The 57671-nt window shown below is 69.6% G+C and carries 51 protein-coding genes (2 of these 51 only partly in view); 25 read left to right on the top strand and 26 right to left on the bottom strand.

All coding sequences use genetic code 11. The annotated features are described in order from the left end of the window. From OH802_RS29035 to OH802_RS29045, 3 genes are all read left to right on the top strand, one after another. Positions 1-801 carry the 3' portion of a LysR family transcriptional regulator gene (locus OH802_RS29035; protein WP_406023820.1) on the top strand. 108 nt of this gene lie to the left of the window's left edge, so only the last 801 of its 909 coding nucleotides appear in the window; its start codon lies off the left edge, out of view; the stop codon is at positions 799-801. Between the two features lie 93 nt (positions 802-894). Then, positions 895-2061, top strand: coding sequence for a hypothetical protein (locus OH802_RS29040; RefSeq protein ID WP_406023821.1), 1167 nt, complete (start codon positions 895-897; stop codon positions 2059-2061). Then, positions 2061-2726 carry a response regulator gene (locus OH802_RS29045; RefSeq protein WP_406023822.1) on the top strand — a complete coding sequence of 222 codons (666 nt, stop codon included), beginning with the start codon at positions 2061-2063 and terminating at the stop codon, positions 2724-2726. Before OH802_RS29040 ends, OH802_RS29045 begins: the two co-directional genes overlap by 1 nt. A 4-nt stretch (positions 2727-2730) precedes the next feature. Here the strand turns inward: OH802_RS29045 and OH802_RS29050 are convergent, their stop codons facing one another. Next, positions 2731-3651 (bottom strand): hypothetical protein, encoded by a 921-nt coding sequence (locus OH802_RS29050; RefSeq protein WP_406023823.1) that lies wholly within the window; start codon positions 3649-3651, stop codon positions 2731-2733. A 137-nt stretch (positions 3652-3788) separates the two neighbouring features. Between OH802_RS29050 and OH802_RS29055 the strand changes: the two genes are divergently transcribed. After that, positions 3789-7166, top strand: coding sequence for a pyruvate carboxylase (locus OH802_RS29055; protein WP_406023824.1), 3378 nt, complete (start codon positions 3789-3791; stop codon positions 7164-7166). A gap of 97 nt (positions 7167-7263) precedes the next feature. Here OH802_RS29055 and erm read toward each other — a convergent pair whose 3' ends face one another. The 3 genes from erm to OH802_RS29070 form a co-directional block, all read right to left on the bottom strand. Next, positions 7264-8022, bottom strand: a complete 759-nt coding sequence (gene erm / locus OH802_RS29060) for a 23S ribosomal RNA methyltransferase Erm (protein WP_406023825.1) — start codon at positions 8020-8022, stop codon at positions 7264-7266. A gap of 217 nt (positions 8023-8239) precedes the next feature. Next, on the bottom strand, positions 8240-9640 hold the full coding sequence (locus OH802_RS29065; protein ID WP_406023826.1) for an NAD(P)H-quinone dehydrogenase: 1401 nt from the start codon (positions 9638-9640) through the stop codon (positions 8240-8242). A gap of 36 nt (positions 9641-9676) precedes the next feature. Then, positions 9677-10225, bottom strand: a complete 549-nt coding sequence (locus OH802_RS29070) for a DinB family protein (RefSeq protein WP_406023827.1) — start codon at positions 10223-10225, stop codon at positions 9677-9679. A gap of 121 nt (positions 10226-10346) precedes the next feature. Between OH802_RS29070 and OH802_RS29075 the strand changes: the two genes are divergently transcribed. Further along, positions 10347-10880, top strand: a complete 534-nt coding sequence (locus OH802_RS29075; RefSeq protein WP_406023828.1) for a TetR/AcrR family transcriptional regulator — start codon at positions 10347-10349, stop codon at positions 10878-10880. A gap of 10 nt (positions 10881-10890) precedes the next feature. Here OH802_RS29075 and OH802_RS29080 read toward each other — a convergent pair whose 3' ends face one another. Beyond that, the gene (locus OH802_RS29080) at positions 10891-11958 is read right to left on the bottom strand and encodes an SDR family NAD(P)-dependent oxidoreductase (RefSeq protein ID WP_406023829.1); all 1068 of its coding nucleotides are present in this window, start codon (positions 11956-11958) and stop codon (positions 10891-10893) included. Positions 11959-12094: 136 nt separating this feature from the next. On the opposite strand from OH802_RS29080, the gene OH802_RS29085 reads away from it, so the two are divergent. Further along, on the top strand, positions 12095-13936 hold the full coding sequence (locus tag OH802_RS29085) for a flavin-containing monooxygenase (protein ID WP_406023830.1): 1842 nt from the start codon (positions 12095-12097) through the stop codon (positions 13934-13936). Between the two features lie 50 nt (positions 13937-13986). Here the strand turns inward: OH802_RS29085 and lpdA are convergent, their stop codons facing one another. Next, positions 13987-15387, bottom strand: a complete 1401-nt coding sequence (gene lpdA, locus OH802_RS29090; protein ID WP_355226673.1) for a dihydrolipoyl dehydrogenase — start codon at positions 15385-15387, stop codon at positions 13987-13989. A 72-nt stretch (positions 15388-15459) separates the two neighbouring features. Between lpdA and OH802_RS29095 the strand changes: the two genes are divergently transcribed. From OH802_RS29095 to OH802_RS29105, 3 genes are all read left to right on the top strand, one after another. Next, positions 15460-15912, top strand: coding sequence for a gamma-glutamylcyclotransferase family protein (locus OH802_RS29095; RefSeq protein WP_406023831.1), 453 nt, complete (start codon positions 15460-15462; stop codon positions 15910-15912). 29 nt (positions 15913-15941) lie between these two features. Then, positions 15942-16739, top strand: coding sequence for a purine-nucleoside phosphorylase (locus OH802_RS29100; protein ID WP_406023832.1), 798 nt, complete (start codon positions 15942-15944; stop codon positions 16737-16739). A gap of 624 nt (positions 16740-17363) precedes the next feature. Continuing rightward, positions 17364-19013, top strand: coding sequence for a phospho-sugar mutase (locus OH802_RS29105; protein ID WP_406023833.1), 1650 nt, complete (start codon positions 17364-17366; stop codon positions 19011-19013). Positions 19014-19018: 5 nt separating this feature from the next. On the opposite strand, the gene OH802_RS29110 is transcribed toward OH802_RS29105, so the two are convergent. Continuing rightward, the gene (locus OH802_RS29110) at positions 19019-19588 is read right to left on the bottom strand and encodes a hypothetical protein (RefSeq protein WP_406023834.1); all 570 of its coding nucleotides are present in this window, start codon (positions 19586-19588) and stop codon (positions 19019-19021) included. Positions 19589-19633: 45 nt separating this feature from the next. Between OH802_RS29110 and deoC the strand changes: the two genes are divergently transcribed. Beyond that, positions 19634-20302, top strand: a complete 669-nt coding sequence (deoC, locus tag OH802_RS29115; protein ID WP_406023835.1) for a deoxyribose-phosphate aldolase — start codon at positions 19634-19636, stop codon at positions 20300-20302. Positions 20303-20332: 30 nt separating this feature from the next. Next, positions 20333-20944, top strand: a complete 612-nt coding sequence (locus OH802_RS29120; protein WP_406023836.1) for a uridine kinase — start codon at positions 20333-20335, stop codon at positions 20942-20944. Here the strand turns inward: OH802_RS29120 and OH802_RS29125 are convergent. Further along, a complete protein-coding gene (locus OH802_RS29125; protein ID WP_406023837.1) occupies positions 20919-21998 on the bottom strand; it encodes an adenosine deaminase in 1080 nt (359 codons plus the stop codon). The genes OH802_RS29120 and OH802_RS29125 overlap by 26 nt on opposite strands. A 35-nt stretch (positions 21999-22033) precedes the next feature. On the opposite strand from OH802_RS29125, the gene OH802_RS29130 reads away from it, so the two are divergent. Then, a complete protein-coding gene (locus OH802_RS29130) occupies positions 22034-22489 on the top strand; it encodes a MaoC family dehydratase (protein WP_406023838.1) in 456 nt (151 codons plus the stop codon). Between the two features lie 7 nt (positions 22490-22496). Here OH802_RS29130 and OH802_RS29135 read toward each other — a convergent pair whose 3' ends face one another. The 3 genes from OH802_RS29135 to OH802_RS29145 form a co-directional block, all read right to left on the bottom strand. Next, on the bottom strand, positions 22497-23540 hold the full coding sequence (locus OH802_RS29135; RefSeq protein WP_406023839.1) for a S66 peptidase family protein: 1044 nt from the start codon (positions 23538-23540) through the stop codon (positions 22497-22499). A gap of 70 nt (positions 23541-23610) precedes the next feature. Further along, a complete protein-coding gene (locus OH802_RS29140) occupies positions 23611-24894 on the bottom strand; it encodes a thymidine phosphorylase (protein WP_406023840.1) in 1284 nt (427 codons plus the stop codon). Positions 24895-24911: 17 nt separating this feature from the next. Next, positions 24912-25325: a cytidine deaminase gene (locus tag OH802_RS29145; RefSeq protein WP_141802898.1), complete on the bottom strand. Its 414-nt coding sequence runs from the start codon at positions 25323-25325 to the stop codon at positions 24912-24914. A gap of 178 nt (positions 25326-25503) precedes the next feature. Here OH802_RS29145 and OH802_RS29150 point away from each other — a divergent pair, with 178 nt between their 5' ends. From OH802_RS29150 to OH802_RS29165, 4 genes are all read left to right on the top strand, one after another. Beyond that, on the top strand, positions 25504-26592 hold the full coding sequence (locus tag OH802_RS29150) for a BMP family protein (protein WP_406023841.1): 1089 nt from the start codon (positions 25504-25506) through the stop codon (positions 26590-26592). 114 nt (positions 26593-26706) lie between these two features. Further along, on the top strand, positions 26707-28221 hold the full coding sequence (locus OH802_RS29155; protein ID WP_406023842.1) for an ABC transporter ATP-binding protein: 1515 nt from the start codon (positions 26707-26709) through the stop codon (positions 28219-28221). Beyond that, on the top strand, positions 28218-29489 hold the full coding sequence (locus tag OH802_RS29160; RefSeq protein WP_406023843.1) for an ABC transporter permease: 1272 nt from the start codon (positions 28218-28220) through the stop codon (positions 29487-29489). Before OH802_RS29155 ends, OH802_RS29160 begins: the two co-directional genes overlap by 4 nt. Before the next feature lie 5 nt (positions 29490-29494). After that, on the top strand, positions 29495-30778 hold the full coding sequence (locus tag OH802_RS29165; RefSeq protein WP_406023844.1) for an ABC transporter permease: 1284 nt from the start codon (positions 29495-29497) through the stop codon (positions 30776-30778). Between the two features lie 7 nt (positions 30779-30785). Here OH802_RS29165 and OH802_RS29170 read toward each other — a convergent pair whose 3' ends face one another. The 5 genes from OH802_RS29170 to OH802_RS29190 all read right to left on the bottom strand — a co-directional run bounded on the left by OH802_RS29170 (position 30786) and on the right by OH802_RS29190 (position 38787). Beyond that, on the bottom strand, positions 30786-31970 hold the full coding sequence (locus OH802_RS29170; protein ID WP_406023845.1) for an amidohydrolase: 1185 nt from the start codon (positions 31968-31970) through the stop codon (positions 30786-30788). A 12-nt stretch (positions 31971-31982) separates the two neighbouring features. After that, positions 31983-32981 carry a methylmalonyl Co-A mutase-associated GTPase MeaB gene (gene meaB, locus OH802_RS29175; RefSeq protein ID WP_400460498.1) on the bottom strand — a complete coding sequence of 333 codons (999 nt, stop codon included), beginning with the start codon at positions 32979-32981 and terminating at the stop codon, positions 31983-31985. A 12-nt stretch (positions 32982-32993) separates the two neighbouring features. Continuing rightward, positions 32994-34682: a protein kinase domain-containing protein gene (locus OH802_RS29180; RefSeq protein WP_406023846.1), complete on the bottom strand. Its 1689-nt coding sequence runs from the start codon at positions 34680-34682 to the stop codon at positions 32994-32996. Between the two features lie 140 nt (positions 34683-34822). Beyond that, positions 34823-37000 (bottom strand): methylmalonyl-CoA mutase, encoded by a 2178-nt coding sequence (gene scpA, locus OH802_RS29185; RefSeq protein ID WP_406023847.1) that lies wholly within the window; start codon positions 36998-37000, stop codon positions 34823-34825. Further along, positions 36997-38787, bottom strand: coding sequence for a methylmalonyl-CoA mutase family protein (locus tag OH802_RS29190; RefSeq protein ID WP_406023848.1), 1791 nt, complete (start codon positions 38785-38787; stop codon positions 36997-36999). Before OH802_RS29190 ends, scpA begins: the two co-directional genes overlap by 4 nt. Positions 38788-38876: 89 nt before the next feature. On the opposite strand from OH802_RS29190, the gene OH802_RS29195 reads away from it, so the two are divergent. Continuing rightward, positions 38877-39308, top strand: coding sequence for a hypothetical protein (locus OH802_RS29195; RefSeq protein ID WP_406023849.1), 432 nt, complete (start codon positions 38877-38879; stop codon positions 39306-39308). Here OH802_RS29195 and OH802_RS29200 read toward each other — a convergent pair. From OH802_RS29200 to OH802_RS29210, 3 genes are read right to left on the bottom strand one after another with little or no spacing between them, the layout of a single operon-like run. Continuing rightward, a complete protein-coding gene (locus tag OH802_RS29200; RefSeq protein WP_406023850.1) occupies positions 39305-39643 on the bottom strand; it encodes a DUF1707 domain-containing protein in 339 nt (112 codons plus the stop codon). The two genes, OH802_RS29195 and OH802_RS29200, sit on opposite strands and share 4 nt — an antisense overlap. Then, the gene (locus OH802_RS29205; RefSeq protein ID WP_406023851.1) at positions 39640-41184 is read right to left on the bottom strand and encodes a sulfatase-like hydrolase/transferase; all 1545 of its coding nucleotides are present in this window, start codon (positions 41182-41184) and stop codon (positions 39640-39642) included. The genes OH802_RS29200 and OH802_RS29205 overlap by 4 nt, the downstream gene beginning before the upstream one ends. A 49-nt stretch (positions 41185-41233) precedes the next feature. Continuing rightward, positions 41234-42829: a sulfatase-like hydrolase/transferase gene (locus tag OH802_RS29210; RefSeq protein WP_406023852.1), complete on the bottom strand. Its 1596-nt coding sequence runs from the start codon at positions 42827-42829 to the stop codon at positions 41234-41236. Positions 42830-42933: 104 nt separating this feature from the next. Here OH802_RS29210 and OH802_RS29215 point away from each other — a divergent pair, with 104 nt between their 5' ends. The 4 genes from OH802_RS29215 (at position 42934) to OH802_RS29230 (ending at position 47685) form a co-directional block, all read left to right on the top strand. Beyond that, positions 42934-44037 carry a glycosyltransferase gene (locus OH802_RS29215; RefSeq protein ID WP_406023853.1) on the top strand — a complete coding sequence of 368 codons (1104 nt, stop codon included), beginning with the start codon at positions 42934-42936 and terminating at the stop codon, positions 44035-44037. A 108-nt stretch (positions 44038-44145) separates the two neighbouring features. Further along, positions 44146-44865 (top strand): succinate dehydrogenase cytochrome b subunit, encoded by a 720-nt coding sequence (locus OH802_RS29220; RefSeq protein ID WP_406023854.1) that lies wholly within the window; start codon positions 44146-44148, stop codon positions 44863-44865. A 13-nt stretch (positions 44866-44878) separates the two neighbouring features. Further along, a complete protein-coding gene (locus tag OH802_RS29225) occupies positions 44879-46948 on the top strand; it encodes a fumarate reductase/succinate dehydrogenase flavoprotein subunit (protein ID WP_406023855.1) in 2070 nt (689 codons plus the stop codon). Beyond that, on the top strand, positions 46945-47685 hold the full coding sequence (locus OH802_RS29230; protein ID WP_355019698.1) for a succinate dehydrogenase/fumarate reductase iron-sulfur subunit: 741 nt from the start codon (positions 46945-46947) through the stop codon (positions 47683-47685). The genes OH802_RS29225 and OH802_RS29230 overlap by 4 nt, the downstream gene beginning before the upstream one ends. 145 nt (positions 47686-47830) lie before the next feature. On the opposite strand, the gene OH802_RS29235 is transcribed toward OH802_RS29230, so the two are convergent. Then, positions 47831-48247, bottom strand: a complete 417-nt coding sequence (locus OH802_RS29235) for an organic hydroperoxide resistance protein (RefSeq protein WP_378831372.1) — start codon at positions 48245-48247, stop codon at positions 47831-47833. A 54-nt stretch (positions 48248-48301) separates the two neighbouring features. Here OH802_RS29235 and OH802_RS29240 point away from each other — a divergent pair, with 54 nt between their 5' ends. Further along, positions 48302-48757, top strand: coding sequence for a MarR family winged helix-turn-helix transcriptional regulator (locus OH802_RS29240; RefSeq protein WP_406023856.1), 456 nt, complete (start codon positions 48302-48304; stop codon positions 48755-48757). Positions 48758-48760: 3 nt separating this feature from the next. On the opposite strand, the gene OH802_RS29245 is transcribed toward OH802_RS29240, so the two are convergent. The 4 genes from OH802_RS29245 to trpS all read right to left on the bottom strand — a co-directional run bounded on the left by OH802_RS29245 (position 48761) and on the right by trpS (position 51563). After that, the gene (locus OH802_RS29245) at positions 48761-48985 is read right to left on the bottom strand and encodes an SCO4848 family membrane protein (protein WP_406023857.1); all 225 of its coding nucleotides are present in this window, start codon (positions 48983-48985) and stop codon (positions 48761-48763) included. Between the two features lie 61 nt (positions 48986-49046). Beyond that, positions 49047-49943 carry a YihY/virulence factor BrkB family protein gene (locus OH802_RS29250; RefSeq protein ID WP_406023858.1) on the bottom strand — a complete coding sequence of 299 codons (897 nt, stop codon included), beginning with the start codon at positions 49941-49943 and terminating at the stop codon, positions 49047-49049. Between the two features lie 45 nt (positions 49944-49988). Next, positions 49989-50513, bottom strand: coding sequence for a 2'-5' RNA ligase family protein (locus OH802_RS29255; RefSeq protein WP_350665729.1), 525 nt, complete (start codon positions 50511-50513; stop codon positions 49989-49991). Positions 50514-50525: 12 nt separating this feature from the next. Continuing rightward, positions 50526-51563 carry a tryptophan--tRNA ligase gene (trpS, locus tag OH802_RS29260; RefSeq protein WP_355226603.1) on the bottom strand — a complete coding sequence of 346 codons (1038 nt, stop codon included), beginning with the start codon at positions 51561-51563 and terminating at the stop codon, positions 50526-50528. Between the two features lie 440 nt (positions 51564-52003). On the opposite strand from trpS, the gene ggpS reads away from it, so the two are divergent. Next, a complete protein-coding gene (gene ggpS / locus OH802_RS29265) occupies positions 52004-54286 on the top strand; it encodes a glucosylglycerol-phosphate synthase (RefSeq protein ID WP_406023859.1) in 2283 nt (760 codons plus the stop codon). Here the strand turns inward: ggpS and OH802_RS29270 are convergent. Further along, positions 54283-55485, bottom strand: coding sequence for an MFS transporter (locus OH802_RS29270; RefSeq protein WP_406023860.1), 1203 nt, complete (start codon positions 55483-55485; stop codon positions 54283-54285). The two genes, ggpS and OH802_RS29270, sit on opposite strands and share 4 nt — an antisense overlap. A 120-nt stretch (positions 55486-55605) precedes the next feature. Here OH802_RS29270 and OH802_RS29275 point away from each other — a divergent pair, with 120 nt between their 5' ends. After that, the gene (locus OH802_RS29275) at positions 55606-55818 is read left to right on the top strand and encodes a helix-turn-helix domain-containing protein (protein WP_141802873.1); all 213 of its coding nucleotides are present in this window, start codon (positions 55606-55608) and stop codon (positions 55816-55818) included. Continuing rightward, entirely contained in the window at positions 55818-56357 is a 540-nt protein-coding gene (locus tag OH802_RS29280; RefSeq protein WP_406023861.1) for a Clp protease N-terminal domain-containing protein, read from the top strand. Before OH802_RS29275 ends, OH802_RS29280 begins: the two co-directional genes overlap by 1 nt. Positions 56358-56389: 32 nt before the next feature. Here OH802_RS29280 and OH802_RS29285 read toward each other — a convergent pair whose 3' ends face one another. After that, positions 56390-57671: the 3' portion of an ATP-binding cassette domain-containing protein gene (locus OH802_RS29285; protein WP_406023862.1), read on the bottom strand. It continues 2279 nt past the right edge of the window; only the last 1282 of its 3561 coding nucleotides appear in the window; its start codon lies off the right edge, out of view — the gene reads right to left on this strand; its stop codon occupies positions 56390-56392.

The raw sequence follows: 57671 nt of genomic DNA on the forward strand, positions 1-57671 counted from the left end.
CACACGACGGTCAGCCGCAACATCTCCGCCCTCGAGCGCGCCCTCGGCGGCCGGGTCCTGGTGCGCGGCTCCGACGGCTGGGCGCTGACCGCTCTCGGTGAGCGCGCGGCGCGCGCCGCCGAGGGAGTCGCCGAGTCGCTGGCCCGGCTGGCTGCCGACGAACCGGCCGACCCGGTGGCCGGCGTGGTCCGGATGTCGACGACCGACGGGTTCGCTGCGTACATCGCCTCGCCCGCGGTCGCCGTGCTGCGGCAGGACCACCCCGAGCTCTCGGTCGAGATCGTCACCGTGACCCGGCAGGCGGCACAGCACCGCTCCGGCGTCGACATCGAGGTGGTGGTCGGCGAGCCCGCGGTGAACCGCGGCCGGGCGATGCACCTGGGTGAGTACGAGCTCGGCCTCTACGCCTCCCCCGGCTATCTGGAGCGCCACGGCGCCCCCGACACGATCGAGGAGGCCGTGCGCCACCGCCTGGTCTACTTCGTCGACTCGATGCTCCAGGTCGACGACCTCGACATCCCGCGGCGGCTGCTGCCGGGCATCCGCGACGCGGTCACCTCCACGAACGTGTTCGTGCACGTCGAGGCGACCCGGGCCGGAGCCGGTCTGGGCCTGCTGCCCTGCTTCATGGCCGACCGTCACCCCGACCTCGTCCGGCTGATCCACGAGGACATCCATCAGCGGCTGCCCTACTGGGCGGTCGTGCATCCCGAGTCCTGGCGCCGGCCTGCCGTGGCCGCCGTCGTGGGCGGTCTGCGGGAGCAGATGGACGAGCAGCGAGGTGCCCTGATCGGCCGGTGACGCCCGCGGATTCGTTGGTACCGGCGAGGCGTCGGATGCCCGATCCTGGCCCCATGCTCCGCCGTTCCCCCGACCATCAGCGACAATTCACGGGTGCCACATTCGACTCGGGCAGCCGCTACGCGGCTGGTGGCATTCTTCGTGGCCGGGATGCGACTGGCGACCCTCGCGCAGATGGCACCGTCGCTGCTGACGGCGATGCCCGCGCTCTCCCGCGTCGACCACCCGTGGCTGACTGGAGCCAGCTGGATTCTCGCCACCGTCATGCTCGTCGCGATCGCTGCGATCACCCTGGTCACCCGGCGCCCGCCGGGGGTGACGTACGCCGTGCTCGACGTCGCCGTGGCCGTTGCGCTGCTGATCGTGGGGCTGTGGACGGTCCCTGTGGAGCTGCGTACGGGCACCTGGGTGGGGTTCCAGCTGGGCTATGCGCTGTGCGTGTCCTGCGGACTCTCGGCCGTACGCTCGCGGTGGCTGTGGATGTTCCTGCTCGCCTCGCTGGCGGTCGCCGAGGTGGTCTACATCGCGCCGACCGTGGACGGCTGGGCCGACCTCACCGGTGCGCTGAGCACCTGCCTGACGCTGCTGGTGCTCGGGCCGCTGGCCTGGTTCGGCTGTCAGACGATCGTGCGGATCGGGACGGAGGCCGATGAGGCGCGGCGCTATGCCGCCGAGGCCGCGAAGGCCGAGGAGGAGCGTCGTGCCCGGCTCGCGATCCACAACGGCACCGCGATGATGCGGCTGCTGGTGGAGACCGACACCGCCGACGGCAACGGCGCGCTGCGGTCGCAGGCCGAGGTCGAGCTCAACCGGATGCGCGCCTATCTGAGCGGCCAGACCCCGCCGCCGGTGAGCGAGGCGACCAACCTGGCCGCGGTTGTCACCGCCGTCGGCGCGGAGTTCGACGATCTCCCGATCACGGTGGTCGCCGACCTCGCCCAGGACGTCGCGCTCCCGCGCGGTCTCGCCGACGACCTGGCCGCCGCGCTGCGCAGCCTGCTCCTCAACGTACGTCAGCACGCGCGGGCGGCTCGGGTCGTCCTGCATGCCGCCGAGGACGAGGACGGCACCGGCTGGGAGGTCACCCTGCACGACGACGGCATCGGCTTCGACACCTCCGCGACCGACTTCGGGGTCGGGCTGCGGGAGGTGGTCGTCGAGCAGCTCGCGCGCTCGGGCGTCGACGTCCGGATCAACAGCATCCGCGACCTCGGCACCACGGTCACGCTCGCGCAGACGACCGCCGCGGAGGTGCCGTGATGTCTGCCGTGACCTCCGGGCCGCGCTTCAGCCACGTGGACGACGCGACGGCGATGCGCGCCTCGCTGAGCCTGCTCCTGCCCGATCTCACCTTCGTGTCCAGCCACGAGAACGTCGAGGACCTGCTGACGGCGATGCCGGAGGCCGACGTGGTGATCCTCGACCTCCACCTCGCCAACACCGGCCAGCCCGACGCCTCACAGGGCACCACGGCCATCCGGCGCATCGTCGAGGCCGGCTACCGGGTCTGCGTCTACTCCCAGGAGGAGCGCCGGTTCGTGCTCGCGGCCTGCCTCGCGGCCGGGGCGACCGGCGTGGTCTCGAAGTCGGCCTCCCTCGCCGAGGCGGCGACCGCGTTCCGCGCGGTCGCCGCCGGCGAGCCGGTGATCCCCCCGGGCATCACCGGACTCATCGAGGTGCTCGTACGCCGCCGCAGCATCACCGTCCTCACCCCGCGCCAGCGCGAGGTCCTCGCCCATCGCGCCCGCGGGCTGACGTACGCCGAGATGAGCCGGTCGATGTATCTGTCCGAGTCGACCTTGCGCGGCTACTGGATGGAGCTGGCCCAGCTGGTCTCGGAGTATCTGCGCGAGACCTCGCCCGGCGACATCGAGCACGCCCTCGGGCTACGCCCGGGGGACCTGCTCGACCTCTGGCCAGGGTGACCCCCTAGCTGCTGATCCCGCTCCACTTCCACGAACCGTCGGTGCCGACCCGGGTCGAGGCGGAGAAGGTCGTGCTGTGCCCGATCCCGCTGCTCTGGCGGATGCGCACCGCGTTGCCGGTGGTCGGGTTGATCAGGACGATGTCCTTGGCCGCGACCGCGCCGTCGGCGTCGTAGCAGTTGTGCACCGACATGGAGCGCCAGCCGGTGCCGAGGCTGCGAACGACGTACTTCTTCGCCTCCGCCGGGCGGTCGGGACGTACGACGATCTGCTCGAGCTTGTTGGTGCTCGGGTTGATCGAGTAGAGGAGGTTGTACATCACGCCGTTGTGGCTCGTCCACACGCCTGCGACGGTCGTGGTGCTCGGCAGGGTGACCGGCAGGTTCGTGACCGTGCCGAGGCGGGTGCCCGCGCTGGAGTACGAGAGCGCGGTCTGCTGAACGACGCCGGACGTCGTGACGCTGTAGACCGCCGTCGTCGGGCCGTTCACGACCTTCTTGGGGCTCCAGCCGGTCACCGCGGAGCCGTTGGAGCGGTAGAGCTGCGTGGCCTTCGTCTCGGTCAGCACGGACTGCCCGTTGGTCCCGCCGATGGTCACGGTGCGGCCGGTGCCGTCGGTGCCGGGCACGATGTAGCTGGTCTTCCAGGTGGTCTCGTCACCGGCTCCGCCGATCTCGATCCACGCCCGCGGCGACCAGGTGACGGTGCCGGCGCTGCGGTAGTTGCTGGTCACCGTGCTGTTCTTGATGCCGCGCTTGCGGATGTAGCCACCGGCCTTGCCGTTGATCGAGCCGGAGCAGTTCACGGTGCCTGCCGCGGCCGCCGGTGAGCTCGCCGCTCCGAGCGCCGTGAGCGATCCGGCCAGCAGGGCCGTGCCCGCGATCGCGACCAGAGCTGAACGACGCTGTCGAGTCTTGATCTTCATGCCGCCGAGGGTATGGTCCGCGACCCGTCTAGCGGTCCCAACGAATCCGCACACTTCACGACTTCTTAACGTCCACTAACTGGGCGAAATCGTCCCATAACCTGGACGACGCGCTTCGGATGGGTAGCGTGGCCGCCATGTTCACGAAGGTGTTGGTTGCCAACCGCGGTGAGATCGCGATCCGAGCTTTCCGCGCAGGCTTTGAGCTCGGGGCCAAGACGGTCGCCGTCTTCCCCTACGAGGACCGGGGCTCAGAGCACCGGCTGAAGGCCGACGAGGCCTACCAGATCGGAGAGCTCGGTCACCCGATCCGGGCCTATCTCGATCCGGACGCGATCGTCGAGGTCGCCAAGCAGAGCGGCGCGGACGCGATCTACCCCGGCTACGGGTTCCTCTCCGAGAACCCGGCGCTGGCCGAGGCCTGCGCCCGGGCGGGGATCACGTTCATCGGACCGTCGGCGGAGGTCCTCACGCTCACCGGCAACAAGGCCACCGCCATCGCGGCGGCCAAGGCTGCCGGCGTACCGACCCTGCAGTCGGTCGAGCCGTCCACCGATGTCGACGCGCTCGTCTCCGCCGCCTCTGCTCTTCCCTACCCGCTGTTCGTGAAGGCGGTCGCGGGTGGCGGTGGTCGCGGGATGCGGCGGGTCGACTCCCCCGACAAGCTGCGCGAGGCGGTCGAGACCTGCATGCGCGAGGGCGAGGCCGCCTTCGGCGACCCGACCGTCTTCATCGAGCAGGCCGTGGTCGAGCCGCGTCACATCGAGGTGCAGATCCTCGCCGACGGCACCGGTGAGGTGATCCATCTCTTCGAGCGTGACTGCTCCGTGCAGCGCCGCCACCAGAAGGTCGTCGAGATCGCTCCCGCCCCCAATCTCGACCCTGAGCTGCGCGAACGCATGTGCGCGGACGCGGTGCGGTTCGCCAAGGAGATCGGCTACTCCTGCGCCGGCACCGTCGAGTTCCTGCTCGACCCCGCGGGCAACTACGTCTTCATCGAGATGAACCCGCGCATCCAGGTCGAGCACACCGTGACCGAGGAGGTCACCGACGTCGACCTGGTGCGTTCGCAGATGCGGATCGCGTCCGGCGAGACGCTGGCCGACCTCGGGCTCACCCAGGACTCCGTGCAGCTGCGCGGCGCGGCGATGCAGTGCCGGATCACCACCGAGGACCCCGCCAACAACTTCCGCCCCGACACGGGCATGATCACCACCTACCGCTCCCCCGGCGGCGCCGGGATCCGCGTCGACGGCGGCACAACGTACGCCGGGGCGGAGGTCTCGCCCCACTTCGACTCGATGCTCGCCAAGCTCACCTGTCGTGGGCGCACTTTCGAGGACGCCGTCACCCGGGCCCGGCGGGCCGTGGCGGAGTTCCGCATCCGCGGGGTGGCGACGAACATCCCGTTCCTGCAGGCGCTGCTCGACGACCCCGACTTCATCTCGGGCTCGATCACGACCTCGTTCATCGAGACCCACCCGCAGCTGCTGACCGCGCGGGCCTCCGGTGACCGCGGCACCAAGCTGCTCACCTACCTGGCCGACGTGACGGTCAACCAGCCGCACGGCGCCGCGCCGGTCTCGCTCCACCCGGTCGAGAAGCTGCCGAAGCTCGACCTGTCGGTGGCTCCGCCGGCCGGGTCGCGGGATCTCCTGCGTGAGCTCGGCCCGGAGGGCTTCGCCGCCGCGCTGCGCTCCCAGGAGCCGGTGGCGGTCACCGACACCACCTTCCGCGACGCCCACCAGTCGCTGCTGGCGACCCGGGTCCGTACCACCGACCTGCTCGGCGTCGCCGGCCATGTCGCCCGGCTGACGCCGCAGCTGTGGTCGATGGAGGCATGGGGTGGGGCGACGTACGACGTGGCTCTCCGCTTCCTCTCGGAGGACCCGTGGGAGCGGCTTGCGCACCTGCGTGAGGCGATCCCGAACATCAACCTGCAGATGCTGCTGCGCGGTCGTAACACCGTGGGCTACACGCCCTACCCGACCGAGGTCACCGACGCGTTCGTCTCGGAGGCCGCGGAGACCGGGATCGACGTGTTCCGGATCTTCGACGCGCTCAACGACGTGTCCCAGATGCGGCCGGCGATCGACGCGGTGCGGGCGACCGGGACGTCCGTCGCCGAGGTCGCGCTCTGCTACACCGGCGACCTCTCCTCGCCCGACGAGAAGCTCTACACGCTCGACTACTACCTGCGACTGGCCGAGGAGATCGTCTCGGCCGGGGCGCACGTGCTGGCGATCAAGGACATGGCCGGGCTGCTGCGGGCGCCCGCCGCGCGCACCCTGGTCACCGCGCTCCGGGAGCGGTTCGACCTGCCGGTCCACCTGCACACCCACGACACCGCCGGTGGCCAGCTGGCCACGCTGACGGCCGCGATCGAGGCCGGCGTCGACGCCGTCGACGCCGCGACCGCGTCGATGGCCGGCACCACCTCCCAGCCGCCGCTCTCCTCGCTGGTGGCGGCGACCGACCACACCTCGCGTGCCACTGGCCTGTCCTTGGCGGCGGTCAACTCGCTCGAGCCCTACTGGGAGGCCGTACGCCGCGTCTACGCGCCCTTTGAGTCCGGGCTGCCCGCGCCGACCGGCCGGGTCTACCGCCACGAGATCCCGGGCGGACAGCTCTCCAACCTACGCCAGCAGGCGATCGCGCTCGGGCTGGGCGAGAAGTTCGAGCAGATCGAGGACATGTACGCCGCGGCCAACCAGATCCTCGGCCGCGTCCCCAAGGTCACGCCATCGTCCAAGGTCATCGGCGACCTGGCTCTGTCGTTGGTCGCCGCCGGTGCCGACCCGGCTGCGTTCGAGGCAGACCCGGCTGCGTACGACATCCCGGGCTCGGTCATCGGGTTCCTCAACGGCGAGCTCGGTGACCCGCCGGGCGGCTGGCCCGAGCCGTTCCGCAGCAAGGCGACCGCGGGACGCACCTGGAAGGCGGCGTCGCCGACGCTGTCGGCCGAGGACGCCGCCGGGCTCGCCTCCGACCGCCGCGGGACGCTCAACCGGCTGCTCTTCCCCGGACCGACGAAGGACTTCACCGAGGCCCGCTCGAAGTGGGGCGACGTATCGGTGATCTCGACGCTCGACTACCTCTACGGCCTGCGCGAGGGCGAGGAGCACATCGTCGAGCTCTCCGAGGGCAAGACGGTCATCTTCGGGCTCACCGCCGTCTCCGAGCCCGACGAGCGCGGCATCCGCACCGTCATGGCCACGATCAACGGCCACCTGCGCCCGATCGGGGTACGTGACCGCTCCGTCGCCGCCGAGGTCGCCGCCGCCGAGAAGGCCGACCCTGCCGTTCCCGGCCAGGTCGCAGCGCCGTTCCAGGGCGTCGTCACCATCTCGGTCGCGGCCGGCGAGTCGGTCAAGGCCGGCGACACCGTCGCCACCATCGAGGCCATGAAGATGGAGGCCGCCATCACCGCCCCCGTCGACGGCACCGTCTCCCGCCTCGCCTTCTCCGGCACCCAGGCCGTCGACGGCGGCGACCTGGTGCTCGTCCTCGACTGAGCCGCGTTCCTTCGTCAAGGTATGCAGCCGAAGGCGCACATCCCGTGCGGAATTCCGCTAGGGATGTGCGCCTTTCCCTGCATACCTTGATGGAGGGTCAGAGCGCTGCGTACGCCTCGACCCAGTCCTCCGCACGCAGGTCCCGCGGCAGCACCGGGGCCTGAGATCGCCGGCGTCGCCGGGCGATCCGGCCGGCAAGTGCACCGGGGACGCCGTTGCGGCGCAGGATCTCGGCGACCCCGCGGCCTCGGCTGCTGAAGACCGTGGCCACCCACGACTGGAAGTCGCGGAGCTCCGACTCGGGTAGCAGCGGCTCACGACGGCGGTCGATGAGCAGCAGACCGCCGTCGACGTTGGGTCGCGGACGGAACGCGGTCGACGGGACGCGGCGGTCGAGGGTGAAGGTGAACCACGGCCACCACTGCGCGGTGAGCTGGGTCGTGCCGCCGACCCCCGCGCGCTTGCGGGCGACCTCCCACTGGGTGAGGAGTACGGCATGGCGCCACGTCGTCGAGGCGAGCAGGTGGCGCAGGATCGGTGTGGTCAGGTGGAACGGGACGTTGGAGACGACGACCGCGTCCTGCGGTGGCGCGTGACGCAGGATGTCGCCCTCGGCGATACACACGTGCGTACCGGTCCGTCGCCGCAGCTCGGCGGCTCGGCGGGAGTCGATCTCGACCCCCTCCAGCGGACGACCCAGCTCGGCCAACGCGAGCGTGACGGCACCGTTGCCGGTGCCCCACTCCACCAGCGGACCCTGCCGCTGCGAGACGAGATGGACGATGCGGTCGAGTACCGACCTGTCGGTGAGAAAGTTCTGGCCGAGCTCGTGCCGGCCAGGGCGTACGTCGGGCATGGATGCTCCTCGAGACAGAAGGAGCCGGGCGGCATGCGGGTAGCACTCGGAGCCGCCCGGCAGGGTTGCCAGGTGGCGGCGCGAATGCGACGAGTGCTTCGGTGGGATCCGCGCCGTCAGCGGCGGCGGATCCGAACGATCATCGTCATGCAGCAGTTACCCATGGCGCTCACGCTAGCGAAGCCGCAGCGCTGCTCGCACACCGTTTTAGCGGTGACTACTCGACGTGGTGGAGGCGGCGGGCGACCTCGGCGGTGGAGCCGGAGATCGAGGGGTAGACCGTGAAGGTGTTGGCGATCTGGTCGACGGTGAGGCCGGTGGAGACGGCGAGCGCGATGGGGTGGATGAGCTCCGAGGCGCGCGGGCCGACGACGACGCCGCCGATGACGACGCCGGTGCCGGGGCGGGAGATGAGCTTGACGAAGCCGTCGGCGATGCCCTGCATCTTGGCCCGCGGGTTGCCCTTGAGGTCGAGGCGCAGGGTGTCGGCGACGACCTCGCCCGAGTCGACCTGCGCCTGCGAGTAGCCGACCGTGGCGATCTCCGGGGAGGTGAAGACGTTGGCCGCGACCTCCTTGAGGTCCATCGGGATGACCGCGTCGCCGAGGAAGTGGCGCATCGCGATCCGGCCGGCCATGGCGGCCGTCGAGGCGAGCATGAAGCCACCGGTGCAGTCGCCGGCTGCGTACACGCCGTAGGCGGAGGTACGCGACACCTTGTCGGTGCGGATGAACCCGCCCTCGTCGAGCTCGATGCCGGCCTCCTCGAGGCCGAGGCCCTCGGTGTTGGGGATCGAGCCGAGCGCGAGGACGCAGTGGCTGCCGGTGACCTCGCGACCGTCGGTCAGCTTGACGGTGACGACGTCGCCGGAGCGAGTCACCGACTCCATCCGCGACTTGCTGAGGATGTTCATCCCCTGCCGCTCGAGTACGTCCTGGAGGACCGTCGCCGCATCCGCGTCCTCACCCGGGAGAACCCGATCGCGCGAGGAGACCAGCGTGACCTGGGAGCCGAGGTTGAGGTAGGCGTTGGCGAACTCCACACCCGTGACACCCGAGCCCACCACGATCATGTGAGAGGGCAGCTCGTCGAGGTCGTAGACCTGCTCCCAGGTCAGGATCCGCTCGCCGTCGGGCTGGGCGGTGGGCAGCACCCGCGGCCGGGCGCCGGTGGCGATCAGGACGGCGTCGTTCTCGATCGCCTCCTCGGTTCCGTCCTGGGCCCGGCTCGCGATCACCTGACGCTTGTCGGCGTCGATGCGCCCGGTGCCCTTGACGATCCGGATCCCGCGGCGAGTCAGCCGGCTCTCGATGTCGCTCGACTGCGCGAGCGCGAGCGACTTCACGCGCTTGTTGACCAGCTCGAGGTCGGCGTAGAGCTCGGTGGCCGGGTCGCCGTGGTGGTCGCGGAAGTTGATGCCCAGGTCGCGGGCGAGCGTCATGTCCGACATCAGCTCGGAGGTGGCGATCAGAGTCTTGCTCGGTACGCAGTCGGTGAGCACCGCGCTGCCGCCGAGGCCGTCACGGTCGACGACCGTGACCTCCGCCCCGAGCTGCTGCGCGACCAGCGCCGCCTCGTATCCGCCAGGACCCCCACCAATGATCGTCACTCGCGCCATGGTCGGCATTCTTCCACGCCCCCTGGAGCGGCAGAGTCAGCCCATCGTCTTCTGACCGTCGATGGTCTCCCGGATGATGTCGGCATGGCCGGCGTGCTGGGCGGTCTCGGCCAGGATGTGGGCGAGGGCGCGTCGATTGGACCAGCGCGCGCCGGACTCGAACCACGGGGCCTCGGGAACCGCGTGGTCCGCGTCGAGATCGACGGTCCGGATCAGCTCGTCGGTGGCGGCGGCCACGGCCTCGTACGCCTCGAGCACACCCTCCAGCGTCTCGTGCTCGGCGAGCACGAAGTCAGCGGCGAACTCGGCGTACTTCTCCGGCGTGAGCTCCTGCGCCACGGCACCACGGACGATGAAGTCGGCCCAGCCCCGCTCGCCGGCTGTCACGTGCTTGACCAGGCCGCCGAGGCTGAGCGCGGAGGCGGTCGGGGTGAGCCGGGCCTGCTCGTCGGTCAGGTTGCGGACGGCGAAGCGCAGGAAGCCGCGGTGGTTGGCCAGGGTCTCGAGCAGGTCGGCGCGCTCACGGGACGAGGTGGCGGTGGCGGTGGCGCTGGTCTTCATGGCGCTGGCGGCGGTTGCGGTCATGACATGGACTCCTTGGTGGTGTTTCCCTCTGACACCAGCAACGCTATGAGTCGTTCAGGTCAGTTTCTGTCCGCATTGGATCGAGGGCCGAAAAAGATCCTCCGGCCATTACCCTGCTGGGATGACGAGCCCTGCCAACCCGACCCGAAGCGACGCGGTCCGCAACCGTGACCTCCTGGTCACCGCCGCCCGCGAGGTGCTCGCCGAGCAGGGTCTCGATGCCCCGATGTCGGCGGTCGCCAAGCGCGCCGGCGTCGGCCAGGGCACCCTCTACCGGCACTTCCCCGACCGGCTCACCCTGGCCACCGCGGTGCTGGAGGAGAACGTACGCGACATCGAGCAGGTCGCCGCCCGCCCCGATGCGACGCTGGCCGATGTGCTCGGCGTCGTCACCTGGCAGATGATCCACTCGACCGCCTTCGTCGGCATCATCCGGCTCAGCGACGAGGAGAGCTCCCGCTTCCTGGCCGATCGCGTACGCACCGCCATCGGCGGGCTCCCGAGGGAGACCTACGACACCGACGACCTCATGCTCGCCGTCGCGATGGTCTCCGGCGGGGTGCACGGACCCACGCCTGAGGCGCGCGAGACCGCCGCCCGCCGGGCGTGGGGTCTGCTCGGGATCGAGATCGGCCCGGTCACGCCGGGCGTTTAGGCCGGGGTTTCTAGGCGGCAGACCAGCCGCCGTCAGAGGCGACCACGGCTCCGTTGATGTTCACCGAGTCGCGCGAGAGCAGGAACGTGATCGAGGCGGCGAGCTCCTCGGCGGTGGCGATCCCGGGGATCGCGACGCGCATCCCGGCCGTCCGGGACGAGCCGTAGGGGGCGCCCTCGGGCACGTGGATCCCGGTCGCGACCGCGCCCGGCGCGAGGGCATTGATGCGCACCCCGGTCCCCGCGTACTGGAACGCCGCCGACTTCGTCAGACCGACGAGGGCGTGCTTCGAGGTCGTGTACGCAGCACCGGCCGCGGAGCCGCGGAGCCCGGCCTCGGAGACGACATTGACGATCCGGCCCTCACCCGCGGCGAGCATCCCGGGCAGCACCGCGCGCATCAGCCGCATCGGCCCGTCGACGTTGACCGACATGCAGCGCGCCCAGATCGTGTCGTCGATCTCGTGCGGGGCGGCGTCGTCGTCCATCACACCGGCCACGTTGGCCAGCGCGTCGATGCGCTCCCCGGCAGCGGCCAGGACCTCGGATCCGGTCTCCGGCGCGGTGATGTCCGCGGCCAGTGCGTAGAACCTCTCGCCCAGCTCGGTCGCTGCCGTGGACAGCTTCTCAGCCGATACGTCAATGCCGACCACATGCCCGCCCTCGCCGATGATGCGGGCCGCGACCGCCTTCCCGATCCCGCCCGCGGCGCCGGTGACCACCACGGTCTGGCCCGAGAACCGGCCGCCGGTGAGCAGCTCGGTCCAGGGCTGGTGCGAGCCGATCTCGATGCCCAGGTCAGGCGCAGGCTCCGCCGGCGCGCTCGCCGGAGCGGCATCGGCCGTCGGCACGCCGTCGGGGATCACGCCGGTCTCGGCGATACCGACCAGCAGCCCGACGACCTCGGCCGGGAACCTGCCGCCGGACATCTCGACGAGCTTGTCCAGCGGCAGCCCGAGCGCCGGCGCGAGCGCCTCCTCGGTGCCACCGCCGGCCGCGATGACGCCGCGCAGGACCTTCCCGGCCACCGGATGGGCCAAGAAGCTGCGTACGGGCGAGGAAGCGGTGAGGGTCGACATGGCGGCGACCTTTCGTCGGAGGCGAACCGGACACACTTGTCCGTTTCGGCTATCGTAACCGCGAATGCCGCTCGGGGCACTTCGCGACCCTCGTCGGCGCACCGGGCACACCCCACCCCACGAGAGGAGCCGCGTCATGACCCTGCCGCGCTGCGAGAACCCGGTCACCCCCGAGCGCGCTGCCCAGATCAAGGCAACCCAGATCAAGGAGCGCTACACCGCCGAACGCGAGCGCCGGGTGCGTCCCGACGGATCCGCGCAGTATCGGCCCACCGAGGCCGAGTTCGGCTACTTCGCCGAGGACCCCTACACCGAGCGCGCCGACCGCGGGCCGGTCCGCGACATGGTCGACGTGGCGGTCGTCGGCGGCGGCTTCGGCGGCATCCTCGCCGGCGCGCGGCTGCGCCAGCAGGGCATCGAGTCGGTGCGCATCGTCGAGAAGGGCGGCGACTTCGGCGGCACCTGGTACTGGAACCGCTACCCCGGCATCCACTGCGACATCGACGCGGCCGTCTACCTGCCGCTGCTCGAGGAGACCGGCTACATCCCGCGCTGGAAGTACGCCCCCGGCGAGGAGATCCGACAGCACGCCGTGCGCATCGCCGAGAAGTTCGACCTCTACCAGAACGCGCTCTTCTCGACCGCTGTGACCTCGCTGACCTGGGACGACGCAGACCAGCGCTGGCTGGTGACCACCGACCGCGGCGACGAGTTCCGGGCGACGTACGTCATCACGGCGACCGGCACCCTGACCGAGCCGAAGCTGCCCGGCATCCCCGGGATCGAGTCGTTCGCGGGTCACACCTTCCACACCTCGCGCTGGGACTACGGCTACACCGGCGGCACCCCCGCGGGCGGCATGACCGGCCTCGCCGGCCGGAATGTCGGCATCGTGGGCACCGGGGCGACCGGCATCCAGGCGGTGCCGATGCTCGCCGAGGACGCCGGGCACCTCTACGTCTTCCAGCGCACCCCCTCCACCGTCGGCGTACGCGGCCAGCGCCCGCTCACCGCCGCCGACCTCGGCGCCGACCGCCCCGGCTGGGCCACCGAGCGCCGCGAGAACTTCCTGCGGCTCGTCTCCGGCGAGGCCGTCCCGGGCGTCGACGAGGACCTCGTCGACGACGCCTGGACCGAGTCGGCGGCGCTGCTCGAGAAGCTGCTGCCGAGCTTCCGCCGTGACTTCGAATCCTGCCACGAGAACCAGCAGAGCGAGGCCGCGTACGAGGCCCTCGACCACGCGACGATGGAGCGGATCCGCGCCCGGGTCACCGAGATCGTCGAGGATCCGGCGACCGCGTCGGCGCTCCAGCCCTGGTATCGCTATGCCTGCAAGCGGCCCACGTTCTCCGACACGTACCTGCCCGCCTTCAACCGCGACAACGTCACCCTCGTCGACACCGCCGACTCTCACGGCATCGAGCGGATGACCGAGCGCGGTGTGGTCGTGGACGGAGTCGAGTACGAGGTGGACGCCCTGGTCTTCGCGACCGGCTTCTCCGTCGGCGTCTCGGGGATCACCTCGGGCAGGCTGCCGGTGACCGGTCGCGACGGCGTACAGCTCCTCCAGGCCTGGGCGCAGGAGGGCCCGCGGTCGCTGCACGGCTTCGCGTCCAGCGGGTTCCCCAACCTGATCAAGATGGGCTCGCTCCACAACGCCAGCAGCGTGAACTTCAGCCACATCCTCGACGAGCAGGCCGTCCACGCCGCCGCGCTGGTGGTCGCCGCCGAGGCGCGCGGCGCCCTCATCGAGCCGTCCCGCGAGGCCGAGGACGCCTGGGCCTGCCGGCTCGCCGAAGGCGCGCCGCGGCATGCCTGGTTCCACGCCGAGTGCACGCCCGGCTACTACAACGCCGAGGGCGCCGGGCGGCCTGACGTACCCACCGGCTACCCGGGCTCCGCCGTCGCCTTCCACGAGGAGCTCCGCGCCTGGCGCGAGACCTCCATCGACGAAGCGCTCGCCGTGCCCCGGACGTGAAGAAGCCCGGGGCCGCGATACGTACGCGTCCCCGGGCCTCTCTCAGCCGGTCAGAGGTTGATCATGTGACCCGCGATGCCCTCGATGGCTTCCTTCATCGCCTCCGACAGCGTCGGGTGGGCGAAGACGTTGCGCGCGACCTCGTCGGCGGTCAGGTCCCACTGCTGGGCGAGCGTCAGCGCGGGCAGCAGCTCGGTGACCTCGGGGCCGATCATGTGGGCGCCGAGGATCTCGTTGTGCTCGGCGTCGGCGACGATCTTCACGAAGCCGACACCCTCGGCCATGCCACGGGCCTTGCCGTTGGCGGAGAACGGGAACGACGAGGTCTTGACGTCGTAGCCCTTCTCCTTGGCCTGCGCCTCGGAGTAGCCGAACGAGGCGATCTGCGGCTGGCAGAACGTCGCGCGCGGGATCATGTCGAAGTTGATCTCCATGGTCTCGGCGTCGGCGATGGTCTCGGCGGCGACGACACCCATCGCCTCGGCGGTGTGGGCGAGCATCAGCTTGCCGGTGCAGTCACCGATGGCGTAGATGCCCTCGACGTTGGTGCGGCCACGGGCGTCGACAGCGATCGCACCCCGGTCGGTGAGCTCGACGCCGGCGTTCTCGAGGCCGAAGCCCTCGACCCGCGGCGCGAACCCGAAGGCGGCCAGGAACTTGTCGGCCTCGAGGACCTGCTCCTCGCCGCCGGCAGCCGGAGCGACCCGGACCTTCACGCCCGAGCCGGTGTCCTCGGCGCCCTTGACGGCGGTCGAGAGCAGCACGTTGACGCCAAGCTTCTTGTACTGGCGCAGCAGCTCCTTGGACACGTCGGCGTCCTCGGTCGGCACCATCCGGTCGAGGAACTCCACGATCGTGACGTCCACGCCGAAGTTCTTCAGCACGTAGGCGAACTCGACGCCGATGGCGCCCGAGCCGCCGATGATGATCGAGCTCGGCAGCTGCTCGGTGAGGATCTGCTCCTCGTACGTCACGATGTTCTGCCCGTTGGGCACGACACCCGGGACCGAGCGGACGGTCGCGCCGGTGCCGATGATCAGGTTGTCGAAGGTGTAGTCGGTCGAGGCGCCGTCCTTGCCCTTGACGGCGATCGACTTCGGCCCGGAGAGGGTGCCCCAGCCGTCGATCTCGGTGATCTTGTTCTTCTTCATCAGGTAGTGCACGCCCTTGGCGCTGGCGTCCGCGACGCCGCGGCTGCGCTTCCAGGTCGCGCCGAAGTCCATGGTCGCGTCACCCGAGATCCCGAAGGTCTTCTTCTCGTGGGTGATGATGTGCGCGATCTCTGCGTTGCGCAGCAGCGCCTTGGACGGGATGCACCCGACGTTGAGGCAGACACCGCCCCAGTACTTGTCTTCGACGACGGCGACGGACTTGCCGAGCTGAGCGGCACGGATGGCGGCGACGTAGCCACCGGGGCCAGCGCCGAGGACGAGAACATCAAAGTGGGTCACGTACCCAAGGGTAGACCGCCAATAACAGATAGATCCCAAGCGGGTGAGGACTGGGCGGTAACCTCGTGACCCGTGACTCTCTACGCGGCCTATGGCGTCAATCTCGACCCGGCGCTGATGAGTGAGCGGTGCCCGCATTCACCGTTGCGTACGACCGGGTGGCTGGGCGGTTGGCGGCTCACCTTCGGGGGCGAGGACAACGTGCTCGGCGACGGACCGACGGCCACGATCGTCCAGGACCCGTTCGAGCAGGTCTTCGTCGCGGTCTACGACGTCGTGGAACAGGACATGGAAGCCCTGGAGAAGTGGGAGCTGGCCGACATCGGCCTCTACTTCAAGACCAAGGTGCGGATCTCCGCGCTCGCCGAGGATCTGCTCTGCGAGACCTATGTCCTGGACACGTACGAAGGTGGCATCCCGGACGCCCGCCACCTGGGCGCCCTGGCCGATGCCGCCGAGGCGGCCGGGGCACCGGCCGACTACGTGCACGCGCTGCGTACGCGGCCCTGCCGGTCCAACGACTGAGCCGGTCCGGGCAGGTCTAAACTCAGCGAGTGACCACGCCTTACGAACTCGCCAAGGAAGCCGCCTCCGCGCTCGCGGAGAAGACCGGCATCGAGAAGCACGACATCGCGCTGGTGCTGGGCTCGGGCTGGCTGCCCGCCGCCGACGCGCTCGGCGAGGACTACACCGAGATCGCCACGACCGACCTGCCCGGCTTCAGCGCCGCCGCGGTCCAGGGCCACAGCGGCAAGATCCGCTCGATCCGGTCGGCGAGCGGCCGCAACCTGCTGGTCTTCCTCAGCCGCACCCACTACTACGAGGGCAAGGGCGTCTCCGCGGTCGTGCACCCGGTACGCACCGCCGCGGCCGCGGGTTGCTCGACGATGGTGCTCACCAACGGCTGCGGCGGGCTCAACCCGTCCTGGTCCCCCGGCACCCCGGTGCTGATCAAGGACCACATCAACCTCACCGCCACCTCTCCGCTGGTCGGCGCCAACTTCGTCGACCTCACCGACCTCTACTCCTCGCGCCTGCGAGGGCTGGCGAAGCAGGTCGACTCCTCCTTGGACGAGGGCGTGTACGTCCAGTTCCCCGGCCCCCACTACGAGACCCCGGCCGAGGTGAAGATGGCCGGCATCATCGGTGGTGACCTCGTCGGCATGTCGACCACCCTCGAGGCGATCGCGGCCCGCGAGGCCGGGATGGAGATCCTCGGGATCTCGCTGGTCACCAACCTCGCCGCCGGCATCTCCGACCAGCCGCTCGATCACGCTGAGGTCCTCGAGGCCGGCCGCAGCGCCGCGACTCGGATGGGCGCGCTTCTCGGCGATCTGTTGCCCAAGATCTGAGTGATCCGCGGGGTTGGGCTGGGCCGCCGACCCGTTCTTCGAGGGTCTTCTCGACCTGCCCCGGACCACGTCGAGAAAGATTTTGGCTGGCTATCGGGGCGGCGGCCCGGGTGTGGCCACGGCACACTGCCCCGCGGAAGTTGACCATTCCGCGCCTACGCCAGACATGGGGTCTCCCCGCGTGAAAGAAAAATTTCTTCCACCCCACCAACCCCACCCCGGTCGAGGCGGCATCTTGCGGCGAACGAATTTTCGTTCGCCTCGCCGTGAGCCCCCTCCCCGCGCAAGTCCCGGGGGGCGAATTCCGGACGAACGAAAATTCGTTCGCCCCGCCACCAGCCCTTCGGGCAGGAGCCCTTTGCGGAAAGAAAATTCCTTCCGCACAACCCACCCGACCATCGCAGACGCGACGACCACCCAAGATCCCAAGCCCCCGCCCAACCCAAACCTCCGCGCCAAACCCCTGCCGCCGACCCGATAGCCAGCCAAAATTCTCGGCGGCGACCGGTGTCAAGGATCGCCGAAGGCGAGAACACCCTCCCCGAAAGGGTCGGCGGCAAACCCCAACCACAAAACACAGAAGCCCTTCCATCTTCGACCTCTCGATGACCTAGGGTCAGATCCATGGTCCCCACAGATCAATCTGCGCTCGTCGTCCAGGCCAGGGAATGGCTTGCCGATGACCCAGATGCACAGACCCGAGCCGAGCTCGAGAGCCTCCTGACCTCCACCGCCCCGGGGGCCGCGGCTGAGTTGGCCGACAGGTTCTCGGGCATGCTGCAGTTCGGCACCGCAGGGCTGCGGGGCGCGCTCGGGGCCGGGCCCAACCGGATGAACCGGGTGGTCGTGATCAAGGCCGCCGCGGGGCTGGCCCGCTACCTGCTCGCGACCGGCGCGCAGGGGCCGGTGGTGATCGGCTACGACGCCCGGCACAACTCCGACGTCTTCGCCCAGGACACCGCCGAGGTGATGACCGGAGCGGGCCTCCACGCGCTGGTGATGCCGCGCTCGCTGCCGACGCCGGTGCTGGCGTACGCCGTCAAGGCCCTGGGCGCGAGCGCTGGGGTGATGGTGACGGCTAGCCACAACCCGCCGCAGGACAACGGCTACAAGGTCTACCTCGGTGATGGTTCGCAGATCGTGCCGCCGGCCGACATCGAGATCGCGAAGCGGATCGCGGCGGTCGACAAGGTGAGCTCGGTCCCGCAGGGTCCGGCCGGCCAGGTGATCAGCGAGGACCTGGTCGACAGCTATCTCGACACGGTCGTCGGGCTCCTCAACGAGGGCGGCCCGCGCGACCTCAAGACGGTCTACACGCCGCTGCATGGTGTCGGCGGCGACCTGGTGAACCTGGCGATGAAGTTCGCCGGCTTCCCCGAGCCGCTCGTGGTCAAGGAGCAGGAGCGGCCCGATCCCGACTTCCCGACCGTCGCCTTCCCCAACCCCGAGGAGCCCGGGGCGATGGACCGGGCGATGGCGCTGGCGAGCAAGAAGGGCGCCGACCTGGTCATCGCCAACGACCCCGACGCCGACCGCTGCGCTGCCGCCATCCCGGTCGGCAAGAAGTGGCGGATGCTGACCGGTGACGAGGTCGGCGCGCTGCTGGCGACGCACCTGATCCGCAAGGGCGTGACCGGGACGTACGCGGCCTCGATCGTCTCCTCCTCGCTGCTCGGCAAGATCGCCGCGGCCGCCGGCCAGGCCTATGCCGAGACGCTGACCGGCTTCAAGTGGATCTCGCGCGCGCCCGGGCTCGCCTTCGGCTACGAGGAGGCGCTGGGCTACTGCGTCGACCCCGAGCACGTACGCGACAAGGACGGCATCTCGGCGCTGCTGCTCCTGTGCGAGCTGGCGGCGTCGCTGAAGGCGGAGGGTCGTGGCCTGGCCGACCTGCTCGACGAGCTCGCGGTCGAGCACGGCCTGCACGCCACCACCCAGCTCTCCGTCCGGCTTGAGGACCCGGCCCAGATCGCGGCTGCGATGCAGCGCCTCCGCGACCGGCCGGTCACCGCGTTGGCCGGGGCCACCGTGCAGCAGCTCGACGACCTCACCACCGGCATCGGCGGCCTGCCGCCGACCGACGGGATCCGCTACCAGCTGGCCGGCGGGTCGCGGGTGATCGTGCGGCCCAGCGGCACCGAGCCCAAGATCAAGTGCTACCTCGAGGTCGTCGAGCCGGTCGACTCACCGGAGGCTCTGGCGCAGGCCCGCACGGACGCCGAGATCGCTCTCGGCGCGCTCAAGGTCGACATCCGCGCCGCCCTCGGCGTCTAGACGGGCTAGCTCACGAGCAGGACTGCGAAGGCGACGGCCGCCACGACGGTGACGGCGATCAAGGGCCAGTCCCAGGTGCGGCGTACGTCCTCGGCGAGGGCGAACTGCTCGTCGGAGTCGCGCTTGATCCGGCGCCGGTCGCGGGCGTCCTGGGCCAGCGCGTTGAGCCGGTCCTCGATGAAGTCGGCGTGGTTGCTCAGGGGCTTGTGGTCGCGCTTGGCGCCCTTGATCGCTTCCCGCATCGGACGCCCGACGGCACCGCTGACGTAGGTGCGTCCGCCGGCGTAGGCGCCGAGAGTGCGGCCGACCGAGACGCTCTCCAGGGCGGCCATCGGGAAGCGCACCGTCGAGTAGAGGTGGTGGAGCACGAAGTCGCCGTCGCTGACCCCGACCTTGGTGCGGACGAACGCGGCGTACGCGACCAGCGCGAAGAGCACCCCTCCGGCCGTCGTCTCGGGGTGCCAGCCGGTGACGGCGTCGATCACGATGACCGCGACCGCGGCTCCTGCCGCGAGGAGTCCCCAGGTGGTGCTGCTGGAGTTGCGGAACCACTCCTCGGGCTGATCTTCATTCACGGCGCAAACCTTAGCCCTCCGGGGGTAGATGCATATGCTGAGCCCGTGCCTACCCCCGCTGACATCGCGAAGCTGATCGACCACACCCTTCTCAAGCCCGAGGCGACCCATGCCGACGTCGAGGCGCTGATCCTGGAGGCCGCCGAGCTCGGCACCTACTCGGTGTGCGTCTCTCCCTCGATGCTCCCGGTCAACGCGCCGGCCGAGCTGAAGATCGCGGTCGTGTGCGGCTTCCCGAGCGGCAAGCACCTCTCCTCGATCAAGGCCGCCGAGGCCAGCGCCGCGGTCGACGCCGGCGCGGACGAGGTCGACATGGTCATCGACGTCGGAGCCGCGAAGGAGAAGCGGTACACCGACGTTGAGGCCGACATCGCCGCCGTCCGTGCGGCGGTTCCCGCCCCCACCGTGCTGAAGGTGATCATCGAGTCCGCGGCGCTCGACGACGACGAGATCGTCGGCGTGTGCCAGGCGGCCGTCCGCGCCGGCGCGGACTTCGTGAAGACCTCCACCGGCTTCCACCCCGCCGGCGGCGCCAGCGTCCACGCCGTGAAGCTGATGCGCCAGACCGTCGGCCCCGATCTCGGCGTCAAGGCCTCGGGCGGCGTACGGACCATGGAGCAGGCCGAGGAGATGCTCGCCGCGGGGGCGACCAGGCTCGGGGTCTCGGGCTCGCGCGCGCTGCTGGCGGGGTCGGCTCCCGGCGCCGGCTACTGACTTCGGCCCGGCACAGGCGAGAATGCTCCGGTGCACGCTCAGGTCATCGTCCTCGCCGGGCCCTCGGGTGCCGGCAAGTCCCGCCTGGCCGAACGGCTCGGTCTGCCGGTCCTGAGGCTGGACGACTTCTACAAGGACGGCTCCGACCCCTCGCTCCCCCGGATCACCGAGGGCCCCAACGCCGGCCTGGTCGACTGGGACCACCCCGACTCCTGGCATCCCGATGACGCGATGAAGGCGATCACGGCGCTCTGCGAGACGGGCACCGCCGACGTACCCGTCTACGACATCGCCCACGACGGCCGCACCGGCTGGCAGTCGCTGACCCTCGGGGACGAGCCGTACTTCGTCGCCGAGGGGATCTTCGCGCAGGACATCGTGGCCGAGTGCCGCGACGCGGGGCTGCTCGCCGTTGCGTACTGCGTCACCCACTCACCGACGGTGACCTTCTGGCGCCGGCTCACCCGCGATCTCCGCGAGCGCCGCAAACCACCGTTCGTGCTGGTCAAGCGGGGCCTGGCACTGATGCGCGCGCAGCCGCAGGTCGTCGCGGACGCGGTCGCCAAGGGCTGCACCGCGGTCTACCCGAAGCACGGCTTCATCGCCATCGAACGACTCACAGGGCCGCGTACGCGTCCTTGATCTCGTGGATCAGGTCGACCCGCTCGTCGTAGGGGATGAACGCGGACTTCATCGCGTTGGTCGTCAGCCGCTGGAGCTCGGGCAGCCCCCAGCCGAAGGCCTCCACGATGCCGGCCATCTCCGCCGACATCGAGGTGCGTGACATCAGCCGGTTGTCGGTGTTGATCGTGACCCGGAAACCCAGGTCGTAGAGCAGCCCGATCGGGTGCTCGGCGATCGACTTCGCCGCCCCGGTCTGAACGTTGGAGCGCGGGCAGAGCTCGAGCGGGATACGCCGGTCCCGGACGTACGCGGCGAGCCGGCCGAGCCGCGGCGCCTCGCCCTCCTCGAGGGTGATGTCGTCGACGATGCGTACGCCGTGACCGAGCCGGTCGCAGCCGCAGGGGTGCACCGCCTCCCAGATCGAGGGCAGCCCGAAGCCCTCGCCCGCGTGGATGGTGAAGCGCATGTTGTCGGCGGCGAGCTGCTCGAACGCCGCCAGGAACCGGCTCGGCGGGAAGCCCTTCTCCGGCCCGGCGATGTCGAATCCGGCGACCCCTCGGTCGCGCCAGGTCACCGCGAGCTCGGCGATCTCGGCGGCGCGCGCGGCCTGCCGCATGGCGGTGAGCAGCTGGCGTACGACGATCTTCCGACCGATCGCCGCAACCGCAGCCATCCCCTCGTCGAACCCGGTCTGGACGGCCGCGACGACCTCGTCCAGCTCGAGACCGTTGGCCAGATGGAGCTCCGGCGCCCAGCGGACCTCGGCGTAGACGACGCCGTCCTCGGCCAGGTCCTCGACGCACTCGCGAGCCACCCGGGTCAGCGCGGGCAGCGTCTGCATGACCGCCAGCGTGTGCGCGAAGGTGTCGAGGTAGCGCTCCAGCGACCCCGAGTCCGCGCTGGTCACGAACCACTCCTCCAGCGCGACCGGATCGTCCTGGGTCCCCTCCGGCAGCCGGTGACCCACCTCAGCGGCGAGCTCGATGAGGGTCGAGGGACGTACGCCACCGTCGAGGTGGTCGTGGAGCAGCACCTTCGGGGCGGCCTTGATCTGCATGTCGGACGGTTCCATGGGCCCATCATTCCGTATGCCGCTAGATTCCGGGGGTGCGCACATTCACCACTCTCCAAGAAGTCTCCGACGCCGCAGGCACCGAGATCGGCACCGGCGAATGGCTCCAGGTCGACCAGGATCGCGTCAACGCCTTCGCTGACGCCACCGGCGATCACCAGTGGATCCACGTCGACGAGGAGCGGGCCAAAGAGGGTCCCTTCGGGGGCACCATCGCCCACGGTTACCTGACGCTGTCGCTGATCCCCTACCTCGGCGTGAGCGTCTACTCGCTGGAGACCCCCGGCGCGAAGCTCAACTACGGCCTCAACAAGGTCCGGTTCCCGATGCCGGTCCTGGTCGGCTCCCGCATCCGCCCGATCATCACCTTCGGCGAGGTCACCGAGCTCCCCACCGGCCTCCAGCTCGTCGTGAAGACGACGATCGAGATCGAGGGCTCCGCCAAGCCCGCATGCGTCGCGGAGTCGGTCGTCCTGCTCCTGGAGGACTGAGGCCCACTCAGGAGTAGTCGGCCCACAGCTGCTGGGTCGTGCCGTCGACGGTCATCTCGCCGCCGTAGGGCACGATCCACTGCGGTCGGGTGTGCCCGAAGGGCGGGCCGACGACGACCACGGCATCGGGGTTGTAGCGGGCGACGGTCTCGATCGCCGCGTCGCGCTGCTCGGCGCGCTTGGCGGCACGCTCCTCGGCGCTGGGCTGGCGTTCGAAGTCGGAGGTCGGCGGGCGGCCGACGATCACCGCGTCGATCGCCTCGAGCAGCCCACGCTCGCCCAGCGAGCGCGTGATCCAGCCGAACTCCTGCGCCGGGATGAGCTCCTCGGAGGTCTCCAGAAGGAGTACGCCGCCCGCCAGCACCGCCGGGTCGGCCGGGAAGCGTCCGGCGGTCAGCGCCCACTGGAGGATCTCGATGCAGCCGCCCCAGGTGCGGCCGGTGACCTCGCGGGCCGGGCCGGCCCAGGTCCACGGCTCGGTCGCCTCACGCTCGCCGTACTCGGTCAGCGCGCGCGGGTCCTGCCAGTCGTGCCCGATGTCCTCCGACTCGCCCGGCTCGGTGATCTCGAGGGTCTCACCGGTGAGGAGTGCGGCCTTGAGCGAGGCCTCGTGAACGGGGTCGAGCCCCGGCCCTGGCCCCAGGTGGACCTGCGTCGAACCGCCGTGGAACGCGGCGACGCCGTTGGTCCACAGCCAGTTGAGAAGGTTGGTGTTGTCGCTGTAGCCGAGGAACGGCTTCGGGTCGGCCCGCACCAGGTCGGCGTCGAGGTACGGGATCACGGTGATCTGGTCCTCGCCCCCGATGGTCGCCAGCACCGCCCGGATCTCCGGATCGCCGAACGCGGCGTTCAGGTCAGCCGCCCGCTCCTGCGGCGTCGCACCGAGCTTCCGGGTGGTCGGATACTCCACCGGCACCAGCCCGGTCACCTCGATCAGCCGCGTCAGCGCCTGCTCGTGGATCGCCGGTGCCACCCCGGGCGCGGCGAACGACGGTGACAGGACGGCGACCTTGTCGCCCGGAACGGCCTTGGGTGGCTTGACGATCTTCATGCCCGAAGTCTGGCTCCCCGCTCGGGCGCTGCGCGACCGGTTATCTCTCCCGCGCTGGTCAGCGGTGCGATCAGCCGATGCGGTCGAGGATCAGCGGCGTCGCCTCGTACGCAGCCCCGTCCTCGATCTCATAGCCATCCTCCAACGCGGCCAGCGCACGGTCGAAGCGCTCAGGGGTGTCGGTGTGGAGGGTGAACAGCGGCGTACCAGCAGCGACGGAGTCGCCCGGGCGAGCGTGCCAGGTGACCCCGGCCCCGGCCTGGACGGCGTCCTCTTTGCGCTCCCGCCCGGCCCCGAGGCGCCAGGCGGCGAGGCCGACGGCCATCGCGTCGAGCCGGGTGAGGACACCGGACGTCGGCGCGGTGACCACGTGGGTCTCGCGGGCGACCGGCAGCGGCGCCGACGGATCGCCGCCCTGGGCCGAGATCATCGCCCGCCAGGCGTCCATGGCCTTGCCGGAGGCGAGTACGTCGGCGGGGTCCGGACCGGACACACCGGCAGCGGCCAGCATCTCCCGGGCCAGCGCGACGGTGAGCTCGACGACGTCGGCGGGCCCGCCGCCGGCCAGGACCTCGACGGACTCGGCGACCTCGATGGCGTTGCCGGCGGTCAGGCCGAGCGGGGTGGCCATGTCGGTCACGAGGGCGACCGTGTTGACGCCGGCGTCGGTGCCGAGGTCGACCATCGTGCGCGCCAGCTCCTGCGCGGAGGCGAGCGTCTTCATGAATGCCCCGGCGCCGACCTTGACGTCGAGGACCAGCGCGCCGGTGCCCTCGGCGATCTTCTTGGACATGATCGAGGAGGCGATCAGCGGGATCGACTCGACGGTGCCGGTGACGTCGCGCAGCGCGTACAGCTTGCGGTCGGCCGGAGCCAGCCCCTCACCGGCCGCGCAGATCACCGCGCCGACCGACCCGAGCTGGGCCAGCATCTCCTCGTTGGACAGCGACGCGCGCCACCCGGGGATCGACTCGAGCTTGTCGAGGGTGCCGCCGGTGTGGCCGAGCCCGCGCCCGGACAGCTGCGGCACGGCCACCCCGCATGCGGCGACCAGCGGTGCCAGCGGCAGCGTGATCTTGTCGCCCACGCCTCCGGTGGAGTGCTTGTCGGCGGTCGGCCTGTCCAGGGAGGAGAACGACATCCGCTCGCCCGAGGCGATCATCGCCGCCGTCCACCGCGCGATCTCGCGCCGCGACATCCCGTTGAGCAGGATCGCCATGTTGAGCGCCGACATCTGCTCTTCAGCCACGACACCGGCCGTGTAGGCCGCGATCGTCCAGTCGATCTGCGAGTCGCTCAGCTCGCCACCGTCGCGCTTGGCGAGGATCACCTCGACCGCATCATGCTCTGACATGGGTACCACCCTAGGCATCAGGCCAGCGCCTCCGGACCGAAGGCGTCCGGAAGGACCTCGGACATCGGCTTCACGCCCGAGACGGTCATCAGCAGCAGCTCGGCGCCGCCGTTCTCCCAGAGCAGCTGACGGCATCGGCCGCAGGGCATGATGACCTCGCCGGAGCCGTTGACGCAGACGACGTGGGTGAGGCGGCCGCCGCCGGTCATGTGCAGGGAGGAGACCAGCCCGCACTCGGCACACAGCGTCACGCCGTAGCCGGCGTTCTCGACGTTGCACCCCTGGAGCAGACGTCCGTCGTCTGCGTATCCGGCAACTCCGACGGGGTAGTTGGAGTAGGGCGCGTACGCATGTTTTGCGGCTTCAACCGCCTGCGCACGCAGTCCTTCCCAGTCAAAGGCCTCTGCGGCGTACGTCTGCTTCTCGGTCATGGTTCGACCTTAAGCCTGTCCGGACAACCGAGCACAAGGTACGAGGCTTAGGCTTCGTCGAGATCAAAAGTTGGTAACCGTTCGCGTAATCCCTGGTATTGCTCGGTCTTTGGGGAGAACGTTCGGACATGAATGTCCTTTGCGCCGTCATTCGCGGAGCAACGACCTGGAGGCACCAGTGAAGAAGAACATGAAGAAGGCCGCCGCCGGCGGCGTCGCCGCGGTCCTGTCCGCTGCCGCCCTCGCCGCGTGCGGCGAAGCGCCGGCCGAGCGCGCAGGGGAGAAGAACAGCGACTACCTTCCCTGCATCGTCTCCGACTCGGGCGGCTTCGACGACAAGTCGTTCAACCAGCTCAGCTTCGAGGGTGTGAAGGACGCCGCCGATGAGCTGGGCTCGAAGTACAAGGACGTCGAGTCCAACAGCGAGAACGACTACGCCGCCAACCTCGAGGGTCTGGTCGGGCAGAGCTGCGACACCATCGTGACCGTCGGCTTCGCCCTCTCTGCGGCGACCATCGAGTCCGCCAAGGCCAACCCCGAGACCGAGTACGTCCTGATCGACGACGCGGCCGACGCCGACTTCGACGGCAAGACCGACGCCGAGAACATCAAGCCGATCCTCTACGACACCGCCCAGGCCGCGTTCCTGGCCGGCTACGTCGCCGCCGACTACACCAAGACCGGCGTCGTCGGCACCTACGGTGGTCAGCCCTTCCCGACCGTGACGATCTTCATGGACGGCTTCAAGCAGGGTGTGGAGTACTACGCCAAGACGAAGAAGAAGGACGTCAAGGTCGTCGGCTACGAGGGCGGCGAGAAGGGCTCCTTCACCGGCGAGTTCGTCGCCAACGAGAAGGCCACCAACACCGCCCGCCAGATCATCGACCAGAACGCCGACGTGATCCTGCCGGTCGGCGGCCCGATCTACCAGGGTGCGCTCACCGCGATCGCCGACTCCGGCAAGGACGTCGCCCTGATCGGTGTCGACGCCGACTTCTTCGAGACCGACCCGAACACCAAGGACGTCGTTCTCACCTCCATCCTGAAGAACATGAAGACCTCCACCACGGACGTCATCCTCGCCGCCGGTGAGGACAAGTTCGACCCGACGCCGTACGTCGGCACCCTCGAGAACGACGGGGTCGGCCTGGCGCCGTTCCACAACTTCGAGTCGAAGGTGTCCGAGACCCTCCCCGACGAGATCGAGGAAGTCACCGCCGGCATCAAGGACGGCTCGATCAAGGTCAACTCCTACCTCGCGAAGTGACCTACCCGGTGGTCCCGCTCGTCGGGACCACCACGACGAGGGGGCCGGATGCACCCGGCCCCCTCGCCACGTACCTCCGGAATTTCTCCACCCCTGCAAGGAATGATCCGTGCCATGAGACTCGCGCTTCGCGACATCACCAAGCGCTTCGGCTCCCTGGTCGCCAACGACCACATCTCCCTGACCGTCGAACCTGGTGAGATCCACTGCCTGCTCGGTGAGAACGGCGCGGGCAAGTCCACGCTGATGAACGTGCTCTACGGCCTCTACCAGGCCGACGAGGGCGAGATCGTCATCGACGACGTGCCGCAGCGCTTCAAGGGTCCCGGCGACGCGATGGCCGCCGGCATCGGCATGGTGCACCAGCACTTCATGCTCATCCCCGTCTTCACCGTCGCCGAGAACGTCATGCTCGGCCACGAGGCCACCGGGTTCGCCGGCAGCCTCGACCTCGACGCCGCCCGCAAGCGGGTCCGGGAGATCTCCGACCGCTTCGGCTTCCACGTGGACCCCGACGCGCTCGTCGAGGACCTCCCCGTCGGCGTCCAGCAGCGGGTCGAGATCATCAAGGCGCTCTCGCGCGATGCCGAGGTGCTCGTCTTCGATGAGCCGACCGCCGTGCTGACGCCACAGGAGACCGATGAGCTGATGGCGATCATGCGCCAGCTCAAGGAGTCCGGCACCGGCATCGTGTTCATCACCCACAAGCTGCGCGAGGTGCGCGAGGTGGCCGACCGGATCACGGTCATCCGCCGTGGCACCGTGGTCGGCGAGGCGTCCCCGGATGCCTCCAACGCCGAGCTCGCGGCCCTGATGGTCGGCCGCCCGGTCGAGCTCAAGGTGCACAAGGACCCGGCCGAGCCGGGCGAGCGCGCGCTGGTCGTCTCCGACCTCACGGTGACCGACGAGACCGGCCACATCCACGTCGACGGGATCAGCTTCCACATCGACGCGGGCGAGATCCTCGCGGTCGCCGGGGTCCAGGGCAACGGCCAGACCGAGCTCACCGAGGCGATGGTCGGCCTGGCTCCGCACGTCGAGGGCTCGATCAACCTCGACGGCCACGAGATCGTGGGCCGTTCGGTGCGCAAGGCGCTCGAGGCGGGCATCGGGTTCATCCCCGAGGACCGCCAGGTCGAGGGCCTGGTCAGCAACTTCACCATCGCCGAGAACCTCATGCTCAACCGCAGCTATGACGAGCCCTTCGTCTCCCGCGGCTCGCTGAACCTCAAGAAGCTCGACACCTTCGCCAAGGAGAAGCTGGCCGAGTACGACGTACGCGCCCCCGGGGTCTCGACCCTGGCCGGGCAGCTGTCCGGCGGCAACCAGCAGAAGGTCGTCGTCGCCCGAGAGCTCTCCCGTGACCTGCGGCTCCTGGTCGCCTCCCAGCCGACCCGCGGCGTCGACGTCGGTTCGATCGAGTTCATCCACAAGCAGATCGTGGCGGCCCGGGACTCTGGCGTCCCCGTGCTCGTCGTGTCCTCCGAGCTCGACGAGGTCGCCGCCCTCGCCGACCGGATCATGGTCCTCTACCGCGGGCGGGTCGTGGGCATCGTCCCCGCCGACACCCCGCGCGACACCCTCGGCCTGATGATGGCCGGCGAGTCTCCTGAAGGGAGCGATTCGTGAGCGAGAAGGGGCCGGAGAACCAGCCGGCCGAGACGACAGAGCCCACCGAGCCGACTGAGCCGACTGAGCCGGTGAAGGCGTCCTCCGACACCGACCGGGTGCCCGAGGCGAGCCGTTGGCACGTGGCGATGCGCGAGATCACCACCGGCAACGCGCTGGTCGCGGTGCTCTCGGTGGTGCTCGCGATGTTCTTCGGGTCGCTGATGATCCTCTTCACCGACGAGGATGTCCGCTACGGGCTCTCCTACTTCTTCGCCCGCCCCTCCGACACGTTCTTCTACGCGTGGGAGGCCATCTCGGGGGCGTACGTCTCGCTGTGGCGGGGTTCGGTCTACAACGACCTCGGCGGCACGTTCGTCCAGCAGATCAAGCCGATCACCGAGACGCTGAAGTTCGCCGCGCCGCTGACGCTGGCCGGGCTGGGCATCGGCCTGACCTTCCGCGCCGGGCTCTTCAACATCGGTGGCCGCGGTCAGATGCTGCTCGGTGGCGCCGCGGCCGCGTTCGTCGCGGTCAAGCTCGACCTGCCGATGATCGTGCACCTGCCGCTGGCGATCCTCGTCGGAGCGCTGGCCGCCGCCCTGTGGGGCGGGATCGCCGGCATCCTCAAGGCGCTCACCGGCGCCCACGAGGTGATCGTGACGATCATGCTCAACTACGTCGGCTACTACTTGGTCTTCTACGCGCTGACCCGCAAGTCGCTGCTCCAGGCGCCCGGCTCGGGCAACCCGAAGTCCGCGCCGATGCCGGAGTCGGCCGTCCTGCCGGATCTGCTCGGTCCGCAGTTCAACCTGCACGCCGGGTTCCTGCTGGCGGTGCTGGCGACGATCCTGGTCTGGTGGATCCTCAACCGCTCCTCGCTGGGCTACCGGTTCCGCGCGGTGGGTGAGAACCCGTCGGCGGCGAGGGCGGCCGGCATCAACGTCGGGGTCGCCTACTTCAGCGCGTTCCTGATCTCGGGCGCCCTGGTCGGTCTCGCCGGGGTCAACCAGGTGCTCGGCTCGGTGACCGACGGCGCGACCAGCGGCCTCGACGCCGGGATCGGCTTCGATGCGATCACCGTCGCGCTGCTGGGACGGTCGCGTCCGTTCGGCATCCTGGCCGCCGGGATCCTGTTCGGCGCGTTCAAGTCCGGTGGCTTCTTCATGCAGGCCTCCGAAGGCATCCCGGTCGACATCGTGCTGGTCATCCAGTCCCTGATCGTGCTGTTCCTCGCCGCGCCACCTCTGGTGAGGGCGATCTTCCGACTCCCCACGAAGGAGGCCTGAGGAACATGTCCACTGTCGATCTTCCGGTCAACTCCGACGCACCAGTCGTCGCCGAGCGCGTCCCGGGCCTGTGGAAGACGCCCATCGTCATGGCTGTGTTCACCGTGCTGGTGGCGCTGCTCGTCATCCTGGCTCCTCGCACCGGCGACTCCACCTTCAGGTGGAGCCGCGACGGCGACTGGTTCGCCATCCCCGACATCACGCTGCCGGCCAACGGCGTCGTGTGGACGGCCGTGGTGCTGTGCCTGCTGTGCACGGCGTACGCCGCCTGGAACGCTCGCGCCGGCCGCAAGACTCCCTTGGTGCTGGTCGCGGCGTTCGCCGTGATCGCCGTGTCCGGATTCCTGGCCTGGGCGGTCGCGGGCAAGACGCTGCCCGTGGTCGGCCTGCTCGCCGGCTCGCTGGCGCTGGCGGTGCCGCTCGTGTTCGGTGCGCTCGGCGGCGTAGTCGGTGAGCGGTCGGGTGTCGTCAACATCGCCATCGACGGCCAGCTGCTCTTCGGCGCCTTCGGCGCCGCGATCGTCGCCTCCCTCACCGGCAGCCCGTGGGCCGGCCTGGTGGCCGCGATGGTCGCAGGGATGCTGGTCGCGCTGCTCCTGGGCCTGTTCGCGATCACCTACTGGGTCGAGCAGGTCATCGTCGGTGTCGTCCTCAACGTGCTCGTGATCGGCTTCACCAGCTTCATGTTCTCCCAGGTCCTCTCGGAGAACGCCGCGGCGCTCAACAACCCGCCCCACTTCCCGCGCCTGGAGATCCCGCTGCTGTCCGGCATCCCGGTGGTCGGCCCGATCTTCTTCCGCCAGACGGTGCTGGTCTACATCATGTACGCCGCCGTCTTCCTCGTCGCCTGGGCCCTCTACCGGTCCAAGTGGGGCCTGCGCGTGCGTGCGGTCGGCGAGCACCCGAAGGCGGCCGACACCGTCGGCATCAACGTGATCGCGACCCGCTACCGCACCATCCTGCTGGCCGGCGCGATCGCGGGCATCGGCGGAGCGACCTACACGCTCGTCTCGGTGCCGTCCTTCGGCCGCGAGATGACCGGCGGTGCGGGCTATATCGCGCTGGCGGCGGTGATCTTCGGCAAGTGGGATCCGATCAAGGCGACGCTGGCGGCGCTGCTCTTCGGCTTCGCCTCCAACGTCGAGTCCGTGCTCTCGGTGATCGGCTCTCCGGTGCCGTCGCAGTTCATGCTGATGCTGCCGTACGTCGTGACGATCTTCGCCGTCGCCGGGCTAGTCGGACACTCGCGCGCACCCGCCGCCGACGGCATCCCGTACCGAAAGGGCTAGCCCCGAGCTAGACCAGCGCGCGGTGGGCGGCGGCGGCCAGAACCTTGGCGCCCACGCCCACCGCGCGTTCGTCGATGCGCAGGTCGCCCTGGTGGAGGTCGTAGGTGGGGCCGCCGGGGGTGCGTACGCCGAGCCGGAACATCGAGCCGGCGACCTGCTCCTGGTACCAGCCGAAGTCCTCGCCGCCGAGGCTCTGCGCGGAGACGACGGCACCCCGCTCCCCCAGAACCTCGCGGACGCTCTCGACGAGGATCTGGTGGGACTCCTCGTCGTTGCTCACCGGCGGCACACCGCGGGTGTAGTCGACGGCGGCGGTCACGCCGTAGGGGGCGATGATCTCGGCGACGACCTCGCGCACGACGTGCTCGACCTCGCTCCAGGCGTCGCTGTCGAGGATCCGCACGGTGCCTCCGACGGAGCCGTGGGCGGGGATCACGTTGTGGATCTGGCCGGCGGTGACCTTGCCCCAGACCACGCTCACGCCGGCCCGGGGGTCCATCCGCCGGCTCAGGATCACCGGCAGCTCGGTGGTCACCTTGGCGAGCGCGAAGACCAGGTCGCCGGTCAGGTGCGGGCGCGAGGTGTGACCGCCGGTGCCGCTGAGGTGTACGTCGATCAGATCGGCCGCGCTGGTCAGCGCGCCGGAGCGGATCCCGACGCGGCCGACGTCGACTGTCGGGTCGCAGTGCAGCGCGAAGATCCGCTCCACGTCGTCGAGCGCACCCAGGCTCATCAGGTGCAGCGCCCCGCCCGGCATGACCTCCTCGGCGGGCTGGAACAGCAGGCGTACGCCACCGGGCAGCGGTGACTCGCGATGCAGATCGGCCAGCGCGAGCCCGGCACCGAGCAGGGCGGTGGTGTGCACGTCGTGGCCGCAGGCGTGCGCGACCCCGGGAACGGTGCTCGTCCAGATGTCGGTGGTGACGTCGTCGACTGGCAGGGCGTCCATGTCGCCGCGCAGCGCGACGACCCTCGACTCCTTCCCGCCACCGCCCAGGTCGGCGATCAGACCGGTCGCGGACGGCCGGTCGACCTGCCAGCCCGCCTTCTCCAGTCGCTCGGCGATCAGCTCGGTGGTGCGATGCTCCTGCCAGGAGAGCTCCGGGTGCGCGTGGATGTCCCGGCGCAGGTCGGTCAGCTCGGCGTCGTAGGCATCGACTCGCTCGGCGAGGAAGGCAGCAGGCTCCAGCATGGTCCTGTCAGACTAATCCTTGTCGTAGGCGGCCAGGATCCTGTCCGCGGCGACGGTCGCCGGAAGCTCGCCTGAGAGCACCTCGGCACGCACCTCGTCGCGGATCGCCTTGACGCCCGCGGAGTGCTTGAGCCGCTGGTCGAGCTCGTCGCGGACGAGGGCCCAGGTGAAGTCGAGCTGCTGCTCGGCGCGCTTGGTGCGCAGCCCGTCCTTGCCGAGGTGCGTGCGGTGCGCCATCACCTGCTCCCAGACCGAGTCGACCCCGTCGTCGTGGAGCGCCGAGGCGGTGACCACCGGCGGCGCCCACTCCTCGCGGGAGCGCACCAGCCGGAGCGCGCCGGCGAGCTCGCGCGCGGCCGCGCGCGCCTCCTGGGCGCGGTGGGGGTCGTTGGGGTCGGCCTTGTTGACCGCGATCACGTCGGAGATCTCCAGGATGCCCTTCTTGATCCCCTGCAGCTGGTCACCGGTGCGCGCGATGGTGAGGAACAGGAACGTGTCCACCATCCCCGCCACGGTCACCTCGGACTGCCCGACGCCGACCGTCTCGACCAGCACCACGTCGTAGCCGGCCGCCTCCAGTACCGCCATCGCCTGCACGGTCGCCCTGGCGACCCCGCCGAGAGTCCCGGCCGACGGGGAGGGCCGGATGAAGGCGTTGGGGTCCACCGAGAGCCGCTGCATGCGCGTCTTGTCGCCCAGGACGGAGCCGCCGGTGCGTACGGAGGACGGGTCGACGGCCAGCACCCCCACCTTGAGGCCGTTGGCGGTCAGCCGGCTGCCGAGCGCCTCGATGAAGGTCGACTTGCCGACCCCCGGCACCCCGGAGATCCCGACCCGCACGGTGTCGCCCGCCGGGAGCTTGGTGAGCAGCTCGCGGGCGATGTCGCGGTGCTGGGGCTTGGTCGACTCCACCAACGTGATCGCTCGTGACACCGCCGCCCGCTTGCCGTCGCTGATGCCGTCGAGAAGGTCTTGTACGTCGGGCCCTGGCATGGCCAGCACCTTAGCCAATCGCGAACCCGGTCAGCGAGCGCGCTGCAGTACGTCGCGCACGACGCCGGGCAGCTGACCCGAACGTACGTCGTCCAGCGGCGCCCACGAGACACCCATCTGCACCGCGTACCAGCCGACGGCGGCGGCGATGATCGCCAACCCGACGACGGCGACGACCCAGCGCTGTGACGGCGAGGAGGCGGCGCGGGCGACCGGTCCGACGGTGTCACGCACCCGTTGCGAGGCGAGCCAGGCCGCGGACATGAAGACCATCGCGGCGACGTAGAGCACCGCGGTCAGCGGCAGCCCGAGCGCCAGGCAGCCGACCGCGACGGCGGCCGCGATCACGCCCGTCAGCGCGGTCAGCGCCGCCGTGCCGGGGACGGCGCGCACCAGGTCCCACGGTGAGCGGACGAGCGCCCACAGGCCGTCGTACCACTTCCGTCCTCGCGCCTCGCGACGCTTCGACAGATGGTCGGCGGCCAGCGAGACCGCCCGCAGCAGCCAGACGCCGAGGCCGAGCAGGGTGGCGCCCAGGAACGGGTACGCAGCCACGACCCCGGCGAGGATCGCGGCGAGCGCGACCAGGATCAGGAAGTGCATCGGCCCCGGCCAGCGCTTGAGGTTGGCGTGCTTGCTGGGTGGGCTCCAGCCGGGCTCGGGCGACGGAGCCGGTGGCGGAGCCTGCGGGTCGAACCGGCGCACCACCACGGGCTCGGCCGGCGCGTCGGCGACGGTCACCGCGGTCGGCGGCACCTCCTCCACCTGCGTCACGGCATCGCCGGCGGCGTCCGGGTCCACCAGCGTCGGCTTCAGCTCGGCGTCCGCCGGTGCGGCGGCCAGCGGCATCGTCACCGGCAGCACCTTGGTGACCGTCGAATCGGTTCCGGACCACGGCACCTCGGGCTCCATGAGCCACTCCCGCAGCTCCTCGAGACCCGGGCGGTCCTCGGGATCCGTCGCCAGGGCCGCCGTCAGGACCTCCCGCATGGACCCCTCGATGCCGTCGAGATCGTGCTGGCCGCGGCGTACCCGATCCAGGACGGCCATCGACGGACCGGTCCCGAACGGAGGTCGGCCCAGCAGCGCGTAGGCCGTGGTGGCGGCCCAGGAGTGCACGTCGCTGGCCGGCGAGGAAGGCGTCCCCTCCAGGATCTCCGGCGCCAGGTAGCCCGGGGTGCCGACCAGCCATCCGGTGAGGGTGATCTTGGGATCGTCGGCGACCCGGGCCAGCCCGAAGTCGATGAGCACCGGCGTACGCCCCTCCATCACGACGTTGGAAGGCTTGACGTCACGGTGCAGCACGCCGGCGTCGTGGCAGGCGGCGACACCGCCGGCCAGGCAGCGCGCCAGCCAGAACCGGTCCTCGCCGACGACGGGTCCGTCGTCCTTGATCCGGTCGTGCAGCGTCGGCCCGGGCACGTAGCGGGTCGCGACGTAGGGAAGGTCCGCGTAGGGGTCGGCGTCGACGATCTCGGCGATCCAGGGGCTGCGCACCTGCCGCAGCGACCGCACCTCGCGCTCCAGCCGGGCGCGCGTCTCCTCATCCCCCACGACGTGCGTACGCAGCACCTTCAGCGCCACCCGCTCGCCGGTCTCCTCGTGGCGAGCCAGGTGGACGACGCCCATGCCGCCCTCACCGAGCTTGCTGAGGATCTCGTAGGCGCCGACCCTCATCAGCCCGTCCCCGGATGCCCGCCCGGGGCGTAGGTCCGTCACAGCTCTGAGGCTAGACGAGCCCGACGCCCCCGGCGAGGACATACTCGGGCTACCGCTGGTCGAGCCGTGAGCGCCAGCGAGCGTGTCGAGACCAACACAGTCCCATCGAGCGCCGACGGGCCGTGTTGGTCTCGAGCCGGTCAGTGGTCGAGCTGCTCCCGCAGGCGACCGAGCAGGTCGATGGCGGAGTCGGCGATGACGGTGCCGGGCAGGAAGACCGCGGCAGCGCCCATCTGCTCGAGCGTGGCCACGTCGTCGGGCGGGATGACCCCGCCGATGACGATCATGATGTCCGGGCGCCCCTGCTCCTCCAGCGCCGCCTTCAGCGCGGGGAGCAGTGCGAGGTGACCGGCGGCCAGCGACGAGACCCCGACGATGTGTACGTCGGCGTCGACCGCCTGCTGCGCGACCTCCTCGGGCGTGGAGAACAGCGGGCCTACGTCGACGTCGAAGCCGAGGTCGGCGAAGGCCGAGACCACGACCTTCTGGCCACGGTCGTGGCCGTCCTGGCCCATCTTCGCGACCAGGATCCGCGGGCGGCGGCCCTCGGCCTCCTCGAACTCCTTGGTCGCCTTCAGCACCTCGGTGACCTTCGAGTCACCCGACGTCGTCGCCTCGTCCCGATACACACCGGAGATGGTACGGATGACGGCCTGGTGCCGGCCCCATGCCTTCTCCATCGCGTCGGAGATCTCCCCGACGGTCGCCTTCGCCCGGGCCGCGTCGACGGCCAGCTTGAGCAGGTTGCCGTCCAGGTTGCCGGTGCCGCTGGGCTTGCTCGTCGAACCAGCCGCGTTGGTGATGGCCTCCAGGGCCCGGCGTACGTCCTCGTCGTCGCGCTCCGCGCGCAGCCGCTCGAGCTTGGCGACCTGCTGCTTGTAGACCTGGTCGTTGTCGACCCTGAGCACGTCGAGCGGGTCCTCGGAGGGGAGCCGGAAGGTGTTGACGCCGATCAGCTTCTGGGCACCGGAGTCGAGGCGCGCCTGGGTGCGGGCGGCCGCCTCCTCGATGCGCATCTTCGGGATGCCCTGCTCGATCGCCTTGGCCATCCCACCGGCCGCCTCGGCCTCCTGGATGTGTGCCCAGGCGCGCTCGGCGAGATCGTGCGTCAAACGCTCGACGTAGTAGGAGCCGCCCCACGGGTCGATGATCTCGGTCGTGCCGGACTCCTGCTGCAGCAGCAGCTGGGTGTTGCGGGCGATGCGGGCCGAGAAGTCGGTCGGCAGCGCGATCGCCTCGTCCAGCGCGTTCGTGTGCAGCGACTGGGTGTGGCCCTGGGTCGCGGCCATCGCCTCGATCGCGGTGCGGCCGACGTTGTTGAAGACGTCCTGGGCGGTCAGCGACCAGCCGGAGGTCTGCGAGTGGGTCCGCAGCGAGAGCGACTTCGGGTTGGACGGGTCGAACTGCGACACCAGACGCGACCACAGCGCGCGGGCCGCGCGCATCTTGGCGACCTCCATGAAGAAGTTCATCCCGATCGCCCAGAAGAAGCTGAGCCGCGGCGCGAACGCGTCGACGTCGAGGCCCGCGGCCAGACCGGTCCGCAGGTATTCGACACCGTCGGCCAGCGTGTAGGCGAGCTCGAGATCGGCCGTCGCCCCGGCCTCCTGCATGTGGTAGCCGGAGATCGAGATCGAGTTGAACCGGGGCATCTTCGCGGCGGTGTAGGAGAAGATGTCGCCGATGATCCGCATCGACGTCACCGGCGGGTAGATGTAGGTGTTGCGGACCATGAACTCCTTGAGGATGTCGTTCTGGATGGTCCCGGCCAGCTTCTCCGGAGGCACCCCCTGCTCCTCGGCGGCCACGATGTAGAGCGCCAGCACGGGCAGCACAGCACCGTTCATGGTCATCGAGACCGACATCTGGTCCAGCGGGATGCCGTCGAACAGCGTCCTGGTGTCGTAGATGGAGTCGATCGCGACGCCGGCCATGCCGACATCGCCGCGCACGCGCGGGTGGTCGGAGTCGTAGCCGCGGTGGGTGGCCAGGTCGAAGGCGACCGAGAGGCCCTTCTGACCGGCCGCCAGGTTGCGGCGGTAGAACGCGTTGGACTCCTCCGCGGTCGAGAACCCGGCGTACTGCCGGATCGTCCACGGCTGGGTCGTGTACATCGTCGGGTAGGGCCCGCGCAGGAACGGGCTCAGGCCCGGGAAGGTGTCGAGCGCGTCGAGCCCCTCGAGATCCGCAGGCCCGTACGCAGGCTGGATCTCGATGCCCTCGGGACTCAGCCAGCCCTCGCCCGAGGGAGCGTCGGCGGAGTACGGCGGGGTCTCGCCCTGCAGCGGAAGGCCCTTGAAGGAGCTGGGGATGGTCATGCGAGCTTCTCCCTCGTAGCGGTCAGGAAGGCGAGCGCGTCGACACCCATCGAGGCGGCGTCGTCCACCTCGGCGTCGACGGCGTCGGGCTTCCCGGCGATGATCACGTGCGTGGTGCCGGCCTCGCGGAGGGCCGCGATCGCGGCCGCGCCCCACTCGGCGTACGTCTTGTCCGACCCGGCCAGGCAGACGACCGCCGGCGAACCCGCCGCGCGGTACTTCCCGGCGAGATCCTCGGCGTCGCTGGTCGCGCCCGCGACCTCGACGCCGATGCCACCGGCGGCGAGGAGGTTGGTCGCGAAGGTCGCCCGGGCGGTGTGCTGGGCGACCGTGCCGATGGTGGCGAGGAAGACCTTGGCGGTGGCGGGAGTGTCGCGCAGGGCCTCGAAGGAGGCGCCGTAGCGCACCACCCGCTCGTTCAGCGGGTCGACCGGCCGCTCCGGGAGCGTCTCGGCGAGGTTGGGGAACTCGGTGAGCCCGGTGATCGGGCGCCTGCGCCGAGCGATCGCCTTCTCCCGCTCGGCGGAGACCGCGGCGATCCGGTCACGGAAGGGCGAGAAGTCGTGGCCTCCGACGGCGTTCGCGCCGGTCCACTCCTCCTCGAGCTGGATGAACGCCTCCCAGCCGGCGGCGGCCATGTCGGCGGTCAGCTGCTCGACGGCGAAGGATCCGCCGGCGGGGTCGGCGACGGCCGCGACGTGGGACTCGTCGATCAGCAGGTGGGACACGTTGCGGGCGATCCGTCGCCCGAACCCGTCCGGTACGCCGTTGGCGGAGTCGAAGGGCAGCACGGTCACCGCGTCCGCGCCGCCGACACCGGCGGCGAAGGCGGCGACGGTGCCGCGCAGCATGTTCACGTAGGGGTCGTACTTGGACAGCATCGGCCGCGAGCTCACCGCGTGGATGCGCATCTCCACACCCTCGGCCCCGGAGAGCTCGAGGACCCGTGCCCACAGCTGACGAGCGGCCCGCAGCTTGGCGATCGTCGGGAACTGCTCGTCGGTGGCCGCGAACCGGAACTCGATCAGGCTCGCCGCCACGGCGGGCGAGAACCCGGCCTCGGTCAGCGCGCGCAGGTAGGCGACGCCGACCGCGACCGACCAGCCGAGCTCCTGCACGTCGGACGCGCCCAGATCATGCGCAGCCGTGGCATCGACAACGATCGCCCGCACCCCGATCCCCTGGGCGAGACGAGCGAGGTCGACCAGCTCGGCGAACGCCTCGTCGGGCGCCAGCGGCAGGTCGCGCAGCAGCGCGCCCATCGGGTCGGCACCCAGGTTGGTCGCGGCGTGCAGCCCGGTGCCACGCTCGGCGATCAGCGCGAGCAGGTTCTGGGCGACCTTGACCGCACCGATCGGCGCGTCGAGCACGATCGGCGCCAGGTCGAGGAGCACCTTGTCGAGGAGCACTGCGAGGTCGGTGGTCTCGTCGGCGGCCACCCACAACGAGGAGACCCCGCCGTCCAGGTCGACCAGAGCGGCCTCGTTGGCCGCCTTGGCGTCCACGCCGGAGAGACCGGAGACGAGCGAGCGGATGTCCCACGCGCCGGCGCGCGTGGGACGGGCCGCGTCGGCGAAGGACGTGTCCGGCAGGCCGAGCGGGGCGATCCGGAGTCCGTCGAGGGAAGTGCGCGTCAGCTTGTCCCAGACGAGCGAGTCGGCGTCGTCAGCGGTCAGCCGACCACTCTTGCGGAGGACGGCAGCGGTCGCCGCCTCCCACTCTGCCTGGGAATGGGCATCCGCCGGCTGGGCAAGGCGCAACGAGTCGTCGCGAGCGGCGTCGTTCATGGGTCGAACCTTAGGCCGATGAAGTGGCGGTGACCACAAAGTGTGAGGTTTACAACCGCTAACTGAGACACGCCGCTAGGTTGACCGCCGTGAAGGTACGTACTCCGGGCGGACAGGTCTATCGGATCACCCGACGATGGGTCCCGTGGCAGCGGAAGTCGCGCCGCCTGAGTCTCGACGCATTGGAGATCCCTCTCGGCGCGCCTTCGGGCGACGACCCGATCAGCATGATCCTCATGGTGCTCTGGCTCGTCATCGCGCTGCCGATCCTCGTCGTGGTCGTCGCGGTCATGCTGCTCACCGGCATCGAGCTCCTCCTCCTGCTCGCGATCCTCCCCTTCGCCATCGGCGCCCGGATCGTCTTCGGCCGTCACTGGACCGTCGAGGTCCGCCGCAGCTTCCACCCCATCCACGAGGAGCGCGCGGGCAGCTGGGCTGCCAGCGGCGTACGCATCACCGAGCTGGCGCGGGAGATCGAGGCGGGCAACGTCCCCGCGGACACCCTCGCCAAGCAGTCCTAGTCCCGCCACAGGCGCAGCAGCGGCAGGCCGGTGTAGACCAGCACCCACACGGGCCAGAAGAACCCCCTGCCGGTGAGGTGCCAGACCAGGACGGCGATCGCGCCGCAGATCAGGAACACCAGAAGATCGCGTACGAGACGGGGGCCCGCCCCACCAGGCGGGGCGGGATCCTCTCCCAGGTCGTCGACCACCGCGGCGAGGTCGGCGGACCGGGCAGCACCCCACACCGCCTCGGCTCGCGACTCCAGCTCGGGCGCGTCGATCCTCCCCGCGGCGTACGCCTCGACGAGCCGCGCCCGCGCGGCCTCGCGCTCCAGGTCACCGACCCTCGTCACAGCGCCTCCAGATCGAGCGCCCGGCCAGAGGCGTACAGGTCCTTGGGGCAGGTCGAGGCCGCGCAGTCCTGGTAGCGGTCGGCGAGCCTCGCGAGCGCCTTGACCGTCTCCGCGACCGACGGGTCGGCGGCGAGGTTGTGCTGCTCAAAGGGGTCCGAGGAGCGGTCGTAGACCTCGACCTGGCCGGTGTGCAGGCGGGCGTAGGTCCAGGAGCCGACCCGGACGCCGGACCACAGCTGTCTGCTCCCGTCGGTCACCCGCCAGCCGCCGATCGGGATGGCGCGGACCTGCTCGGGCGCGCTCAGCCACGGCATGATGTCGATCCCGTCCGGCGCCCGAGGTGGCCGAGCCCCGGCCGCCGCCAGCAGGGTGGCGGCGAGATCCGGGTTGGTGACCGGCGTCCGCACCGTGCGGCCGCGCGGAACCCCGGGACCGCTCATCAGCACCGGGATCCGCAGCGACTCGTCGTAGTGCCACAGCTTGCCGTTGAGGTTGTGGTAGCCGTTCGAGAAGCCGTTGTCGGAGGTGAACACGACCAGCGTCCGCTTCAGCTCGCCGCTGCGCTTGAGCGAGCCGATCAGCGAGGCGATGTTGCGATCCAGGCTGCGGATGGCCTCGAGGCGGCGCTGGTAGGCGATCCGGAGGGCGTCCTTCTTCCGTGGGTTGAACTTCCCGCGCCCGGGCGAGCCCTTCGCATAGCCCGAGGTGTCCTCGGGAAAGAGGTTGGGCCGCGCCGGGATCTGCGCGTTGTCGTAGAACCCGCGGTCCTGGGTGTCGGGCACGGTCACCGACAGGGCGGCGTCGGTGCCCGGGTAGATCTTCTTCGGGTCATCGGGCCCGGACGGCCCGCCGTGGTGCGGAGCCACGTAGTTGACCCAGGTGAACCAGGGTTTCCCGTTCGCGCGTTCGGCCGCGATCCCGGCCTTCGCGTGCTCGGTGATGACGGTCGAGGAGTAGCCCTTGGACTTGATGATCTCGCCGTTGACGTTGAACTTCGGCGACCGGAAGTTGTAGGTCGACGGGTCGACGGTCGCGCGCCACTGGTCCCACCCGGGCGGCACGTCGCCGCGGGTCGCACCCTCGCCGTAGCCGTTGAGGTACTTCCCCGCCAGGATCGTCGAGTAGCCCGCGTCCTGCAGCGAGGTGGCGACCGTCGCGGAGTCGTCGAAGGCCTGATAGCCGCCGTACGGCCCCTCGATCGTGCGCGCACCGTGGTTGTGGGCGTACTGCCCGGTCAGCAGCGAGGCCCGCGCCGGCACGCAGATCGGCGTCGGCGCGATCCCCTCGGCGAAGGAGACCCCGGTCCGCTCGACCAGCTTCCGCACCCGCGGCAGGTAGTCCATGTCGAGGGCGGAGAGGTCATCGACCGTGACCATCAGCAGGTTCGGCCTCTCCGCGGGCCGCTCCAGGGCAGGCGTACGCGTCGGGCCCGCCGCCACGGCGGCCGGCTCGTGCACCAGGCCGGTCACCGCGAGGGCACTCATCGCCACCGTCGCCACAGCAGCGCGCTTGCGACGCGTGAACAGATTGCCAGCCGGCATGACCAAACACTCCCAAAGTAATAAGAGTTATTTAGTCTACTTTAACCCGTTAGAGACCCGCCAGATCAAGCGGGCGGTCGGCGGCGTACATCTTCTTGGGGCAGCTGTCGCCGGCGCAGTCGCGGTACTTGTCGGTCAGATCGGCGAGGCGCGAGACCGTCTTGGCGCGGGCCGGGTCGTCGGCGAGGTTCTTCATCTCGTACGGATCGTTGGTGCGGTCGTAGAGCTCGACCTCACCGGTCGTCAGCTCGACGTAGGTCCACCGCCCCACGCGCACCCCGGACCAGAGCCGCGAGGTGCCGTCGGAGGTCGGCCACGCCTCGATCGGTACGACACGGGTCTGCTCGTGCGCACGCAGCCACGGCAGGATGTCGATGCCGTCGGGCTCGTGCGGGTCGTCGGCTCCGGCCGCAGCGAGCAGCGTCGTAGCGATGTCCGGGTTGGTCAGCGTGGTCCCGACCTCGCGCCCCTTCGGTACGCCGGGACCGCTCATCAGCACGGGGATCCGCAGCGACTCCTCGTAGTACCAGAGCTTGCCGTTGAAGTTGTGGTAGCCGCTCGAGAAGCCGTTGTCGGAGGTGAAGACGACCAGGGTGCGCGCCAGGTCGCCGCTCTTCTTCAGCCCACCGAGCAGGGAGGCGATGTTGCGGTCCAGGCTGCGCGCCGACTCGATCCGCCGCTGATAGGAGAGCCGGTAGGCGTCCTTCTCGATCTGCGAGGGGTTCTTCCGCGACGGGGACCCCTTCGGGAACTTCTTGCGCGCCTCCGGGAACAGGTTGGGCTGCGGCGGGATCGGCTTGTCGGCGTACTTGTCCCGGTCCTGCTTGTCCGGCACCGGCACGCCGATCGCGCCCTTCGTGCCTGGGAAGCGCTGCTTGGGGTCACCCTTCTCCGTCGGCCCGCCGATGTGCGGCGCCACGTAGTTGACCCACTGGAACCACGGCTTCTCCTCGGCCCCGGCCTTCTTCTTCCCATCCTTCTGCACAGCCGTCAGCGCCGCCTTCGCCTGCTGGGTGATGACGGTGGTCGAGTAGCCCTTCGGCTTCACCAGGCGCCCGTTGACGTTGAACTTCGCGCCCAGATAGTTGTAGGTCGACGGGTCGACGGTCGCGCGCCACTCGTCCCAGCCCGGAGGCAGGTCGCGCTCGGTCCCCGCCTCGCCGTACTCGTTGAGGTACTTCCCGGTGAACACCGTCGAGTAGCCGGCCTCCTGCAACGAGGTGGCCAGGGTCGCGGAGTCGTCGAAGGAGGGATAGCCACCCTCGGGACCGTGGATGGTGTGGGCACCGTGGTTGTGGGCGTACTGCCCCGAGAGCAGCGAGGCGCGGGCCGGCACGCAGATCGGCGTCGGCGCGACCGCGTCGGTGAAGGTGACGCCGCTGTCTCCCACGAGCTTCTTCACGCTCGGCAGGTAGTCCATGTCGAGGGAGGAGAGGTCGTCGACCGTGATCATCAGCAGGTTGGGCTTCTCGACCGGCATCTCGAAGGCCGGCGTGGCGGTCGAGGGCTGTTCAGAGACGCGCTCGCCCGACGGCTGCTGGGTCGGCGCCTGACCACAGCCAGCCAGCCCCATGACTCCGCCGACGACCCCAGCCACCGCGAGTGCTGCTGCCGAAAGCGTCCAGACCCGTCTGGGTACCGCCACTGATTGTCCTCATCACGCTGGTCGTCTACTGGTCGTGCCGATGGTTCATCCCAGGTCAACGCACACGTCGCGCTCTCGCCATCCCCGGGCAGGACGCTGGTCCTATGAAGATGGCGCTGGTCACCGAGAGCTTCTTTCCTACCATCGATGGTGTCACAACCACGGTGAAGGCCATCGCCGACCGCATGATCGAGTCTGGCCACGAGGTGCGGTTCATCGCGCCCGGCCCCGGACTCTCGGTCTACCGCAACAGCCGGGTCGTCCGCGTCTCGCCGATCGCCAAGACCGGTCGCCAGGTACGCAACGCCCTGGAGTCCTTCGAGCCGGACGTCGTGGTCACCTTCGACCCGGGCCGCCTGGGCCGCAAGGCGCTCTCGTCGCCGACGGCGGCTGCCGCGACGACGCTGGTCGTCCAGCAGTCCCCTCTCTCCCCCAAGGCGGCGCTCACCTGGAGCACCTCGATCGCCGCGTACGCCGATGAGATCTTTGTCACAAGCGAGTACCTGCGCCGCATGCTCGCGGCGATCGACGTCGCCGCCGAGGTGTGGGAGCCGGGGGTCGACACGGCCGCCTTCTCGCCCAGTCTGCGCGACGACTGGCTCCACCGCCGCTGGTCCAAGGCGAAGTCCCGACCCACACCGCTGGTCGTGGTCGGCTACGCGGGCAACCTCGCCAAGAGCCATGGCGTACGCCGCCTCGCCGAGCTCACCGTGGTGTCCGGGATCCGCCTCGTCATCATCGGCGACGGACCCCAGCGCGGATGGCTCAAGCAGCGGGTCCCGCAGGCGAAGCTGACCGGTCCGCTGGGCACCGGCGACCTGGCCATCGCCCTGGCGTCGCTCGACGTTCTCGTCCACCCCGGCGAGGAGGAGGGATGTGGCCACATCCTGCGTGAGGCCGCGGCCAGCGCCCTCCCGGTGGTCGCCCCGCGCGCCGGCGCGGCGGCCGAGATCGTCCAGCACATGGAGACCGGACTGCTCTACAACCCGGCCCGCGCCCGCGAGCTCGCGGACGCGGTCGCCTCGGTCGTCTCCGATCCCCGTCGGCACCTGCTCGGCGACCGCGGTCGGGAGCTGGTCGCGACGCGGCCGTGGACCGATGCGGTCGACGAGCTGCTGGCCCGTCTGGTCGCGCTGAGCGAGACCCGGTCCTCACGATCTCACGCCATCGCCGCGGAGAATGCACACCCTGCTGTTAGGCTTGCCTAACCCGTTACCGAGATACTCGTCAGTAACCCCACCCGCCCACGCAGCGACGAAAATGTCACATACTCCCTGCGTACAAGTTCGGGTATGAGGGGTAGTAGCGTGCGTGCCGTGGCAACCACGACTCTGATCAAAGGCGCGCGGTCGACGCGCTCGACGATCGCCCTGAAGCTCCTTATGGCGGCCAGCGGCATCGTCTTCATCCTGTTTGTGCTGGTGCACATGTACGGCAACCTCAAAGCCTTCAGCGGCGAGATCGCCTACAACGAGTACGCCGAGCACCTGCGTACGTTCGGGGAGCCGTACCTTCCGTACGGCGGGCTCCTCTGGATCCTCCGGGTGGTGCTTCTCGGCTCGCTGGTGGCGCACGTCGGCGCCGCGGTGGCGCTCTCCATGCGTGCGCACGCTCAGCGGCCCGTGAAGTACGCGGTGAAGAAGAACAAGGCTTCGTCGCTCTCCTCGCGCACCATGCGCTGGGGCGGCGTGACCCTGCTCGTCTTCATCATCTGGCACCTGCTCCACTTCACCATCGCGAAGATCAACGTGGGCGAGGGCGGACAGGCCCCCGACATCACCGAGAACCCCTACCGCCTCCTGGTGAACTCCTTCCAGCCGGAGCAGTGGTGGATGGTCGCCATCTACCTGTTCGCGATGCTCGCGCTCGCGTTCCACCTGCACCACGGCACCTTCAGCGCCATCCAGACGCTCGGGTTCACCAACACCGCTGAGTCGCGTGCCAGGGCCCGCGTCGCCGGCTGGGTCGTCGCGATCGTGATCGCCGGCGGCTTCTCGCTGGTCCCCCTGTTCACCGTCTTCGGCGTCATCTCGTAAGGACATCTGACACATGGCTGCTGGAACCCACTACCTGTCCGGCCTCACCCCGACCAACGAGGCACCGGTCCAGAAATCCGACGACGCCGCGGGCTACTACGTGCTCGGCGACAAGCTCGTCGACCCCAAGGCTCCGACCGGTCCGATCGCGGAGCGCTGGACGACCCGCAAGTTCGAGAACCGCCTGGTCAACCCGGCCAACCGCCGCAAGCTGTCGATCATCATCGTCGGCACCGGCCTGGCCGGCGGCGCCGCTGCCGCCACGCTCGGCGAGGCCGGCTACAACGTGAAGTCGTTCTGCTACCAGGACTCCCCGCGTCGTGCCCACTCGATCGCCGCCCAGGGCGGCATCAACGCCGCCAAGAACTACAAGGGCGACGGCGACTCGGCCTACCGGCTCTTCTACGACACGGTCAAGGGCGGCGACTACCGCGCCCGCGAGTCCAACGTCTACCGCCTCGCCGAGGAGTCGGTGAACATCATCGACCAGTGCGTGGCCCAGGGCGTGCCCTTCGCCCGCGAGTACGGCGGTCTGCTCGACAACCGCTCCTTCGGTGGCGTGCAGGTGTCGCGTACGTTCTACGCCCGCGGCCAGACGGGGCAGCAGCTCCTCATCGGCGCCTACCAGGCCATGGAGCGCCAGGTCGCCGCCGGCACCGTGGAGCAGTTCACGCGCCACGAGATGCTCGAGCTGATCACTGTGCCCAACGAGAAGGGCTCCGTCACGGCCCGCGGCATCATCGCCCGCGACATGGTCACCGGCGAGATCGAGACCCACCTGGCCGACGTGGTCGTGCTCGCGACCGGCGGCTACGGCAACGTCTTCTACCTCTCGACCAACGCGATGGGGTCCAACGTCACTGCCACGTGGCGTGCGCACCGCAAGGGCGCCTACATGGCCAACCCCTGCTACACGCAGATCCACCCGACCTGCATCCCGGTGACCGGCGCCCACCAGTCGAAGCTGACCCTGATGTCGGAGTCGCTGCGTAACGACGGCCGCATCTGGGTGCCGAAGAACGCCGAGGACTGCGCCAAGGACCCGCGTGAGATCCCCGAGGAGGACCGCGACTACTTCCTGGAGCGGATCTACCCCTCCTTCGGAAACCTGGTCCCCCGCGACATCGCCTCGCGCGCCGCGAAGTACATGTGCGACGAGGGCCGCGGTGTCGGTCCGGAGGTCGACGAGACCCAGCCCGACGGCACGGTGAAGAAGTTCCGCCGCGGCGTCTACCTCGACCTGGGTGCCGCGATCGAGCGCCTCGGCAAGGCCGCGATCGAGGAGAAGTACGACAACCTCCTCGACATGTACGAGCGGATCACGGGTGAGAACCCCTACGAGCTGCCGATGCGCATCTACCCCGCCGTCCACTACGTCATGGGCGGCCTCTGGGTCGACTACGAGCTCTCGACCAACATCGAGGGTCTCTACTGCACCGGTGAGGCCAACTTCTCCGACCACGGCGCGAACCGCCTCGGCGCCTCGGCGCTGATGCAGGGTCTGGCCGACGGCTACTTCGTGCTCCCGAACACCATCCGCGAGTACCTCGCCGACGGGCCGTTCGAGCCCATCTCCGAGGACCACCCGGCGGTCGTCGAGGCGAAGCAGTCGGTCCAAGAGCGGATCGACAAGTTCATGTCGATCAACGGCAGCCGCTCGGTCGAGTCGATCCACAAGGAGCTCGGCCTGATCATGTGGGAGTACTGCGGCATGGAGCGGACCGAGGAGGGCCTCAAGAAGGCCATCGGCCTGATCCGCGAGCTCAAGAAGGAGTTCTGGACCAACGTCAAGGTCCTCGGCTCGGCCGACTCCCTCAACCAGGACCTCGAGAAGGCCGGCCGTGTCGCCGACTTCATCGAGCTCGGTGAGCTCATGTGCATCGACGCGCTCAACCGGCGCGAGTCCTGCGGCGGCCACTTCCGAGGCGAGTCGCAGACCGAGGACGGCGAGGCGATGCGTCACGACGACGAGTTCGCCTACGTCGCGGCCTGGGAGTTCGGTGGCGAGGACGGCGCCCCGATCCTCCACAAGGAGGACCTGATCTACACCGCCATCGAGATGAAGCAGAGGTCGTACAAGTGAAGCTCACCCTCAAGATCTGGCGGCAGGCCGACGCGTCCGAGAAGGGTGCGCTCAAGACGTACGAGCTGGACGGGGTGTCCTCGGACATGTCGTTCCTCGAGATGCTCGACCTGCTCAACGAGCAGCTCCTGCACAACGACGAGGAGCCGGTCGCGTTCGACTCCGACTGTCGCGAGGGCATCTGCGGCATGTGTTCGCTGATGATCAACGGCGAGGCACACGGCCCGGAGGTCACCACGACCTGCCAGCTGCACATGCGTTCCTTCAACGACGGTGACACCATCACCATCGAGCCGTGGCGCGCCTCGTCGTTCCCGATCGTCAAGGACCTGATCGTCGACCGCTCCGCGTTCGACCGGATCATCCAGAACGGCGGCTACATCTCGGCCAACACCGGCTCGGCCCCCGAGGCCAACTCGGTGCCGGCCCCGCGCGACAAGGCCATGCGCGCGTTCAACACGGCCACCTGCATCGGCTGCGGCGCCTGCGTCGCCGCCTGCCCCAACGGCTCCGCCTCGCTGTTCCTCGGCGCGAAGATCACCCACCTCGGTGAGCTGCCGCAGGGCCAGCCGGAGCGCTACTCCCGCGTGCAGTCCATGGTCGGCCAGCACGACGCCGAGGGCTTCGGTGGCTGCACCAACATCGGCGAGTGCGCCTCCGCCTGCCCCAAGGAGATCCCGCTCGACGTGATCTCCCAGCTCAACAAGGACCTGCGCAAGTCGCTGATCCTCGGCTGACCCTCGGTTCCTGCGACGCGGGGTCGTCCCTTCGGGGGCGGCCCCGCGTTCGTTCGTCAAGGGATGCAGCAAAAGGGACACATCCCGTGCGGAGTTCCGCACGGGATGTGTCCCTTCGCCTGCATACCTTGCTGGAGGAACCAGCTCAGACGACCGTGAGCTTGACCTCGATGTTGCCGCGGGTGGCGTTGGAGTACGGGCAGACCTGGTGGGCCTGCTCGGCGAGCTGCTGGGCGGTCGCGGCGTCGGCGCCGGGGATGGTCACCTCGAGCTGTACGGCGAGGCCGAAGCCGCCCTGGCCGTTCTCACCGATGCTCACGTCGGCGACGACCTCGGAGTCGGTCATGTCGACCTTGGCCTTCCCGGCGACGAGCTTGAGGGCCGAGTGGAAGCAGGCGGCGTAGCCGGCGGCGAAGAGCTGCTCGGGGTTGGTGGCGCCGCCGGCGCCACCCATCTCCTTGGGGACGCGGACGTCGGCGTCGATGAGACCGTCGGAGGACTGGACGTGACCGTTGCGGGCGTCGCCGGTGCTGACTGCGGTGGCTGTGTAGATCGGTGTCATGTGCACAACTATATTGCGCACAACTTAATAGCGCAAGGGGGTAGACTGGTCCATGTGTCCGGACGTACCTATCCGCAGCTCTCGCTAGACCTTCAGCTCTGCTTCCCGCTGTACGCAGCGACCAGAGCCGTGACGAAGCGCTACGTGACGCTGCTCAAGGGGACCGGGCTGACCTATCCGCAGTATCTGGTGATGCTCGTGCTCTGGGAGAGCGACGAGCCGCTCTCGGTGACCTCCCTCGGCCAGCGGCTGCGGCTCGACTCGGGCACCCTGACACCGCTGCTCAAGCGGCTCGAGACCGCCGGGCTGGTGCGGCGCGACCGCGACCCCGGCGACGAGCGCCGGGTGCTGGTCAGCCTGACCGAGGACGGCCAGGCCCTGGAGGAGCAGGTCTCCGGCGTGCCGCAGGAGCTCGGCGCATCGATGGGGATCACCCGGGACGAGGCGCTCGCGCTGCGCGACCAGCTCACCGAGCTGGTCGACCACCTCGACACGGCCGAGTCGTCCTGAGGACTATCCCCAGGTCAGTAGCCGCTGCACGCCGAGCTTGATCAGCAGGCCGCCGAGGAGAACATCCACGACCACGAGCACCGCGTGGGCGATGTAGTAGGGCTTCGGACGGGTCTGCTCCGGGTCCTTGGCGGTCTTGACGAGGTTGCGGCCGAAGTTGGTCCAGATCGCGATCGTCCAGACCCCGATGACCAGGAGGAGCGCGCCGTCAGTCTTCTCGAGCTTCATGGGTACGACTCTCTCATCCGCCGGCCAAGCCCCGACGGTCAGCAGCCCGTATATCGGGCGATCACGTCGATGCAGCGTCGGAACTGGGTTCGGCCGGGGTCGCCCGCACGTGGGCGTTGCAGGCGGCGTACAGGATCACCATCGAGGTGTAGTGGATCCAGACGACCAGGATGAGGGCGATGCCGAAGGCCTGGAAGGCCGGCTGCCCCTGGGTGGCCTTGAGCAAAAGGGTCGAGGCCTGCTTGAGGATCTCGAAGCCGATCGCGCCGAGCACGGCGCCGGCCCACAAAGGCGCCTTCGGGGTGTCGTTCTGGGGAGCCAGATGGAACATCGCGAAGAAGAGCACCGTGTTGGCCGCGAGGCCCAGCACCAGGGTGAGGAGGACGATCAGCCAGCTGAAGCCTTCGTCGAGTCCGATCCAGTCCAGGACATTGACCGAGAAGGTGCGTACGAGGCCGGTGAACGCCACCGCCACCAGCAGGATCAGGCCGAGCCCGATGAGTGCGACCAGGTCGCGGCCCTTGGCCGCCAGGAATCCTGGCTGGTCCTCGTCGGGCACCAGGAAGACCGCCTCGAGGGCCTTGCGAAGTCCGTCGATGAAGCCGAGGCCGGCGTAGAGCAGACCGATGACACCGATGATCCCGACCGCGCCGGCCGCGCTCTCGATGTCGGCGATCTTCAGCTGTCCGGGACCGTCGCCGACCAGCCCGGGCAGGACATGGTCGATCGCCTCGACGAGGTCGCTCTCGGCTCCGGAGTAGACCTTGGCGATCTGGCCCACGGCGAAGAACGCGAGCGCGAGGATCGGGAAGGTCGACAGGAAGCCAAAGTAGGTGATCGCGCCGGCCTGCTGGGCGGCGCCCACCTCGCCGTAGTGCTCCTGGGTGCGCACCAGCCGATCCAGCGCCGGGAAGCGCGCGCGCAGCTCGGCGATCTTCGCCTTGACCTTGTCCTTCATCCCGAGATCCCCCATTCATCGTTCGTGGGCGGACCCGAGCCCGCCTCAACCGGTCAGTGCAGCTCTCAGCGCGAACTCCCGCGTCGGGCGCCAGCCGTCCGTGTCGTCGTGGACGTAGAGGTGGAACTCCTCGACCGACCACTCGCACTCGAAGTCGGCCAGCTCACCGAAAGCCTTGTCGAGGCTAGCGTCGGGAAGGTCGTGAGCGATCGTGACATGCGGGTGATAGGGAAACGTAAGCTTCTGGTCGAGCGGACCCTGCCGGACCGCGTTGGCCAGCTGTTCACAGCCCGAGATGCCCTGCACCACTGCCACGAACACCACCGGCGAGACCGGCCGGAAGGTGCCGGTGCCGCGCAGGTGCACGCTGAAGGGGGCGACCCGCGAGGCCGCGGACTCGAGATGGCTCTCGACGTCGGGCAGCAGGTCGTCGTGGATCTCCGTCGGGGGCACAAGAGTGATGTGCGTCGGGATCATGGTCGCCGTCGCGTCCCCGAGAGACGTCCGGTAGTCCTGGAGCTGACTTGCCCATGGCTCCGGGATCGCGATGGCAACACCGATGGTGCGCATGCGCCGACCTTACTAGCCGAGCGGCGACGCGGGGGCCACAAAGCCGACCCGCTCGTAGACGTCGGCCAGAGTCTTGCGGGCGACCACGCCCGCCTTCTCCGCACCCTGCTGCAAGATGCCGTCGAGGTACGCCCGGTCCTCGAGAACCTCGAAGGTCTTCTCCCGGAACGGGGTGACGTAGTCGACGACGACCTCGGCGAGATCCTTCTTCAGATCGCCGTAGCCCTTGCCGGCGTACTTGCCGACCAGGGTGTCGATCTCGGAGCCGGTCAGCGCGGAGTAGATCCGGAGCAGGTTGGAGACGCCCGGCTTGGCCTCCTCGTCGAAACGGATCTCCATCTCCGAGTCGGTGACCGCGGAGCGGATCTTCTTCGCGGAGATCTTCGGGTCGTCGAGCATGTCGATCAGGCCGGTCGGGCTCGAGGCCGACTTGGACATCTTGATCGTCGGGTCCTGGAGGTCGTAGATCTTCGCGACCTCCTTGAGGATGTAGGGCTCGGGCAGCCGGAACGTCTTCTTGTAGCGGCTGTTGAACCGCTGTGCGAGGTCGCGCGTCAGCTCGAGGTGCTGTCGCTGGTCCTCGCCGACCGGGACGTACGCCGGGCGGTAGAGCAGGATGTCGGCGGCCATCAGCATCGGGTAAGAGAAAAGGCCGACCGAGGCGGCGCCCTCACCACCCTTGGCGGACTTGTCCTTGAACTGGGTCATCCGCCGGGCCTCACCGAACGAGGTGATGCACTGCATCACCCAGCCGAGCTGAGCGTGCTCGGGAAGGTGAGACTGGACGAAGATCGCGGACCGCTCCGGGTCGACACCGGCGGCGAGCAGCTGGGCGGCGGCCCGCCGCGTACGCTCGCGGAGCACCTTCGGGTCCTGCTCGACCGTGATCGCGTGCAGGTCGGCGATGAAGAAGAACGGCTCGTGCTCCTCCTGCAGGCTCACCCACTGTCGGACCGCGCCGAGGTAGTTGCCGAGGTGGTAGGAGTCCGCCGTCGGCTGGATGCCGGAGAGGACCCTGGGCCTAGTCGTAGGAGCAGTGCTGCCGGTCATGTGCGCATTCTGTCAGCCACCCGCCGAAAGGCTCGAAATGGTGGGAGGAAGAGGATCGGGAACCGATCCGTACGAGCTGTGGACCCTGCCCGCGGCACCGACCTGCGTGCCGGCCATGGGCCTCGGCGCCCCCCGTGATCAACGTCGAGGACCGTGGTCGCCCGCGGTCTTCGTGAAGGCCGCGGGCAGGATCCGCATGACCCATCAACGACAGATTCTCGACGGAGTTATCGAACAGGTGCATCCAATTTCTTACGAACTTGTGGACCTCCTGAGAGGCTCTACTCAGCGCGGATTCGATAGCCCGTCAAATGCCCGTTTCCGGCCTGACACATGCCCCTGTTAGCCTGTTTGGTCGACCCGCGGATCCTCCAAGGGGTCCGCAGCCTCGGGCCAGCTGCCGAATCGGCCTCGAGGCCAGGCGACCCTCGAGGAGACTTGTGAACGACACGTCCGCTGCCAACGCACGCATGCTGCTTGCGACCGATCTGGACGGAACCTTCCTAGCCGGCGACCCCGAGGCGAAGGTCAAGCTGTACCAGACGCTGAGCCGCCGCGAGGACGTACTCCTGTCCTTCGTCACCGGTCGTGGGCTGGAGTCGGTGCTGCCGCTGCTCGCCGACCCGACCATCCCGACGCCCGACTTCATCATCTGCGACGTCGGCGCCACCATCGTGACCGGACACGACCTGCTCGCCGTCGAGCCCATCCAGCAGGAGATCGCCGCCAAGTGGCCAGGCGAGCTCACCGTGCTCGAGAAGATCGGCGACCGGCCCGGCCTGGTCCGACAGAACGTGCCCCAGGACCGCCGGGTCTCCTACTTCTGCGACCCCGAGGCGGTCACCGACGACCTCGCCCCGCTGGTCGCGCAGATCGGCTGCGACCTGCTCTACTCCGCCAGCCACTACCTCGACGTGCTGCCCGGCGGGATCAACAAGGGCCACACCGTCACGAAGCTCGTCGAGCACCTCGGCATCCCCAAGGACCGCGTGCTGGTCGCCGGTGACACCCTCAACGACCTGTCGATGTACGACATCGGGTTCCCGGGCGTCTGCGTCGGCGAGGCCGAGGACCTGCTGCTGGACGCGACCCGCGACAAGGAGCGTACGTTCCACGCCACCTCCCCCGGCACGGGCGGGATCCTGCAGGCGATCAGGCACTTCAACCTGCTCGACGACGAGCACATCTACGACCCGGAGAACGACGCCGACGACCCGGGGAAGTCCGACCTCGTCATGGTCTACCACCGGCTCCCCTATGACGAGGTGATCGAGGACGGAGAGGTCAAGCGTCGACGTCCGAAGTCGCCCAACGGCATCATCCCGACCCTGCTCTCGTTCTTCACCGAGCGCACCGGATCCTGGGTCGCGTGGTCCATCGACGACCCCAAGCGCGGCAAGTTCGCCACCCATACGGTCGTCGACCCGAAGCTCTACCCGGGCCTGGTGGCCTCCCGGCTGCCGCTGTCGAAGAAGGACGTCGACGTCTTCTACAAACGCTTCTCCAAGGAGGCGTTCTGGCCGCTGCTGCACACCTTCTGGGAACGGGCGAAGTTCAAGGAGGATGACTGGAAGGTCTACTGCCGGGTCAACCGGGCCTTCGCCGAGCAGGCGGCGGCCGAGGCGGCGTACGGGGCCATCGTCTGGATCCACGACTACAACCTGTGGATGGTGCCGGCCTACCTGCGGGAGATGCGGCCGGACGTGAAGATCGCGTTCCTGCACCACACCCACTTCCCCGGCGCGGACGTGTTCAACGTGGTGCCGTGGCGCCGCGAGATCATCGGCTCGCTGCTGCAGTGCGACTACATCTCGTTCCACATCCCCCGCCAGGTCGAGAACTTCGTCGACGTGGCCCGCGGCGTGGCGCCGGTCGAGGTGGTCGAGACCGAGGACTGTGCTCCCCGCTTCCGGACGTACGGCTTCGCGCTGGGTCTCGATGTCATGCCTTCGGTCATCGACGTCGGTGGACGTCGGGTGCACCTGGGCGCCAACCCGGTCAGCGTCGACACGAAGCGGATCGAGCAGACCTTGGCCTCCTCGGCCGTGCAGACCTCGATCGCTCGGGTGAAGGAGGAGTTCGAGGGACAGCGGATCGCGCTGGCCGTCTCGCGGCTCGACTACACCAAGGGCGTGCTGCAGCAGCTCGAGGCCTTCGAGCGGGCGCTGCTCGAGGACCCGTCGTTGATGGGTGAGCTGTCGCTGGTGCTGGTGTGCGTGCCTGCGGCCGGCGAGATGACCGTCTACAAGACGCTGCAGAACCAGATCGAGCAGGCGGTCGGGCGGATCAACGGCCGGTTCTCGCGGATGGGCTGGATGCCGGTCCACTTCTACTTCCGGCCGATCCCGTTCGAGGAGCTGCTGGCCTACTACGCCAACGCCGACGTCATGTGGATCACCCCGCTGCGCGACGGCCTCAACCTGGTCGCGAAGGAGTACGCCGCGGTCCACGGTCTCCTCGGCACGAGCGGCACCCTAGTGCTCTCCGAGTTCGCCGGGGCGGCCGCCGAGCTGCGCGGCGCGGTGCTGACCAACCCTCACGACGTCTCCGACATGGTCCGGGTCTTCCTGCAGGCCGTCGACATGGACGAGGCCGAGGCCAAGGACCGGATGCGCGGACTGTGGGACACCATCCGCCACCACGACTCCAAGGCCTGGGCCGACGGGTTCCTGGCGGCGGTCGAGGCGGCCACCGCCACGGACGGCAACGAAGAGGCCATCTAGGCCCTGCGCCGGTGGATGCTGGTGCTCCACAGCAGCACCAGCATCCCGGCTGCGGCCAGGCCGGCGCCGACCAACGGCGCCTCGCGGACACTCCACACGTCGAGGGCCAGGCCACCGGCGAAGGCGCCGAGGGCGTTGGCGATGTTGAGGCTCGCGTGGTTCATCGCGGCGCCGAGGGTCACCGCGTCGTCGGCGACGTCCATCAGGCGCACCTGCAGGTTGATCACCAGCACCGATGCCACCGCGGTGGTCAGGAAGGCGACCGGCGCGAGCCACCACCCGGCCGCGGCGACCGCCCAGAAGAGCGTCAGCACCGCCACCATGCCGAGGCTGCTCGCGAGCAGCGAGCCCATCACCGACCAGCGGGCCAGCTCTCCCGCGACCCAGGTGCCGACGACCATCCCGGCGCCGAACGCGAAGACGAACCACGGCACCGCTCCCGCGGCCAGGCCGGCGGTGTCGGTGACGATCGGGGAGATGTAGGAGTAGGCCGCGAACATGCCGCCGAACCCGATCGCACCCGCGAGCATCGTCAGCCAGACCTGCTTGTTGGTGAAGAACCGGCCGGCCTCGCTGCGGCCGGTCGCGTTCGGGTCGCCCGGGAAGTGGGGCACCGAGAGCTGCACCAGGAGCACGGTCAGCAGGGCGAGGCCTGCTGCGGCTGCGTACGGTGCCCGCCAGCCGGCGGTCTGGCCGAGCCAGGTCGCGAACGGGACGCCGATCACGTTGGCGACCGAGAGTCCGAGCATCACCAGGGCGACCGCTCGCCCCCGGTGCTTCGGTGCGGCCATCGACGTGGCGACGATGGTCGCGACGCCGAAGTAGGCGCCGTGCGGGAGCCCGTCGAGGAACCTCGCGACCAGCAGCATCTTGTAGTCGACGGCGACGGCGCTGAGCAGGTTGAACAGCGCGTACGCCGCCATCAGCGACAGCAGCAGCCCCTTGCGCGGAAGATGGGCGACGAAGAACGAGAGGATCGGTACGCCGACCACCACTCCGACCGCATAGGCGCTGATCAGGTGGCCTGCCGTGGAGGTCCCGACCCCGACGCCCTCGGCGATCTCGGGCAGCACGCCCATGGTGACGAACTCGGTCGTACCGATCGCGAAACCGCCCGTCGCGAGGGCGAGCATGGCGATCACGAACTGGACGGTGGTGACCGGTCTGACGGCGGTCTCGGTGCTGGCGGTGTCGGTCACTACTGCCTAACCTTCGGCGATTTGTGGGCTATTCCGTGAATCGGTGTGACGCGGGTCCCGACGCTCACCGTTTCGTCAACTCTGGTTGACACGAGGTCGATGTCAACCTATATTGACAGCATGACGGATGCGAAGGACCTTGCCGAGTCGGCCGCGAGCGCCGACCCGAGCACCGGGTTGCGAGCCGCGCTCGCACTGCGTCGCCTCGCCGACTCGCTGGAGCGGCTGCAGGTGGCGAACGCCCGCCGACAGGGATGGGCCTGGCAGGAGATCGCCGACGCACTGGAGGTCAGCCGGCAGGCGGTCCACAAGAAGTACGCGAAGGAGATGTGATGTTCGAGAGGTTCACCAAGCCGGCCCGCGATGCGGTGACCGCTGCCCAGACGTACGCCGCCGAGCTCGGTCACGAGCGCATCGGCGACGACCACCTGCTACTGGCGATCGGCTCCAGCGCCGGCTCGTCCGCTGCCCGGGCGCTCGCCGAGGCCGGGGTCGATGCCGCTGCGCTGCGGGCGGAGATCGAGCGGGCCCATGGACGCCTCGGCAACGACGACGCGGATGCGCTCTCCACGCTCGGGATCGACCTGGACGCGGTGCGCTCCAAGGTGGAGGAGGTGTTCGGTGCCGGCGCCCTGGACAGCGGGAAGCCACGCCGCCGTCTCGGCGGGCACATCCCCTTCACCAAGGACGCGAAGAAGGTCCTCGAGCTCTCTCTGCGCGAGGCGATCCGGCTCAAGGACCGCTCGATCGGCACCGAGCACATCCTGCTCGGCATCCTTCGCGCGGAGGGGGAAGGACATGCTGCCCTACAGGCCCTCGGCGTGGATGCTGCTGCGCTGCGCCACACGCTCGAGCACGGCGAGGCCGCCTGAGGCCTCACCCCCGCCTCCCGAGGAGGCGGGGGTCAGCCGGCCAGGTGGGACCAGGCCGGAGCCAGCTCGGTCCACGGACCCACAGCCGCGATCTCGCCGTCGACCATGACGACGACCCGGTCGGCCTGGGCGAGAGCGGCTCGCTTCGAGGTGGCGCCGATGACCGTCGTGTGCCGGTCGCGCAGCGCCCGCCAGAGCTCGATCTCGGTGGCCGCGTCGAGCGCACTGGAGACGTCGTCGGCCAGGAGCAGCTCGGTGTCGGCGGCCAGCGCTCGCGCCAGGGCGAGGCGCTGGACCTGTCCCCCGGAGAGGCGTACGCCACGGTGACCGACGATCGCGTCCGCGCCGCCCGCCTCCTTGACGTCGAGCTCGAGCCGCGCGTCGGCGACCGGGCTGTCGAAGGGCCGGTCGTGGCCCAACCGGATGTTGTCGGCAAACGTGCCGGAGAGCACCCGCGGCACTTGGGCGACGTACGCCACCTGCCCCGGCCTCAGGAAGGACTGCGGGTCCTGGACCAGCTCGTCGTTCCACCGGATCGTGCCGGTGTGCTCGATCAGGCCGGCGAGCGACGCCAGCAGGGATGACTTGCCGGAGCCGACCTGCCCGACGAGCAGGACCAGCTCGCCGCGCGAGATCGTGAGCGAGACGTCGGAGACGCCGATCGTGCCGTCGTCGTGAACCGCCGACAGGGCCGAGAGCTCGAGGGACTCGAGCGGCACCTGGTCGACCGGACCCGGATCCGGCGCCTCACCGGAGACCAGGTCGACGCCCGGCGGCAGATCCATCAGGTCTCGACCGCCGGCGAACCGGCTGGTCTCCTTCTGCCACGCACGCGTGCCCGGAGCCTCGGTGACGACCATGCCGGCCACCCGGCCGAACCAGTCGAAGCCCGAGACCGCGTTGGCCACCAGCAGCGCGGTGGCCAGACCCCAGCCGCCGCCGAAGTAGATCCCCCAGGCGGCCACGACGCCGCACTGGACCATGAGCGCGGGAACCCCGTCGAGGAACGCCTGCACCCGGTGTTCCTTCACCGCTGCCTCGACCCGTCCCGAGTCGACGTGCTGAAGGTGGGCGTGCACCTGCGGGGTGGCCGCGGCCAGCTTCACGGTGCGTACGGACTCCAGCGCGGAGACCACCGCACGGCCGAACCGCGCGCGAGCGGCGGAGGAGGCCGCGGCCGAGCGGCCGGCGATCGGCCGACCGACGGCGGAGGCCAGCGCCGAGGCGATCATGACGACCAGGAGCACGGCGCCCGCGAGCGCGGTGCCGGCGAGCAGGGCGGTGATCGTCGCGATGACGAGGCCGTTGACGAAG

Source organism: Nocardioides sp. NBC_00850 (assembly GCF_045207335.1).
Taxonomy (GTDB): domain Bacteria; phylum Actinomycetota; class Actinomycetes; order Propionibacteriales; family Nocardioidaceae; genus Nocardioides.

Excerpts from the sequence above, each read along its gene's own strand:
- OH802_RS29145 (WP_141802898.1), bottom strand. The coding sequence starts at position 25,325 with ATGACCGAGAAGCAGACGTACGCCGCAGAGGCCTTTGACTGGGAAGGA.
- OH802_RS29055 (WP_406023824.1), top strand. The coding sequence starts at position 3,789 with ATGTTCACGAAGGTGTTGGTTGCCAACCGCGGTGAGATCGCGATCCGA.
- OH802_RS29170 (WP_406023845.1), bottom strand. The coding sequence starts at position 31,970 with ATGCTGGAGCCTGCTGCCTTCCTCGCCGAGCGAGTCGATGCCTACGAC.
- OH802_RS29050 (WP_406023823.1), bottom strand. The coding sequence starts at position 3,651 with ATGAAGATCAAGACTCGACAGCGTCGTTCAGCTCTGGTCGCGATCGCG.
- erm (WP_406023825.1), bottom strand. The coding sequence starts at position 8,022 with ATGCCCGACGTACGCCCTGGCCGGCACGAGCTCGGCCAGAACTTTCTC.
- OH802_RS29280 (WP_406023861.1), top strand. The coding sequence starts at position 55,818 with ATGTTCGAGAGGTTCACCAAGCCGGCCCGCGATGCGGTGACCGCTGCC.
- OH802_RS29140 (WP_406023840.1), bottom strand. The coding sequence starts at position 24,894 with ATGTCAGAGCATGATGCGGTCGAGGTGATCCTCGCCAAGCGCGACGGT.
- scpA (WP_406023847.1), bottom strand. The coding sequence starts at position 37,000 with ATGACCATCCCCAGCTCCTTCAAGGGCCTTCCGCTGCAGGGCGAGACC.
- OH802_RS29155 (WP_406023842.1), top strand. The coding sequence starts at position 26,707 with ATGAGACTCGCGCTTCGCGACATCACCAAGCGCTTCGGCTCCCTGGTC.
- OH802_RS29205 (WP_406023851.1), bottom strand. The coding sequence starts at position 41,184 with ATGCCGGCTGGCAATCTGTTCACGCGTCGCAAGCGCGCTGCTGTGGCG.
- OH802_RS29105 (WP_406023833.1), top strand. The coding sequence starts at position 17,364 with ATGGTCCCCACAGATCAATCTGCGCTCGTCGTCCAGGCCAGGGAATGG.
- OH802_RS29135 (WP_406023839.1), bottom strand. The coding sequence starts at position 23,540 with ATGAAGATCGTCAAGCCACCCAAGGCCGTTCCGGGCGACAAGGTCGCC.
- OH802_RS29235 (WP_378831372.1), bottom strand. The coding sequence starts at position 48,247 with ATGACACCGATCTACACAGCCACCGCAGTCAGCACCGGCGACGCCCGC.
- OH802_RS29085 (WP_406023830.1), top strand. The coding sequence starts at position 12,095 with ATGACCCTGCCGCGCTGCGAGAACCCGGTCACCCCCGAGCGCGCTGCC.
- OH802_RS29190 (WP_406023848.1), bottom strand. The coding sequence starts at position 38,787 with ATGAACGACGCCGCTCGCGACGACTCGTTGCGCCTTGCCCAGCCGGCG.
- OH802_RS29225 (WP_406023855.1), top strand. The coding sequence starts at position 44,879 with ATGGCTGCTGGAACCCACTACCTGTCCGGCCTCACCCCGACCAACGAG.
- OH802_RS29070 (WP_406023827.1), bottom strand. The coding sequence starts at position 10,225 with ATGACCGCAACCGCCGCCAGCGCCATGAAGACCAGCGCCACCGCCACC.
- trpS (WP_355226603.1), bottom strand. The coding sequence starts at position 51,563 with ATGACCGGCAGCACTGCTCCTACGACTAGGCCCAGGGTCCTCTCCGGC.
- OH802_RS29045 (WP_406023822.1), top strand. The coding sequence starts at position 2,061 with ATGTCTGCCGTGACCTCCGGGCCGCGCTTCAGCCACGTGGACGACGCG.
- OH802_RS29065 (WP_406023826.1), bottom strand. The coding sequence starts at position 9,640 with ATGGCGCGAGTGACGATCATTGGTGGGGGTCCTGGCGGATACGAGGCG.
- OH802_RS29275 (WP_141802873.1), top strand. The coding sequence starts at position 55,606 with ATGACGGATGCGAAGGACCTTGCCGAGTCGGCCGCGAGCGCCGACCCG.
- OH802_RS29250 (WP_406023858.1), bottom strand. The coding sequence starts at position 49,943 with ATGAAGGACAAGGTCAAGGCGAAGATCGCCGAGCTGCGCGCGCGCTTC.
- OH802_RS29245 (WP_406023857.1), bottom strand. The coding sequence starts at position 48,985 with ATGAAGCTCGAGAAGACTGACGGCGCGCTCCTCCTGGTCATCGGGGTC.
- OH802_RS29125 (WP_406023837.1), bottom strand. The coding sequence starts at position 21,998 with ATGGAACCGTCCGACATGCAGATCAAGGCCGCCCCGAAGGTGCTGCTC.
- OH802_RS29080 (WP_406023829.1), bottom strand. The coding sequence starts at position 11,958 with ATGTCGACCCTCACCGCTTCCTCGCCCGTACGCAGCTTCTTGGCCCAT.
- OH802_RS29075 (WP_406023828.1), top strand. The coding sequence starts at position 10,347 with ATGACGAGCCCTGCCAACCCGACCCGAAGCGACGCGGTCCGCAACCGT.
- OH802_RS29215 (WP_406023853.1), top strand. The coding sequence starts at position 42,934 with ATGAAGATGGCGCTGGTCACCGAGAGCTTCTTTCCTACCATCGATGGT.
- OH802_RS29255 (WP_350665729.1), bottom strand. The coding sequence starts at position 50,513 with ATGCGCACCATCGGTGTTGCCATCGCGATCCCGGAGCCATGGGCAAGT.
- OH802_RS29165 (WP_406023844.1), top strand. The coding sequence starts at position 29,495 with ATGTCCACTGTCGATCTTCCGGTCAACTCCGACGCACCAGTCGTCGCC.